Source organism: Flavobacterium sp. WC2409 (genome assembly GCF_041200085.1).
Lineage (GTDB): Bacteria > Bacteroidota > Bacteroidia > Flavobacteriales > Flavobacteriaceae > Flavobacterium.
The window spans coordinates 403,700-461,370 of record NZ_CP165625.1 but is presented as its reverse complement, the minus strand read 5'-3'; the positions used below and the strand labels follow the sequence as shown (position 1 = coordinate 461,370).

At 32.0% G+C, this 57,671-nt stretch carries 58 protein-coding genes, 1 tRNA gene and 1 other RNA gene (2 of these 60 running past the window's edge); 29 read left to right on the top strand and 31 right to left on the bottom strand.

Annotated elements, in window-relative coordinates; genetic code table 11:
* Nucleotides 1-46, bottom strand: the 5' end (the start) of a protein-coding gene (gene rpmH, locus AB3G34_RS02015; protein WP_026706823.1) for a 50S ribosomal protein L34. Its footprint begins 116 nt before the window's first position; only the first 46 of its 162 coding nucleotides appear in the window; its start codon is at nt 44-46; its stop codon lies off the left edge, out of view.
* A gap of 163 nt (nt 47-209) precedes the next feature.
* Here rpmH and AB3G34_RS02010 point away from each other — a divergent pair, with 163 nt between their 5' ends.
* Nucleotides 210-725, top strand: a complete 516-nt coding sequence (locus AB3G34_RS02010) for a DUF2892 domain-containing protein (protein ID WP_369753306.1) — start codon at nt 210-212, stop codon at nt 723-725.
* 55 nt (nt 726-780) lie between these two features.
* On the opposite strand, the gene AB3G34_RS02005 is transcribed toward AB3G34_RS02010, so the two are convergent.
* The 3 genes from AB3G34_RS02005 to AB3G34_RS01995 are packed head-to-tail and all read right to left on the bottom strand — an operon-like array spanning nt 781 to nt 2,771.
* Nucleotides 781-1,146 carry a sulfite exporter TauE/SafE family protein gene (locus AB3G34_RS02005; protein WP_367757664.1) on the bottom strand — a complete coding sequence of 122 codons (366 nt, stop codon included), beginning with the start codon at nt 1,144-1,146 and terminating at the stop codon, nt 781-783.
* 17 nt (nt 1,147-1,163) lie between these two features.
* Complete coding sequence (locus AB3G34_RS02000) at nt 1,164-2,057, bottom strand: lytic transglycosylase domain-containing protein (protein ID WP_367773945.1); 894 nt, start codon at nt 2,055-2,057, stop codon at nt 1,164-1,166.
* A gap of 39 nt (nt 2,058-2,096) precedes the next feature.
* Nucleotides 2,097-2,771, bottom strand: coding sequence for an alpha/beta hydrolase (locus tag AB3G34_RS01995; RefSeq protein WP_367774119.1), 675 nt, complete (start codon nt 2,769-2,771; stop codon nt 2,097-2,099).
* Between the two features lie 655 nt (nt 2,772-3,426).
* On the opposite strand from AB3G34_RS01995, the gene AB3G34_RS01990 reads away from it, so the two are divergent.
* Nucleotides 3,427-3,711, top strand: a complete 285-nt coding sequence (locus tag AB3G34_RS01990) for a GNAT family N-acetyltransferase (protein WP_367774117.1) — start codon at nt 3,427-3,429, stop codon at nt 3,709-3,711.
* A 27-nt stretch (nt 3,712-3,738) separates the two neighbouring features.
* On the opposite strand, the gene AB3G34_RS01985 is transcribed toward AB3G34_RS01990, so the two are convergent.
* From AB3G34_RS01985 to AB3G34_RS01965, 5 genes are all read right to left on the bottom strand, one after another.
* Nucleotides 3,739-5,022: a hypothetical protein gene (locus AB3G34_RS01985; protein ID WP_367773943.1), complete on the bottom strand. Its 1,284-nt coding sequence runs from the start codon at nt 5,020-5,022 to the stop codon at nt 3,739-3,741.
* A 189-nt stretch (nt 5,023-5,211) separates the two neighbouring features.
* Complete coding sequence (locus tag AB3G34_RS01980) at nt 5,212-6,846, bottom strand: ABC-F family ATP-binding cassette domain-containing protein (protein ID WP_367757657.1); 1,635 nt, start codon at nt 6,844-6,846, stop codon at nt 5,212-5,214.
* A gap of 167 nt (nt 6,847-7,013) precedes the next feature.
* Nucleotides 7,014-8,477, bottom strand: coding sequence for an alanine/glycine:cation symporter family protein (locus AB3G34_RS01975; protein WP_367773939.1), 1,464 nt, complete (start codon nt 8,475-8,477; stop codon nt 7,014-7,016).
* A 299-nt stretch (nt 8,478-8,776) separates the two neighbouring features.
* Complete coding sequence (locus AB3G34_RS01970; protein WP_369753305.1) at nt 8,777-9,952, bottom strand: GlmU family protein; 1,176 nt, start codon at nt 9,950-9,952, stop codon at nt 8,777-8,779.
* Nucleotides 9,953-10,100: 148 nt separating this feature from the next.
* On the bottom strand, nt 10,101-10,352 hold the full coding sequence (locus AB3G34_RS01965) for a type B 50S ribosomal protein L31 (protein ID WP_367773935.1): 252 nt from the start codon (nt 10,350-10,352) through the stop codon (nt 10,101-10,103).
* 244 nt (nt 10,353-10,596) lie between these two features.
* Between AB3G34_RS01965 and AB3G34_RS01960 the strand changes: the two genes are divergently transcribed.
* The 5 genes from AB3G34_RS01960 to AB3G34_RS01940 all read left to right on the top strand — a co-directional run bounded on the left by AB3G34_RS01960 (nt 10,597) and on the right by AB3G34_RS01940 (nt 16,628).
* Nucleotides 10,597-11,130 (top strand): DUF4199 domain-containing protein, encoded by a 534-nt coding sequence (locus AB3G34_RS01960; RefSeq protein WP_369753304.1) that lies wholly within the window; start codon nt 10,597-10,599, stop codon nt 11,128-11,130.
* Nucleotides 11,131-11,135: 5 nt separating this feature from the next.
* On the top strand, nt 11,136-12,092 hold the full coding sequence (locus AB3G34_RS01955; RefSeq protein WP_369753303.1) for a glycosyltransferase family 2 protein: 957 nt from the start codon (nt 11,136-11,138) through the stop codon (nt 12,090-12,092).
* A 132-nt stretch (nt 12,093-12,224) separates the two neighbouring features.
* The gene (locus tag AB3G34_RS01950) at nt 12,225-13,952 is read left to right on the top strand and encodes a phospho-sugar mutase (RefSeq protein ID WP_367773927.1); all 1,728 of its coding nucleotides are present in this window, start codon (nt 12,225-12,227) and stop codon (nt 13,950-13,952) included.
* Between the two features lie 77 nt (nt 13,953-14,029).
* The gene (locus tag AB3G34_RS01945; RefSeq protein ID WP_369753301.1) at nt 14,030-15,856 is read left to right on the top strand and encodes an ABC transporter ATP-binding protein; all 1,827 of its coding nucleotides are present in this window, start codon (nt 14,030-14,032) and stop codon (nt 15,854-15,856) included.
* A gap of 70 nt (nt 15,857-15,926) precedes the next feature.
* Entirely contained in the window at nt 15,927-16,628 is a 702-nt protein-coding gene (locus AB3G34_RS01940; protein ID WP_367757641.1) for a hypothetical protein, read from the top strand.
* A 7-nt stretch (nt 16,629-16,635) separates the two neighbouring features.
* Here AB3G34_RS01940 and AB3G34_RS01935 read toward each other — a convergent pair whose 3' ends face one another.
* The 3 genes from AB3G34_RS01935 to AB3G34_RS01925 all read right to left on the bottom strand — a co-directional run bounded on the left by AB3G34_RS01935 (nt 16,636) and on the right by AB3G34_RS01925 (nt 21,654).
* Complete coding sequence (locus AB3G34_RS01935) at nt 16,636-17,358, bottom strand: hypothetical protein (protein ID WP_369753300.1); 723 nt, start codon at nt 17,356-17,358, stop codon at nt 16,636-16,638.
* Between the two features lie 117 nt (nt 17,359-17,475).
* Nucleotides 17,476-19,944 (bottom strand): carboxypeptidase-like regulatory domain-containing protein, encoded by a 2,469-nt coding sequence (locus tag AB3G34_RS01930; protein ID WP_369753299.1) that lies wholly within the window; start codon nt 19,942-19,944, stop codon nt 17,476-17,478.
* A 15-nt stretch (nt 19,945-19,959) separates the two neighbouring features.
* Nucleotides 19,960-21,654, bottom strand: a complete 1,695-nt coding sequence (locus tag AB3G34_RS01925) for a M23 family metallopeptidase (RefSeq protein WP_369753298.1) — start codon at nt 21,652-21,654, stop codon at nt 19,960-19,962.
* A gap of 177 nt (nt 21,655-21,831) precedes the next feature.
* On the opposite strand from AB3G34_RS01925, the gene AB3G34_RS01920 reads away from it, so the two are divergent.
* The 4 genes from AB3G34_RS01920 to rny all read left to right on the top strand — a co-directional run bounded on the left by AB3G34_RS01920 (nt 21,832) and on the right by rny (nt 24,194).
* Nucleotides 21,832-22,122 (top strand): hypothetical protein, encoded by a 291-nt coding sequence (locus AB3G34_RS01920; protein ID WP_367773913.1) that lies wholly within the window; start codon nt 21,832-21,834, stop codon nt 22,120-22,122.
* Nucleotides 22,123-22,130: 8 nt separating this feature from the next.
* Nucleotides 22,131-22,424 carry a cell division protein ZapA gene (locus tag AB3G34_RS01915; protein WP_367757631.1) on the top strand — a complete coding sequence of 98 codons (294 nt, stop codon included), beginning with the start codon at nt 22,131-22,133 and terminating at the stop codon, nt 22,422-22,424.
* A 51-nt stretch (nt 22,425-22,475) separates the two neighbouring features.
* Nucleotides 22,476-22,582, top strand: a non-coding RNA gene (gene ssrS / locus AB3G34_RS01910) — 6S RNA.
* A gap of 49 nt (nt 22,583-22,631) precedes the next feature.
* Nucleotides 22,632-24,194 carry a ribonuclease Y gene (gene rny / locus AB3G34_RS01905; RefSeq protein ID WP_367757629.1) on the top strand — a complete coding sequence of 521 codons (1,563 nt, stop codon included), beginning with the start codon at nt 22,632-22,634 and terminating at the stop codon, nt 24,192-24,194.
* A gap of 107 nt (nt 24,195-24,301) precedes the next feature.
* On the opposite strand, the gene xerA is transcribed toward rny, so the two are convergent.
* Nucleotides 24,302-25,198, bottom strand: a complete 897-nt coding sequence (xerA, locus tag AB3G34_RS01900) for a site-specific tyrosine recombinase/integron integrase (RefSeq protein WP_367773908.1) — start codon at nt 25,196-25,198, stop codon at nt 24,302-24,304.
* A 73-nt stretch (nt 25,199-25,271) separates the two neighbouring features.
* The gene (locus tag AB3G34_RS01895; RefSeq protein ID WP_369753297.1) at nt 25,272-25,826 is read right to left on the bottom strand and encodes a porin family protein; all 555 of its coding nucleotides are present in this window, start codon (nt 25,824-25,826) and stop codon (nt 25,272-25,274) included.
* Between the two features lie 304 nt (nt 25,827-26,130).
* Here AB3G34_RS01895 and AB3G34_RS01890 point away from each other — a divergent pair, with 304 nt between their 5' ends.
* Both AB3G34_RS01890 and aroQ read left to right on the top strand, forming a co-directional pair.
* A complete protein-coding gene (locus AB3G34_RS01890) occupies nt 26,131-26,673 on the top strand; it encodes a porin family protein (RefSeq protein WP_367757623.1) in 543 nt (180 codons plus the stop codon).
* Nucleotides 26,674-26,750: 77 nt separating this feature from the next.
* Nucleotides 26,751-27,164 carry a type II 3-dehydroquinate dehydratase gene (aroQ, locus tag AB3G34_RS01885; protein WP_367757621.1) on the top strand — a complete coding sequence of 138 codons (414 nt, stop codon included), beginning with the start codon at nt 26,751-26,753 and terminating at the stop codon, nt 27,162-27,164.
* A gap of 5 nt (nt 27,165-27,169) precedes the next feature.
* Here aroQ and AB3G34_RS01880 read toward each other — a convergent pair whose 3' ends face one another.
* From AB3G34_RS01880 to AB3G34_RS01865, 4 genes are all read right to left on the bottom strand, one after another.
* Complete coding sequence (locus AB3G34_RS01880; protein WP_369753296.1) at nt 27,170-28,045, bottom strand: cation diffusion facilitator family transporter; 876 nt, start codon at nt 28,043-28,045, stop codon at nt 27,170-27,172.
* Between the two features lie 93 nt (nt 28,046-28,138).
* Nucleotides 28,139-29,452 (bottom strand): UDP-N-acetylglucosamine 1-carboxyvinyltransferase, encoded by a 1,314-nt coding sequence (murA, locus tag AB3G34_RS01875; protein WP_367757617.1) that lies wholly within the window; start codon nt 29,450-29,452, stop codon nt 28,139-28,141.
* A 91-nt stretch (nt 29,453-29,543) separates the two neighbouring features.
* A complete protein-coding gene (locus tag AB3G34_RS01870) occupies nt 29,544-30,269 on the bottom strand; it encodes a DUF4290 domain-containing protein (RefSeq protein WP_367757615.1) in 726 nt (241 codons plus the stop codon).
* An 81-nt stretch (nt 30,270-30,350) separates the two neighbouring features.
* Entirely contained in the window at nt 30,351-30,635 is a 285-nt protein-coding gene (locus AB3G34_RS01865) for a DUF493 family protein (RefSeq protein ID WP_367757613.1), read from the bottom strand.
* Nucleotides 30,636-30,784: 149 nt separating this feature from the next.
* Here AB3G34_RS01865 and AB3G34_RS01860 point away from each other — a divergent pair, with 149 nt between their 5' ends.
* From AB3G34_RS01860 to AB3G34_RS01840, 5 genes are all read left to right on the top strand, one after another.
* Nucleotides 30,785-31,324 carry an AAA family ATPase gene (locus tag AB3G34_RS01860; RefSeq protein WP_367757611.1) on the top strand — a complete coding sequence of 180 codons (540 nt, stop codon included), beginning with the start codon at nt 30,785-30,787 and terminating at the stop codon, nt 31,322-31,324.
* Between the two features lie 59 nt (nt 31,325-31,383).
* The gene (locus AB3G34_RS01855) at nt 31,384-33,279 is read left to right on the top strand and encodes a RecQ family ATP-dependent DNA helicase (protein WP_369753295.1); all 1,896 of its coding nucleotides are present in this window, start codon (nt 31,384-31,386) and stop codon (nt 33,277-33,279) included.
* Entirely contained in the window at nt 33,279-34,226 is a 948-nt protein-coding gene (fmt, locus tag AB3G34_RS01850) for a methionyl-tRNA formyltransferase (RefSeq protein ID WP_369753294.1), read from the top strand. Before AB3G34_RS01855 ends, fmt begins: the two co-directional genes overlap by 1 nt.
* 179 nt (nt 34,227-34,405) lie before the next feature.
* Nucleotides 34,406-34,678 carry an HU family DNA-binding protein gene (locus tag AB3G34_RS01845; RefSeq protein ID WP_073017033.1) on the top strand — a complete coding sequence of 91 codons (273 nt, stop codon included), beginning with the start codon at nt 34,406-34,408 and terminating at the stop codon, nt 34,676-34,678.
* A 126-nt stretch (nt 34,679-34,804) separates the two neighbouring features.
* The gene (locus AB3G34_RS01840; protein ID WP_367757604.1) at nt 34,805-35,365 is read left to right on the top strand and encodes a YqgE/AlgH family protein; all 561 of its coding nucleotides are present in this window, start codon (nt 34,805-34,807) and stop codon (nt 35,363-35,365) included.
* On the opposite strand, the gene AB3G34_RS01835 is transcribed toward AB3G34_RS01840, so the two are convergent.
* Both AB3G34_RS01835 and AB3G34_RS01830 read right to left on the bottom strand, forming a co-directional pair.
* Nucleotides 35,362-36,201: an aminotransferase class IV gene (locus tag AB3G34_RS01835; protein WP_369753293.1), complete on the bottom strand. Its 840-nt coding sequence runs from the start codon at nt 36,199-36,201 to the stop codon at nt 35,362-35,364. The two genes, AB3G34_RS01840 and AB3G34_RS01835, sit on opposite strands and share 4 nt — an antisense overlap.
* A gap of 54 nt (nt 36,202-36,255) precedes the next feature.
* Nucleotides 36,256-36,648, bottom strand: a complete 393-nt coding sequence (locus tag AB3G34_RS01830; protein ID WP_367757600.1) for an START-like domain-containing protein — start codon at nt 36,646-36,648, stop codon at nt 36,256-36,258.
* A 153-nt stretch (nt 36,649-36,801) separates the two neighbouring features.
* On the opposite strand from AB3G34_RS01830, the gene AB3G34_RS01825 reads away from it, so the two are divergent.
* The 3 genes from AB3G34_RS01825 (at nt 36,802) to AB3G34_RS01815 (ending at nt 38,632) form a co-directional block, all read left to right on the top strand.
* Nucleotides 36,802-36,875 (top strand) — tRNA-Met (locus AB3G34_RS01825).
* 109 nt (nt 36,876-36,984) lie between these two features.
* Nucleotides 36,985-38,304 carry a tyrosine-type recombinase/integrase gene (locus AB3G34_RS01820; protein ID WP_369753292.1) on the top strand — a complete coding sequence of 440 codons (1,320 nt, stop codon included), beginning with the start codon at nt 36,985-36,987 and terminating at the stop codon, nt 38,302-38,304.
* Between the two features lie 55 nt (nt 38,305-38,359).
* Nucleotides 38,360-38,632, top strand: coding sequence for a hypothetical protein (locus AB3G34_RS01815; protein WP_369753291.1), 273 nt, complete (start codon nt 38,360-38,362; stop codon nt 38,630-38,632).
* A 41-nt stretch (nt 38,633-38,673) separates the two neighbouring features.
* Here the strand turns inward: AB3G34_RS01815 and AB3G34_RS01810 are convergent, their stop codons facing one another.
* The 11 genes from AB3G34_RS01810 to AB3G34_RS01760 form a co-directional block, all read right to left on the bottom strand.
* Nucleotides 38,674-39,366 carry a M48 family metallopeptidase gene (locus AB3G34_RS01810; RefSeq protein ID WP_369753290.1) on the bottom strand — a complete coding sequence of 231 codons (693 nt, stop codon included), beginning with the start codon at nt 39,364-39,366 and terminating at the stop codon, nt 38,674-38,676.
* On the bottom strand, nt 39,366-42,527 hold the full coding sequence (locus tag AB3G34_RS01805) for a type I restriction endonuclease subunit R (RefSeq protein ID WP_369753289.1): 3,162 nt from the start codon (nt 42,525-42,527) through the stop codon (nt 39,366-39,368). Before AB3G34_RS01805 ends, AB3G34_RS01810 begins: the two co-directional genes overlap by 1 nt.
* Before the next feature lie 153 nt (nt 42,528-42,680).
* Nucleotides 42,681-43,220 (bottom strand): hypothetical protein, encoded by a 540-nt coding sequence (locus tag AB3G34_RS01800; RefSeq protein ID WP_369753288.1) that lies wholly within the window; start codon nt 43,218-43,220, stop codon nt 42,681-42,683.
* Complete coding sequence (locus AB3G34_RS01795) at nt 43,210-43,890, bottom strand: DUF3800 domain-containing protein (RefSeq protein ID WP_369753287.1); 681 nt, start codon at nt 43,888-43,890, stop codon at nt 43,210-43,212. The genes AB3G34_RS01800 and AB3G34_RS01795 overlap by 11 nt, the downstream gene beginning before the upstream one ends.
* Nucleotides 43,891-44,050: 160 nt before the next feature.
* The gene (locus AB3G34_RS01790; RefSeq protein WP_369753286.1) at nt 44,051-44,278 is read right to left on the bottom strand and encodes a hypothetical protein; all 228 of its coding nucleotides are present in this window, start codon (nt 44,276-44,278) and stop codon (nt 44,051-44,053) included.
* Nucleotides 44,279-44,327: 49 nt separating this feature from the next.
* Nucleotides 44,328-45,569 carry a restriction endonuclease subunit S gene (locus AB3G34_RS01785; RefSeq protein ID WP_369753285.1) on the bottom strand — a complete coding sequence of 414 codons (1,242 nt, stop codon included), beginning with the start codon at nt 45,567-45,569 and terminating at the stop codon, nt 44,328-44,330.
* A gap of 7 nt (nt 45,570-45,576) precedes the next feature.
* The gene (locus AB3G34_RS01780; RefSeq protein ID WP_369753284.1) at nt 45,577-46,311 is read right to left on the bottom strand and encodes a hypothetical protein; all 735 of its coding nucleotides are present in this window, start codon (nt 46,309-46,311) and stop codon (nt 45,577-45,579) included.
* Between the two features lie 15 nt (nt 46,312-46,326).
* On the bottom strand, nt 46,327-46,572 hold the full coding sequence (locus AB3G34_RS01775) for a hypothetical protein (protein ID WP_369753283.1): 246 nt from the start codon (nt 46,570-46,572) through the stop codon (nt 46,327-46,329).
* Complete coding sequence (locus tag AB3G34_RS01770; protein WP_369753282.1) at nt 46,569-48,323, bottom strand: RNA-binding domain-containing protein; 1,755 nt, start codon at nt 48,321-48,323, stop codon at nt 46,569-46,571. The genes AB3G34_RS01775 and AB3G34_RS01770 overlap by 4 nt, the downstream gene beginning before the upstream one ends.
* A 148-nt stretch (nt 48,324-48,471) precedes the next feature.
* On the bottom strand, nt 48,472-49,995 hold the full coding sequence (locus tag AB3G34_RS01765) for a type I restriction-modification system subunit M (RefSeq protein ID WP_369753281.1): 1,524 nt from the start codon (nt 49,993-49,995) through the stop codon (nt 48,472-48,474).
* 1 nt (nt 49,996) lies between these two features.
* On the bottom strand, nt 49,997-50,554 hold the full coding sequence (locus AB3G34_RS01760; RefSeq protein WP_369753280.1) for a restriction endonuclease subunit S: 558 nt from the start codon (nt 50,552-50,554) through the stop codon (nt 49,997-49,999).
* A gap of 132 nt (nt 50,555-50,686) precedes the next feature.
* Between AB3G34_RS01760 and AB3G34_RS01755 the strand changes: the two genes are divergently transcribed.
* The 8 genes from AB3G34_RS01755 to AB3G34_RS01720 form a co-directional block, all read left to right on the top strand.
* Nucleotides 50,687-51,760 carry a hypothetical protein gene (locus AB3G34_RS01755; RefSeq protein WP_369753279.1) on the top strand — a complete coding sequence of 358 codons (1,074 nt, stop codon included), beginning with the start codon at nt 50,687-50,689 and terminating at the stop codon, nt 51,758-51,760.
* A 135-nt stretch (nt 51,761-51,895) separates the two neighbouring features.
* Nucleotides 51,896-52,192: a helix-turn-helix domain-containing protein gene (locus AB3G34_RS01750; RefSeq protein WP_369753278.1), complete on the top strand. Its 297-nt coding sequence runs from the start codon at nt 51,896-51,898 to the stop codon at nt 52,190-52,192.
* A 2-nt stretch (nt 52,193-52,194) separates the two neighbouring features.
* The gene (locus AB3G34_RS01745) at nt 52,195-52,689 is read left to right on the top strand and encodes a hypothetical protein (RefSeq protein WP_369753277.1); all 495 of its coding nucleotides are present in this window, start codon (nt 52,195-52,197) and stop codon (nt 52,687-52,689) included.
* A gap of 91 nt (nt 52,690-52,780) precedes the next feature.
* Nucleotides 52,781-53,830: an AAA family ATPase gene (locus tag AB3G34_RS01740; protein ID WP_369753276.1), complete on the top strand. Its 1,050-nt coding sequence runs from the start codon at nt 52,781-52,783 to the stop codon at nt 53,828-53,830.
* Entirely contained in the window at nt 53,830-54,030 is a 201-nt protein-coding gene (locus AB3G34_RS01735) for a hypothetical protein (protein ID WP_369753275.1), read from the top strand. Before AB3G34_RS01740 ends, AB3G34_RS01735 begins: the two co-directional genes overlap by 1 nt.
* Nucleotides 54,031-54,090: 60 nt before the next feature.
* Nucleotides 54,091-55,092 (top strand): DUF6371 domain-containing protein, encoded by a 1,002-nt coding sequence (locus AB3G34_RS01730; RefSeq protein WP_369753274.1) that lies wholly within the window; start codon nt 54,091-54,093, stop codon nt 55,090-55,092.
* A gap of 108 nt (nt 55,093-55,200) precedes the next feature.
* Entirely contained in the window at nt 55,201-56,100 is a 900-nt protein-coding gene (locus AB3G34_RS01725; RefSeq protein ID WP_369753273.1) for a helix-turn-helix transcriptional regulator, read from the top strand.
* Between the two features lie 249 nt (nt 56,101-56,349).
* Nucleotides 56,350-57,671 carry the 5' portion of a DUF262 domain-containing protein gene (locus AB3G34_RS01720; protein WP_369753272.1) on the top strand. The gene runs 532 nt beyond the window's last position, so only the first 1,322 of its 1,854 coding nucleotides appear in the window; it begins with the start codon at nt 56,350-56,352; its stop codon lies beyond the right edge, outside the window.

Sequence of the window (57,671 nt, the reverse complement as noted above, 5' to 3'; positions counted from 1 at the left end):
TATTTCTTCTTTTTCTTTTCGATGGTTGAAACGTTCTTTTGCTCATTGCTTTGTATCTTTAAATCTAATTTATATGTCTTCCTAATTTCGAATAACTGTTATTCTAAAACCGAGTGCAAATATACAAAGACTTTTTTTTCTCACAAGTAGTTTTGTAAAAATATTTTAAATTCATTTTACTATATTTGCGTTCCTAAAACAAACAGACTATGTTTCACAAGAATATCAAACTTATTATCGCTGGGCTTATCGTAATTACTGGCATTTGGCAATTTACTGAAAACAATATTGGAAACGGAATTTTCTTATTTTTATTGACTGCAATTCCTATTTTCCTTTACTTCAAAAACGAATTTATCTTACTTGCCTTCTTAAAACTACGTAAACAAGATTTTGAAGGAGCTAAAAAGTGGTTGAATTACATCAAAAAACCGGAATCGGCTTTAGTACAAAAACAGCAAGGATACTTTAATTACCTTCACGGAATCATGCTTTCTCAAACCAATATCAATCAAGCGGAGAAATATTTCAAGAAAGCGATTGAACTAGGATTATCTATGGACATGGATTTGGCTGTTGCCAAATTAAACCTAGCCGGTGTAGCCATGTCAAGAAGAAGAAAACTGGAAGCAACTAATTTACTGAACGAAGCTAAAAGACTTGACAAACAAGGCATGTTGAAAGAGCAAATCACCATGATGAAAGATCAAATGAAAAAAATATAATTATTTTATTTTCAAAAAAAAACATCCGCAATTGCGGATGTTTTTTTTTGCCTAATTATTTTTCTATGAGCAAATAGCCTGCTATTACTATCAAAGTAACCGCAAAAATATTTTTTAACATTTTTTGATCTACGTGAATGGCTAGTTTACTCCCAAAGAAACCACCAACTATAAAAACCAAAGAAATGATTATAGCATAGCGCCAATCAACAAATCCTGCTTTGTGGTAATTGATGACCGCTAGCAAAGTTACCGGTGGTAATAAAGCGGCTAAACTTGTTCCTTGGGCTTGTTGTTGAGTAAAACCCATCAGCAATAATAACGGAACCATAATTATCCCACCCCCAATTCCAATCAATCCACTCAGTACTCCTGCTACTAAACCAATAGTCATTAATATTATAATTGTTTGAATAGTCATTTTCATACCGTTTTAAATTAATATCCGCTTAAAGGAATTTCTAATGTATATTTTTTATTGGTAGGGTTATCCAATTTCTTATCTCTAAGCCATGGATTGTGAATTTTTAAAATCTTATAATTGATTCCTTGTGCTTTTGCAAAATCGGCCAAATCAGTAATCGAACTATCTATTTCTATTTTTTTTGTTGGAAGTAGTGTATACAGTTCTTCATTTGCCAATGTAAATCCAAATTTATCCGGATTTTTCATGATTTCCTTCAAAGCTAATATTCTAAATACATATCGAGAGGTTTCTTCGGTCAGTAATAAATCGTAATAATTGGTTTCTTTTTGAATATCCATTTGCTTGTTTACACCACCCATTCCACCGTTATAAGAAGCAGCGGCCAAGGTCCAAGTTCCAAATTTTGCTTTGGCACTTAAAAAGTAACTACAAGCAGCCTGAGTCGATTTCTCTAGATCATAGCGTTCATCAACACCATCATTCACTTCCATCCCTCGTTCTTTGGCAGTTTCAGGCATAAATTGCCATACTCCTCTTGCACCTGCACCCGAAACGGCATTTACTAAACCACTTTCTATCACAGCCAAATATTTAAAATCATCTGGAATACCGTTTTTCTTTAAAATGGGTTCGATAATTGGAAATGCACGGTTGGCTCTTTTAATTGCTAAAATAGTTGAAGCATGCAAATTAATATTTACAATCAACTCCCTATCCAAGCGTTCCTTTACATCCGAGATTTTTAATGGCGTTTGTTCCCCTGCAAAATTAGCTGTTGCTGGAAAATAACTTTCCGATTCCGCCTTTACTAGTTTCTTTTTTGATTCATCAGTGGTTGCAAAAATTAACAATCCACTCACAAAAATCAAAGCAGTCATTAAACATATTTTTTCTATTACTCTCATCTCTTTTTTATTTTCACGTTCTTTTTAAACTAACAACAATCAATCCGTTTTTCCAACTGAATCTATAATAATTGCTGGTAAATTAGTATTGAACCATTTGTATTTATTTAAAATCATAATGTGCGTTCCTCCTTTTACTACAATACACTCTCTTATATATTTCATAGGAAAAACATCATCCATATCGCCATGAATATGAATTACTTTTTCATCAGGAATCGTTCTATCCCAAAGAATTACTTTTTCAACAGCCCATTGCAAATACCCAATATCGCGAACCGATAAGAATTTCTCATACAACTTCAATCTATGATTTATTTTTTCTCCAAAAGAAAATTTAGCCAGATTTTCTAAATTTAAAATCAAATTCATCGGAATCAATTTGTACGCTTTAGTCGTTTTAGCTACTTTCATCCTTCTAGGAAATTCCAAATTACTTTTGACACTCGAAATAATTACAACCTTCCTAACATTAATAAAAGCCGCCATTTCTTGCACTAAAATACCTCCAAAAGAAACACCTATTAAAACTGGATTCTCATGAGTTACTTTTTTAGAAATTCGTTGCGCATATTCAGATAATGATTCCTTTTCTAATGGAATTTCCCATTCAAGCAATATCATCTCAAAAACATCCGTAGGAAGCGAAATCCTTTCAAAAATTAGAGAACTTGCCGCCAAACCCGGCATGAAATAAACAGGAATTTTACTCATAATTATTTGTACCAATTTTATTATCTCCATCCATCTCGTGATAATGAATTTTGCATAAATTTAATTTTTTTATTCAAACTAACTGAACTTCGCACATTATATTAGCAATAAATTATGACTACTAAAACCTATAGATTCGACTGATTTTAAAAAGAACCAAGCCACTATTTTTAAATTTAGAGTCGATTACTCAAAAAATAAAAACAAGCAGCATCTAATCCTAAAGATTCAAATTTGTTTTTTTTTCGAATAAATAAAACGAAACTTAAGATACATTTAAAAATCATTTGATATTGACTATCAAATCAATACCTTTGTAAACAACGTCTCCCCTAAAGTCAAAAAATTAAAACTCTTTATGACTTTATCAGAAACTATTTTTTTTATTTAGACTTCATTTAGAGTATCACACCTACAACTTACACTTTGAGGGTAAAAAAAAATAAGGCACTTGTTTATTTATAATTAAAATAAAACTGTAATCGACGATTAAATATAAAAAAGAAACCATCGGAATTATTAATTTCAATGTATTTGAAATTAATAATAAAAAACCTCTGGTCGAAATAAATAAGAATACCCAAAATTGAGACTATGGATAATAACTATCCTATCTATAACTTTTTTAATATATTATATGGATCAAGCTATCATCATGGAAATCAAAGACAATACATTTGCAAGACAATTTGAAACTACGCTAGACCAAGGATTGATTTCCGTAGAATATTCCTTTCAAGAGAAAAAAATATTTTTAACAAAAATAAACACTCCTGATCAATTTGAAAACGAAGAATTTATTGCGCAATTTCTTTCAGAAATTATGGCAATTGCTATTGAACGAAAATTAAAAGTCGTTCCCATTCTTCCTAAAATAGTTGTTTTTTTCAAGAAAAACCCTGAATACAAAGAGTTACTTCCCCCAGGAATTAGACTATAAAACAGTATTTTCACATTCAAATTAATTTTACGGACGGCTTTTTTGTCTGTTAGAACGATTAGACTGCCTTGTTACTCTAGCTGATTGTCGCTCAGATTGTCTTATAGACGATCTTGACTGGGGAATTACTGAGGATTGACCTTGCTGTATTAACCCCCTATTTTCTCTTCTTATAGTTGGACTCGTTTTCCGTCTTGTTGTGGGTTGCGTTTGCCGTCTAGTCGATTCTCCATTTTCCCTTCTTATAGATGGATTCGTTTGTGGTCTCGTTGTGGGTTGCGTCTGCTGTCTAGTCGACTCTCCATTTTCTCTCCTTATAGATGGATTAGCTTGTGCTCTTGTTGTGGGTTGCGTTTGCTGTCTAGTCGCCTCTCCTTTTTCTCTCCTTATAGATGGATTAGCTTGTGCTCTAGTTGAAGGCTGCGCTTGCTGTCTTATTGATTCTCTACTTTCTCTTCTTATATCACTTCTTGTCGCTCTGGGTGGCGCAACGGGCCTTCTATAATTTCTTCCTTCATACGTTCTATCGTACGTTCCTCTTTCTCTATTTCTAGTAACTACAGAAGAGGTTGTTCTTCTTCTTAAATAATAGGAATGATGTGAAGGAAATCTAATATAAGACGCTCTGTGATAAAATTGACTTTCATAATAATGATTATGAAAGCTCCAATAGTTGTAATATAAAATAGGAGACCATGGGGACCAGTACGACGGAAAATACCCCCAATGCCATGGGGAAACATAAATGGAGAATAACGGAGAATACAGATACATAATTATGGGCCAATCTGAAATATAAACAATCCCATTTCCATATACATAATTAGGCGCAACTATGGTTTTATTACCTATATAACCAGGATTTGGAGTTTCGGAAACTACCCTTACGGATGGTTCCAAAACATAATTTTTACCATACAATGCTTCATCACCAATGATTTGAACTACAACATTGCCCTGATTATTTTTACTCACTTCAATCACAGCTACATCTTGATATTCATAACTATTTATAGAAACCCTAAGAACAATAGAATGAAAACCTCCTTGATTAAAGCTAATTACAGATATATAATCTATTATATTATCATTATTCAAATCCAAGTTATTAATATTGGAGTTTTGCGAATTGAGCGTTCTTTCAAATTCCTCCAATGTTTTAGATTGTTGAAAAACATCCAAAACAGCATAAAGATTTAGATTATCTCCAGGCATACCCAAAGCAATCATTTCGTTTCCAGTTTGCGAAAGCAAGGAACAACTCCAAAAGCAAGTTGCTATAACTACCCATTTCAAAACAAATTTTTTCATGACTGTTCTTTTTGCTATGTACAAATACATAGAACAAGTTACAAAAAATAAATTCCAATTAGTTGATTTATATATATTTAACTAATTTTTAGACTAATACAAAAACAGCTATAAAACAAAAAAGCATACGTACTATTCGTATGCTTTTTTGTTTTATAGCTGTTTTAAGAAAGTAGAACTTAATATATTCTACTTCTCAATTTCTCTCATACTTTCCATTTTCTTATTAGCTAAGAATCCTGTAATATCTTCAAAATGCTCCACTACTCTCTTGTTTCCAAATTCGAAAACTTTTGTTGCTAATCCATCTAAGAAATCACGGTCATGCGAAACCAAAATTAATGTTCCATCAAAATCACGAAGCGCATCTTTAATAATATCCTTAGTTTTCATGTCCAAGTGATTAGAAGGCTCATCCAAAATCAATAAATTCACTGGCTCCAACAATAATTTTATCATTGCTAAACGTGTTTTCTCTCCACCTGAAAGTACTTTCACTTTCTTAGTTACATCATCACCATGAAACATAAATGCACCTAAAATATCTTTAATCTTAGTTCTAACATCACCAACAGCTATATCATCTATCGTTTCAAAAATAGTAGCATTTTCATTTAATAAGGATGCTTGGTTTTGTGCAAAATAACCAATTTGCGCATTATGTCCAATTTCAAGATTTCCTCCATCAATACCAATTTCTTTCATGATGGCTTTAATCATGGTTGATTTTCCTTCCCCATTTTTACCTACAAAAGCCACTTTTTGACCTCTTTCAATAACAATATTAGCATCTTTGAAAACAACATGATCTCCATATGCTTTTGATAAGTCTTTTACGATTACAGGATATTGACCTGAACGAACTGCAGCAGGAAACTTTAATTTTAATGCCGAAGTATCTACTTCATCCACCTGCACTATAACTAATTTCTCTAACATCTTTACACGTGATTGAACGGCATCCGTTTTAGAAAAAGTTCCTTTAAAACGATCAATAAAAGTTCTATTGTCAGCAATCATACGTTGTTGTTCATCATATGCCTTTTGTTGGTGCATGCGACGGTCTTTTCTCAATTCTAAATAATGAGAATACTTGGCTTTATAATCATAGATACGTCCCATGGTTACTTCAATAGTACGATTCGTGATATTATCTACGAAGGCTCTATCGTGAGAAATCACCACAACCGCTTTGGCCGAATTAATCAAGAAATCCTCTAACCATTGGATACTTTCAATATCCATGTGATTGGTAGGTTCATCTAGCAAAATTAAATCTGGCTTTTGTAAAAGGATTTTAGCTAGTTCAATACGCATTCTCCATCCTCCTGAAAACTCAGAAGTTTGTCGATTGAAATCTTCTCTTTCAAATCCTAAACCCGTTAATATTTTCTCTACCTCCGCTTCATAATTCACCTCTTCAATCGCATAAAATTTCTCGCTCAAGTCAGAAACTCTTTCGATCAATTTCATGTAGGCATCACTTTCATAATCCGTACGAATAGTCAATTGCTCATTGATTTCATCAATTTCCGCTTTCATACCAAAAATTTCTCCAAATGCCTTTGAAGTTTCTTCCATTACAGTAGCACCATCCGTTGTCAATAAATGCTGCGGTAAATAAGCTACAACAGCATCTTTTGGTGCCGAAATATTTCCTGTAGAAGGTTTGCTTTGTCCTGCAATAATTTTAAGAAGCGTTGATTTTCCTGCTCCATTTTTACCCATAAGGGCAATTTTATCATTTTCATTTATAGCAAATGAAACATCGCTAAAAAGTGTAGTACCACCAAACTGTACTGAAATATCATTAACTGTAATCATTGTAATATAGATTTCTTGATTCGGTTGCTCATCAATTTGAAAACCGAGTTATTTTTTAAAAGTGCAAAGATAGAGTAAATAACTAATCGGTTTATTATAAAATGAAAGCTTCTAGAAACAGAATCAAATTCTTATCTCTAGAAGCTCTCAAAATAAATTATGAATTATTACTCTTCTTTCTTTTTATTAATGGTATGCCAAATATGTGCATTATAAACTCCGATATCTTCAGGATCAAAAACAGGATCTTTACCCTCCTTTTTTTGTTTTTCATAATCTTTCAATGCGGCCAATGCTGGTTTTTGCAAAAGAATAATCGCTATAATATTAAACCAAGCCATTAATCCTACTCCTAAATCTCCAATATCCCAAGCTAGTTTTGCTTGATTTATGGAACCATACATAATAACCAACATCATAACTAATTTTAATAAATGAGTATAAATAGGTGATTTTAAGTTTCTTGTTAAATAAGAAATATTTGTTTCAGCAATATAATAATAAGCCAAAATAGTAGTGAAAGCGAAGAAAAATAACGCTATTGCAACAAAATAAGACCCAAAACCTGGAAAAACACTATCCATAGCACTTTGCGTAAATCCTGGACCTACTGTTACATTTTGCGCCCCATTGTATAAAAACTCTGAAGCACCACTCGTTCCAAAAGCAGGATTTTGAACATTGTATTTTCCTGTTATTAACAACATAAAACCAGTAGCTGAACACACTAATAAAGTATCAATATATACCGAAAAAGATTGAACTAATCCTTGTTTTGTAGGGTGCGAAACATTGGCAGCTGCAGCAATATGTGGCGCCGTACCTTGTCCCGCTTCATTAGAATAAATTCCTCTTTTAACTCCCCATTGTACTGCAAGACCAAAAACAGCTCCAAAACCAGCTTCCATATTAAAAGCACTTTTGAAAACTAATGAAATTACTCCAGGAAGTTGATCATAATCAATTGCAATGATAACTAATACGATTAAAATATAACCAATTGCCATAATAGGCACAACATACTCTGTAAATTTAGCTATTCTTTTTACTCCACCAAATACAATCAGCCCAAATATAATAGCCACTGCAACTCCAGAAATCCAAGTATCTAATTGAAATGCATTTTGAATTCCATCAGCAACAGAGTTTGCTTGAACCCCCGGCAGTAATAAACCTGCAGAGATTACCGAAACCACTGCGAATAAAATACCAAACCATTTTACTCCTAATCCTCTTTCAATATAAAAAGCGGGACCTCCACGAAACTGACCTAAATGCTTTTCTTTATAAATTTGCGCCAAAGTCGCTTCAACAAATGCCGTACTAGCACCTAAGAACGCTACCATCCACATCCAAAACATAGCACCTGGACCACCAAAGGCAATTGCGGTCGCTACACCTGCGATATTTCCAGTACCTACTCTACCAGCCAAAGACATTGATAAAGCTTGAAAAGAAGACACGCCTGACTCTGAGCTTTCGCCATCAAACAACAAGCGAAACATTTCACGTATATGACGAACTTGTAAAAAACGAGTTCTTAAAGAAAAATAGAGTCCCGTTCCTAAACAGAGAACAATTAAAGCATTACTCCATACAATATCATTTAACACGCCAATAATCTCTTCCATATATTTATTTTAGATTAATAATTATTAAAAAATCAATAAAACAATCGTTTTACTCCTATTTTTTGATAAAACTAAAACATATAGATAAAAAAAACTAGCTTAAAGCCATAAAAAACGGCAAAAACTAATTATTTATCTAAAAATCAAGTTGAAATTTAAAACGATAATTTTATATATAATTTAACATTTTAACGCTAACCCATCACATACAAAAATGATTATCATAAAATACCATAATGAAGCCCAAAAAAAAGGCCTTATCTAAATTGATAAGGCCTTTAAAGTAATTAGTAAAAAAGTTATTCTTTTCTCCATTTTTTAGTTTCTTCAAAAACATGTTCTAATATAGCCGCTTCTTTTTCATCAAAATCAATATTTCTGCGACTCATGACTAAACGAGCCGTTTCAAAAGCTTTTTTAGTGATGTAAGTTGTAAAACCAGAAGCTCCTCCCCAAGAAAAACTAGGCACAAAATTACGAGGAAATCCACTTCCAAAAATATTAGCACTTACACCAATAACAGTTCCCGTATTAAACATGGTATTAATACCACATTTACTATGATCACCCATTATCAAACCACAAAATTGAAGTCCCGTTTTAGCAAAGCCTTCCGTTTCATAACTCCACAAACGCACCTCCTCGTAATTATTTTTTAGATTCGAATTATTACTATCAGCACCAATATTACACCATTCCCCTAAAACAGAATTTCCTAAGAAACCATCATGTCCTTTATTAGAATTAGAGAACAATACTGAATTATTAATTTCCCCTCCTACTTTAGAATTTGGTCCTACAGTAGTGGCACCATAAATTTTAGCTGCCATCTTTACAACTGCGCCTTCACATAAAGCAAAAGGACCACGAATTACAGATCCTTCCATAATTAAAGAATCCTTACCTATATATATAGGACCCGTTGAAGCATTAAGCGTTACAAACTCCAACTTAGCCCCTTCTTCGATAAAAATATTTTCTGGAGCGATTACATTGACACTTTTTGGAATGGGTTGTGATTTTCTATCTTCTGTCAAGAATTCAAAATCTTCCCGAATAGAAGCATCATTTTTTGAAAAAATATCCCAAGTATTCATGACAGTCAAGCATTCTTCTTCATATTCAAAAACTTCATAGGAATCAAAATCTACTTCTTCTTGATTTTCATGTGTATAAAAAGCGATTACTTCATCCCCTTTAAAAATCGCTTGATTTGCTTCTAGATTATAAATCATTTCCACTAAAACTGGATTCGGAATAAAAGAAGCATTAATCATCACATTTTCTTCTAATTCTACCATTGGATATTTTTCAGATAAATATTCCTCAGTCAAAGTAGTGGTGGTTGATCCCAAATGCATTTCCCATTTTTGACGTATCGTCATGATTCCAATAAGAATATCAGCAACGGGGCGAGTAAATGTAAAAGGCAATAAAGCATTACGAGCAGGCCCGTCAAAAAGTATATAGTTCATTATATAAAGTTTCAAAGTTACAATGGATCAAAGTTACAAAGTTTTTATTGGTTTCTTTAACAAGTTTACTTCTTATCCATCCCAATTTAAATCAATAAAAAAGCCTCCCGAAATGGAAGGCTTTAGTATAATTGAAAACAAGTTAAAATTATTTAACGTGTTTAGCGTATTTAGTTTTGAACTTGTCAATACGTCCTGCAGTATCGATAAGTTTGTTTTTACCTGTGTAAAAAGGGTGAGACGTTCTAGAGATCTCCATTTTTACAACTGGGTATTCAACACCATCAACTGTAATTGTTTCTCTTGTATCTGCTGTAGATTTAGTAATAAAAACGTCTTCGTTAGACATGTCTTTAAAAGCAACTAATCTGTAATTTTCTGGGTGTACACCTTTTTTCATCTTGTAATTCTTTTTATTTGTTTGGCTATAACTCCTTTTGAAGCTTTCCTTTTAACAGGAAAGGTATAAATTCATTATAACTTTTTATTTTATTCTGTTATTTTGAGTTTGCAAATTTACAATTATTTTTCAATAAACAATTCTTTGCTTCCTTTTTTTTATAAAATAGTAAAAAACTTTTTTTGCTCTTGAATAAATTGGGAATTACTATATTTGTGAATTAATTTATAAAAAATGAAAACTAATGATTAATGAAACCATTAAAAAAAACGGGGTCACTTTTGGAGTAATAACAGGTATTGGTTCAGCATTAATCACAACCTTAATATACACTATTGATTTAGAATTATTTACTTCTTGGTGGGTAGGTTTATTAAGCATGGCTTTTTATCTTGTTATTGCGATAGTTTTACTTTCGAAAACAAAAAAAGACCTAAACGGTATACTTACCTTTAAAGACGCCTTTACAACTTATTTTATTTCAGCTTTAATAGGTATCTTAATTTCATTAACTTTCAATATCATCTTGTTTAACTTTATAGATCCATCGGCTAAAGATGCTATAAAAGAATTGACCATTAAATACATGGTAAAAACTATGGCTAAATTTAATGCTCCAGCATCTACAGTGAATGAGGCAATAAAGAACTTGCAAGAAAACGATCAGTTCTCTATAATAGGATTATTAAAAGGATCACTTACAAATATAGTTTTCATTACCATCTTTGGTTTAATTATGGCCGCCTTTTTTAAATCAAAATCGACATCACAAGAATAACATAAATGAATTTATCCATACTCATACCCCTTCTCAACGAAGAGGAATCGCTTACTGAATTGTACTCTTGGATCATAAAAGTGATGCAGGCAAACAATTATACCTATGAAATTATTTTTCTAGATGATGGAAGTACAGATAATTCATGGTCAATTATAGAGCAATTTGCTACCGAAAACTCCAATGTAAAAGGAATTCGTTTCATGAGAAATTTTGGTAAATCACAGGCTTTACATGCTGGGTTTGCTAAAGCTCAAGGAGATGTTATCATTACGATGGATGCCGATTTACAAGATAGTCCAGAAGAAATTCCAGGTCTATATAATATGATAACTAGCCAGAATTTTGATTTGGTTTCCGGTTGGAAAAAGAAACGCTACGATTCAGTCGTTGCAAAAAATCTTCCATCTAAATTATTCAATTGGGCCGCTAGAAAAACTTCGGGTGTGGAATTGAATGATTTCAATTGTGGATTGAAAGCATACAAAAACATTGTAGTAAAAAACATTGAAGTTTCGGGTGAAATGCACCGCTATATTCCCGTTCTGGCAAAAAATGCTGGTTTTGGAAAAATTGGCGAAAAAGTGGTGCAACACCAAGCTAGAAAATATGGTGAGACTAAATTTGGAATGGAGCGTTTTATTAATGGTTTCCTAGATTTAATTACCATTTGGTTTCTATCTCGATTTGGGAAAAGACCAATGCATTTATTTGGAGCGATGGGTTCATTGATGTTCATCATTGGTTTCATGCTTGCTGGTTATATTGGAATATCAAAACTATACCATATGTACAATAACATGCGTTATAGTTTAGTGACTGATAATCCATGGTTTTTTATTGCTTTAACAACAATGGTTTTGGGAACTCAGCTGTTTTTGGCTGGTTTTCTGGGCGAAATTATTTTGCGTACAAAAAGCAACGAGGGACGTTATAAAATATCTAGTCAAGTTAATTTATAATAGGACCTAGCCCTGATAGCAGTGAAAATCCTTTATATTTTTCCTTTAAAAACATAAAGATTGAAACGAATAGCAGGATACAGCTCCAAAAAAAAGGAGTTCTTTTAAAATCTTAAACTAAAAACTAAAAATATGGATATTAAACAAAACATTCTAGATGCTGTGAATGAATGGTTAACGCCAACATTTGACAACACGACTCAAGAAGCTATTAAAGAAATGATGGCGACATCACCTAAGGAACTAGAAGAGAGTTTTTATAAAAGTCTTGAATTTGGAACCGGCGGAATGCGCGGTGTTATGGGCGTAGGAAATAACCGTATCAATAAATATACACTTGGAAAAAGCACTCAAGGACTGTCGGATTATTTACATACTTCATTTCCTAACCAACCTATAAAAGCGGTTATTGCCTATGACTGTCGTCACAATAGTGATACACTTGCGAAGGTGGTTGCTGATGTTTTCTCGGCAAATGGTATTCATGTTTATTTGTTTTCAAGTTTAAGACCAACACCAGAGTTGTCATTTGCACTTAAACATTTAGGCTGCCAATGCGGAATTGTCCTTACTGCTTCTCACAATCCACCTGAATACAATGGATACAAAGTGTATTGGGAAGATGGTGGCCAAATTGTCCCACCGGAAGATGAGGGAATCATCAATGTTATTGAGAATTTAAATTACAACCAAATCAAATTTACTGCAAATGAAGATTTGATAGAATATATAGATACTGAAGTTGACGCCGCTTTTATTAAATCGACTATCGAAAATGCGAGTTTTGGTACTTCGGCTGTTGCCAAAGAAAATTTAAATATCGTATTTACTTCTTTACACGGTACATCAATCACTCTTGTTCCCGATACTTTCGAGCAAGCTGGTTATCCAAATGTACATATTGTTGAGGAACAAAGAGTTCCAAATGGTGATTTCCCGACGGTAAAATCGCCTAATCCAGAAGAACCAGAAGCTTTAGCAATGGCATTAGCATTAGCAGACAAAACAAATTCTGATATTGTAATAGGTACAGATCCAGATTGCGATAGATTGGGTGTTGCTGTTCGTGATAATGAAGGCAAAATGACTTTGCTGAATGGAAATCAAACAATGATTTTGATGACTGCATTTTTACTAGAACAATGGAAAAAAGCAGGAAAAATCAATGGAAAACAATTTGTAGGTTCTACAATTGTTTCTACTCCTATGATTATGGAATTGGCATCGGCTTATGGTGTACAATTTAAAGTAGGTTTGACTGGTTTTAAATGGATTGCCAAAATGATAAAAGATTTCCCTGAACTACAATTCATTGGTGGTGGAGAGGAAAGTTTTGGATACATGGTTGGTGATGCTGTTCGTGATAAAGATGCTGTTGCAGCTACTTTATTAATATGTGAAGTGGCAGCGCAAGCAAAAGAAAAAGGAAGCACTGTTTATAAAGAATTACTACAACTTTATGTAGAACACGGTTTTTACAAAGAACATTTGATTTCTATCACTAAAAAAGGGATGGAAGGTTTAGCCGAAATCAATCAAATGATGGTTTCTATGCGCGAGAATCCAGTTAAAGAAATTAATGGACAAAGAGTAATCATGTTAGAAGATTACAAATCATCTGTTGCCAAAAACTTACTTACAGGCGAGGAAGATATCATGGATATGCCAAAAGCAGATGTATTAATTTATTACACTGAAGATGGATCTAAAATTTGTGCTAGACCAAGTGGAACCGAACCTAAAATAAAATTCTACATCAGTGTAAATACAGAACTAGATGCTGTTGAAAACTTCGATAAAGTAGAAGCTTCATTAAACGAAAAAATAAAAAATATTATTACTGCTATGCAATTGAACTAATTGTATACAACTCCATTTTTCTCACAGACCCGACAGGCTTTAAAATTTGTCGGGTCTTAATGGTAAAAAAAACTTAAATGAATAATTTTAAAAAAATATTTTCTTTTGTAATTCCTTATAAAAAGTACGCCTATCTCAACATTTTTTTTAATGTTTTATATGCACTTTTCAGCACGCTTTCTTTTATGTCATTGATCCCCATGATGCAGGTCTTATTTGACCAAACAAAAAGAAATACTGTCGAACCCACTTATACTGGAATTGGTGAATTCAAACAATTTGCTGAGGATTATTTAAGTTATTATATTACCAATACAACAGATACTCTTGGTGTAGGTCACACCCTATCCATTATGGTTGCCGTGATTATCTCGATCTTTTTACTAAAAAACTTGAGTGATTATCTAGCCTTGTTTTTTATTACCTTTTTAAGAAATGGAATCTTGAAAGACATGCGTAATGCGATGTACAAAAAAACGATCGATTTGCCTTTGGCTTTTTTCTCTGAGAAAAGAAAAGGAGATGTTATTTCAAGAATATCAGCTGATGTCAATGAGGTACAAACTTCTTTCTTATCTATTTTAGAACTTGCAGTAAAAGAGCCACTGACCATTGTATTTACGATAATTGCAATGCTTACCATAAGTACTAAATTGACCTTGTTTGTATTTATTTTTATTCCCGTATCTGGTTATGTCATTTCCCTTATTGGAAAACAGTTAAAAAAACAATCTACTAAAGCACAAGAAGAACAAGGAGTATTTTTATCGACTATCGAAGAAACACTGGGCGGATTGAAAGTAGTAAAAGGATACAATTCTGAAAAGTACTTTAATCAAATATTCACAGCATCTACACAACGCTTTTTTAAATTATCAAACAGCATTGGCAACCGACAAAACCTAGCTTCACCAATGAGTGAATTTATGGGAATTATGGTTATTGCTATTTTATTATGGTATGGAGGAAATATGGTTTTGATCGAAAAAACCTTAAACGGCGCTTCTTTTATTGCTTATATGGGATTAGCATATAACATTTTAACTCCAGCAAAATCAATCTCAAAAGCATCTTATAGCATCAAAAAAGGGAATGCCGCAGCCGATAGAATTTTGGAAATCTTAGAACAAGAAAATGCTATTAAAAGTAAAAAAGACGCAGTAGAAAAAAATACTTTTAAATCAAATATTTCTATCAAAAACATCAATTTCAAATACGAAGATGAAATTGTATTGAAAGACTTTTCACTTCAGGTCAAAAAAGGTCAAACTGTTGCACTTGTTGGGCAATCTGGAAGTGGGAAAAGTACCATTGCCAATTTGCTGACTCGTTTTTACGATGTAAACGACGGTACAATAGACATTGACGGTATTAATATTAAAGACATGAATTTGCAATCCTTGCGTGGCTTAATGGGATTAGTAACTCAAGATAGTATTTTATTTAATGACACTATAAAAGCAAACATTTCACTAGGAAAATTAGACGCTACAGATGATGAAATCATTGAAGCGCTGAAAATTGCCAATGCGTATGAATTTGTACAAGATTTACCAAAAGGAATACATACGAATATAGGAGACAGCGGAAACAAACTTTCTGGTGGCCAAAAACAACGTTTGTCCATTGCTAGAGCGGTATTGAAAAACCCTCCAATCATGATTTTGGATGAAGCTACATCAGCATTGGATACTGAAAGCGAAAAATTCGTACAAGTCGCGCTAGAAAACATGATGCAAAACCGAACTTCGATAGTCATTGCACACCGTCTTTCAACCATTCAAAAAGCAGATCTAATTGTGGTAATGCAAAAGGGAAAAATTGTTGAACAAGGTAAACATGAAGAACTTATTGCTTTAAATGGTATGTATAACAAATTGGTAACTATGCAATCTTTTGAATGATGCACTTAAATCACTAAATTTGATTTAAGGATTTACAGTATATTAAAATTAAAAATCTTTAAATTAAAAAATGTACCACAGTAACCCAAATATCAATCTTACCGAAGACCTTGACACTATTGTCTGGAAATATTTAGATTTATCCAAGTTTTTAGACTTATTGATGTCTAAAAAGCTATTCATGTCACGGTCAGATAAATTTGAAGATCAGTATGAAGGTACTTTCAGTGAACCTACATACGAAGAAATAAAAAGATTATCGATAGACAACCCTGATTTTCTAAAATATTACAAAACGCATCGTGAAAAAGTAGCTATTAGTAGTTGGCATATTAACGAATATGAATCATTTGCTATGTGGCAAATTTTCACACAAAACAGTGAAGGACTAGCCATTCAATCTACTATAGGGAGACTACAAAATGCACTTGGGCCCGAAAATAATTACAAACAGTATATTGGTGAAGTAAATTATATTGACTACAAAAAAGAATATATTCCTTTTGACGATATGTTTTTCCCATTTTTATTTAAAAGAAAAAGCTTTCAGTACGAACGTGAGGTGCGCATCATAACTGATGTTGCCGACAGTAAAATCATCTTAAATGATGGGCTAAAAATAAGCGTTGACATCAATCAATTGATTGAAAAAATCTATATACATCCAAAATCGGAAAATTGGTATAAAAATCTAGTGATTCAACTGGTAAAGCAACTTGATTTTAACTTTACAATCGAAAAATCAGATCTTGAAAGTGATATTTTAATTTAGCTTTTAATTATATTGGCTGATAACTTGACACTTTCCATTCGTTGTTTGACAAATCTACATAATTGTAATGTACTACATCATTTTTATCGAATTGTCCATTCTTATTAGTATCCTCTACTGTTCTAAAGTACAAACGGTTTTTTGATTCGATTAAACTCCAGTCTATTAATTCCTGAAAATCAGGAGATATTTTAGTAAAACGAGCGCCGCTAATCTCACTAAGGTATAAGGATTTGATATCGCTAGTATCTAATTTTCCATCTCTATTGGTATCTATGTCATACATGGTATACACCATAATTTGCTTTTTAGCTCTATCAGAAACTGCTTTTAGGTAAGTAGCAGTTAAAATCAAAGCAGGCTTATCAGTTAAAGCATGAATCGAATCAGAATCTGTTTTTTGAAATTTTAAGTTTTGCAAATAACCCGTAATTTCATTCTCTCCATAATTAGAAATGGTAAAACTTAAATCGATCACACTCGAAGAGCCATAACGTGCTTTCGTTCCTCTTTCATACACTCGCAAGTCTCCCACAGGATGAATTAAATAATCCGTTCCTTCCATTTGAATAGGTAAATCAGAAAGCGCGACTTGAGTAGAATCTACTTTAGTCATTTCTTTCCCTTTATTAGCAGAATCATAAATTACCTTCGGCTTCTCTACCTCATCTTTACAACTTGTTAAAAGTAAAACCGAAATGCCTATTAATGCTATATGTAATCTTTTCATAATCATGTACTATTAAAATAAAACCAAATGTAATCAATTTTAAAAATGCTTTTTATAATTAAATCCAATTTATGTCATAAATTGATCGAATAACTATAAGGCATCAACCGTTCGTTATTATAATTTAGCACTTAACTTTACATTAAACACCCTAGTGGTCATATAATTTGGAATCGCATATTCATTTTTCGAATACACATCTCGAACCCAAGTATTCGTTATCGCATTTTGATTATTAAACAAATTAAATATTTCTAATCCTATTGCGAGTTCCTTGAAATTCCCAAACCAATTTTTATACTGATTTCCAGCATTGTTATCAATAAAAACTTTAGAAAAACCTATGTCTACTCTGCGATAATCATTCAATCTATTTTGATACAAATAAGGATCAGCATACGAAGGAGAACCTCCTGGTAATCCCGTATTGTAAACTAAATTCAAATACAATTTCACACTAGGAATATTGGGCATATAATCCTGAAATAGCATTCCAAATTTTAGCCTTTGATCAGTTGGTCTCGCAATATACCCTTTATTTTCACTATTCTCTTCGGTTTTTAAATAACCAAAACTCAACCACGATTCAGTACCAGGAACAAATTCTCCATTCAATCGAAGATCTAGTCCTTGCGCATATCCTTTAGCCACATTAGAAGCAGCATAACGTATTCTTACATTGTCTATTGTATAGGTATTTACATCTGTCAGTGATTTATAATACATTTCGGAAACTAATTTAAAAGGACGTTCCCACATTTTAAAACTAAAATCATTTCCTACTACAAAATGAATCGATTGTTGCGCCTTAACTTTAGGATGCACTATTCCGTCAGCATCCCTAAGTTCTCTATAAAAAGGAGGTTGCTGATATACACCTCCAGAAACCCTAAAAACCATATCTTTTTTCCAGTACGGTTTAATGGCAATTTGCGCTCTTGGGCTAACAGTAAACTGGTTATTTCCTTTTTCCAATGCACCTTGAACGTCCCAACTATGCATACGAACACCTGCATTTAACCAAACTTCACTCTTCCCAAAATTCTCTTTTCGACTCCATTGCCCATAGCCCGAAAAACGATTTATTGTATTAAAATTAGTTGCTCTTACATTTTGATAAGGAACTAGTGGTCCAGTATATGAAGAATAGGGCTGGTCATTCTTAGGCAGGTCAATAATTGGCGGATTAATCGAAAAACCAGCAGAGTCAATGACTTCCCATTCTACCACTCGGTCCCTAATTGATTCACGAGTGTATTTTGCTCCCCATTCCAATTGATTTTTTTTCCAATCGTAAAATCCTTTCACTTCTGCATTAACAATCAAAGCGTCCAAATCATTTCTAGCATGATTGAGTTGGGAACCGATTCCTTCCGTATAAGAGACATCTCCATACGAATCTGAACCAATAGTCGAGTCTACAGCTCCTAATCGATATTGCGCAAAAATGTCAAAATATTCTTGTTCCAAAGTGTGAAAAATAGACCCAATAAATTTCAGGGTTAATTTATCTGTAGCTTTAAATGTTGATTTAAAAGCACCAAAATAAGTATCATATCGATCTTTTTCTTGCCCTTCATAATAGACAGTCAGTGCCATAGGCTTGTCTATTGTTCCAAATTTAGTTTGGCGCGTTAATGGCTGGTATCTGTATTTATTTTGAGACAAGTTCCCTAGAAAACTCCACTGCCATTTGGCCGAAGCCTGATAATTAATATTCGTTTGAATATCAGCAAATGTTGGAGTATAATTGGTTTGTGTATCTTGGCTTTTAACCAAAAGACTATTGTTTCGATAACGAACCCCTGTAATTGCCGACCACTTTTTATTCTTAGAAACTGCGTCAACAGATAAGCTTCCTCCAAGAAAACTAGCTTCAAGCGTAGCACCAAACGTTGTAGGTTTACGATAGGTAATATCTAAAACGGATGATAATTTATCTCCAAATTTTGCTTGAAAACCACCAGCTGAAAATTCTACATTTTGAACTAAATCCGTATTAGTAAAACTCAATCCTTCTTGTTGACCTGAACGAATAAGAAATGGACGATAAATTTCAATTTCATTGACATAAACTAAATTCTCATCATAATTTCCACCACGAACGGCATACTGAGTACTCAATTCATTATTCGAATTTACGCCTGGCAGTGTTTTTAATATTGATTCAATTCCAGCATTAGCTCCTGGTATGTTCTTAATTATTTCCGGTTCAATTACAGTTATTCCTTGAACCTGCTTCTTATTGTTATTAGTCACAATAATCTCCCCCATTTGTTCTTGCTGGTCACTCATAACCAAGTTGAACACTTGTTCTTCATTTTCTTTTAAAATTAGTAAAAGTGTTGCTTTTTTTAATGAAACATGGCTAAATACTAATGTTACTTTTTGATTGGCAGGAATAGTAATTAGATAAAAACCTTGAGCATTAGACTGAGTACTGCGGCCTGAATAGAACACATTTACATTATCTACGGGCTTATTATTCTTATCGAGAATAACCCCTTTTACTCGCGAAGTTTGAGCAAAAGAAGACAATCCTGTCCAAAATAAAATCCAAACAAAAAATATTTTTTTGATATTCAAGCTGTCGATATATTATTATTTTTGACTTCTAAAAAAATGAGTCTCAAAGGTAGTTGAATTTCCTACATTATCTACCACCACCACTTTTAAATCATTAGCACCTTCAGCTACGACACCATCACTAAAATTATGAGTGATTTTTTTTGTTTTGTTGTCGTATTCAAATAAAATCCAATTTCCGTTTAAGTATCCATTATACGATTTTATACCTGAACCATAATCATTTATCGAAAGCTGAATCGTATTTTGAGCACTTATCCATTTCCCTTCAATAGGATTCGCAATAGAAATTGTTGGTGGTACGGTATCCATTTTCAAAGCGTATTTGCCTAATGATCTCACTTTGGCAGTGAATACATTATCTTTTCTTTGAGTTGCATTATAACCTACTCTCCCATTATCAATATGGGCAATAAAAACTTTTCCTTTTTGCTCCTCAGAAAAAGAACTGTCTTCAATAGTAATAGTAAAACTAGAAAAAACAGGAACAGAGTCGTCGTGAAGATACAGAGTATCCCCCTTTACATCAAAGTTCATATTAAAATCCTCAAAAAAAGTTCCAGCTGGAAAGAAAACCGACATATTATTTTTTGAAAAAATATTGTCTTTATTCACTTTTACAAAATAATTAGAAACGACTGGTTCCCTATCTACTATAGTTGCCGATACATCATAACTAATAGGTATGTTGACTACATTTTTATTTCCAAAAAAATCAGAAACTTCAATGCGATAAATAGAGGCCAAGTTTGGCGCAACATTTATGACCCCATTATTCTCATCTGTCTTTATAATACTTAATTTATAAGGATTGACCATAAATAATTTCTGAACCCTTTGCGATGTTTTTTTGTACCTCGAATAATCAATCAAAGCATTTACATAACGCATTTCATCAAAAGAATAGGTGTCAAATTGATAACCAAACGTAGGCTTCCCATTAAGATAGGTTTGCACTTTATAAATTCCATTTTTATTAAATGAAACATTATCATAATCATCCGCGGTGACACCAAAACCAATTTTACCATTTGCAACCACTTTATTTGCTAAATAGGTACCGTCTTTTTGTAGAGATAAATTAAGAAGCAAAGATCGCTTCGATTGATTCACAACCGTTCTATTATCCACTGGATAAACGTAAACAGCTGATAATAGTGGTTTTTTAGTATCCTTTAAGTATTTATCAAAACCAAACAGTAAAGGGTTTATAATTTTTTCGGTTTTGCTGTCGCGAAATTCAAAATGCAAATGGGGCCCTTCCGAAGAACCTGTATTACCAGAAAGAGCAATTGTTTGCCCTTTTTTCACCGTTAGTTCATTTGGCTTTAAGAATAATTCAATCTCAAAAGCTTGTTCCTTGTAATGTCCTTTTTTTATATAACTTTCAATTTCATCTGTTGCTTTTTGCAAGTGACAATATACCGAAGTAAAACCATTCGGATGAGTAATATAAATTGCTTTTCCATTCCCAAAAGTGGAAATTTTTATTCTAGAAACATACCCATCTGCAACAGCATGAACCTCTAAACCTTCTCGTTGCAAGGTTTTAAAATCAAAACCAGCATGAAAATGATTGGGTCTCAGCTCCCCAAAATTACCAGATAACTGTACTGGAATATCAATAGGCAGACTAAAATAATCTTTTGGATACTCATTTTGTCCAAAAACAGAACCCGAAAATAATAGAACAAAAATAAAAAATCTCATGGCTTACATTTTTGCTAAGGTAAAAAAACTAATTGCTTTCGCTTTATAAAAAAACACAAATCGTAACCAATTACATTACAACAATTTGATTATTTTCTAATAAAAAAACAAATAAAATATTGTAATAATAAAAAGTAATACTAAATTTGTAATATTAAGTAATGAATAGGATATATAATGAGTGTAATTGCAGAAATAATTGATACTCTTGAAAATAAAGTTGTAAAACTAGTTCTAAAAATACAAAATTTAGAAAAAAAAACTCAAGAATTACAGGTCGATTTAACAAAATCTGCACAAATCATACAAACTCAGTCAACTGAGATTGAAGCGTTAAAAGCGCAATATGAGACACTTAAAATTGCCAACTCATTACTGGGCAGTGACGATAATAAAAGAGATACAAAGCTTAAAATAAATTCATTAATTCGTGAAATTGATTACTGTATAGCACAACTATCAGATTAGTAAAAAATATGGACGAAAAGCTTAAAATTAAAATATCAATTGCAGACAGAGTATACCCCTTAACTGTGGAACTATCTCAGGAGGAAGGACTTAGGAGTGCTTCTAAAAAAATTGATGTAATGATGAAGCAGTTTGAAGAAAATTATGCCGTTCGAGACAAGCAAGATGTATTAGCCATGTGCGCTTTACAATTTGCTTCTCAAGTAGAACAAAAACAAATTGACAACGCTATTAATGGCGAAGAAACCATTGAAAGAATTAAAAAAATCAATGCGCTTTTAGATCAATATCTCGATAATTAAACGTTCTTTACAGAAACTAAGATACTGCCTACATTAGTTCACATTTGGTAAACTCAACACTAACAATTTAGAATGAGCAAATCATCGTTACTATAGCAAGCCAATTCAGTTTGGAAGCTTGAACAACGAGTTAGCTCAAAACTTGTCTTTTCGAGTTTATTCAATCAGCCTAATGTAGGCTTTTTTATATATAAATTTTAAACAAACATGGACATATTAACGATCGTTATTTCAGGAATAATAGGTATTGCGGGAGGTTTTGGGATAGCCAAAATCATAGAAAAGAGCAATATTTCAAATTTAATTAAAAATGCTAAAAAAGAAGCATCATCAATTTTAAAAGACGCTAATCTAGAAGCTGAAAACATAAAAAAAGATAAAATTCTGCAAGCCAAAGAGAAATTTATCGAATTAAAATCAGAACACGAACAAGTCATTTTATCTCGTGATAAAAAAGTAGCCGAAGTAGAAAAAAGAATTCGTGACAAAGAATCTCAAATTTCTAATGAGTTATCAAAAGCAAAAAAAGTAAATGATGATTTCGAATCAAAATCAGCTGAATTTTCATCTAAAATTGAAGTTTTAGATAAAAAGCAAGCCGAAGTTGAGAAAATGCACAAAAGCCAACTGCAACAACTGGAAGTAATTTCTGGTTTATCTGCAGAGGAAGCGAAAAGTCAATTAGTTGAAGGTCTAAAAGCAGAAGCAAAAAGCCAAGCAATGGGACACATTCAAGATACTATTGAAGAGGCAAAATTAACTGCACAACAAGAAGCCAAAAAAATAATCATCAACACCATTCAAAGAGTTGGTACTGAAGAAGCAGTTGAAAACTGTGTTTCTGTATTTAACATTGAGTCAGATGACGTTAAAGGTAGAATCATTGGTCGTGAAGGTAGAAATATTAGAGCACTTGAGGCTGCAACTGGAGTTGAAATCATTGTAGATGACACACCAGAAGCGATCATCCTTTCTTGTTTTGACCCAGTACGTAGAGAAATTGCCCGTTTGGCTTTGCATAAATTAGTAACAGACGGTCGTATCCACCCAGCACGAATTGAAGAAGTTGTTGCTAAAACTGCTAAACAAATTGATGATGAAATTATTGAAGTTGGTAAACGTACAGTTATTGACCTAGGAATTCACGGTTTACACCCTGAATTAATTAAGGTAGTAGGACGTATGAAATACCGTTCTTCTTACGGACAAAACTTACTACAACACTCCCGTGAAGTTTCTAAGCTTTGTGGAATCATGGCAGCTGAATTAGGACTTAACGTAAAGTTAGCTAAGAGAGCAGGTTTATTGCATGATATTGGAAAAGTACCAGATGCAGAAAGTGACTTACCTCACGCCTTATTAGGAATGCAATGGGCTGAGAAATATGGTGAAAAAGAAGAAGTTTGTAATGCAATTGGTGCGCACCACGATGAAATAGAAATGAAATCTCTTTTATCTCCAATTATTCAAGTTTGTGATGCTATATCTGGAGCAAGACCTGGAGCAAGAAGACAAGTTTTAGACTCTTACATTCAACGTTTAAAAGATCTAGAAGAAGTAGCTTACGGATTTACTGGAGTAAAAAATGCTTATGCCATTCAAGCGGGTAGAGAATTACGTGTGATAGTAGAGAGTGAAAAAGTTTCTGATGACAATGCAGCTACTTTATCTTTTGAAATTTCACAAAAAATACAAACAGAGATGACTTATCCTGGTCAAGTAAAAGTTACTGTAATTAGAGAAACAAGAGCGGTAAATATCGCTAAATAATATATAAAATACGCTTTATTACAATTGCGGTATGATTCACTTATATGGATCATACCGCATTTTTTTTTTAGATTGTCTATACACAGCAAATAGTGAAATTCAGACTCCTATTTTCTGGGATGGAAATTATTAATGACTTCCGACAAAAATTTACGATCTAAATGCAAATATATTTCCGTTGTAGTAATCGATTCATGACCTAACATCAATTGAATAGAACGCAAATCAGCACCATTTTCTAATAGATGAGTTGCAAAAGAATGCCGAAAGGTATGTGGACTTATCTTTTTATTTAATTCTACCTTTAAAGCCAAATCTTTAATAATTGTAAAAATCATCGCCCGTGTGAGCTGACTTCCTCGCCTATTCAAAAATAAAGTGTCTCCAAAACCTTTTTTTATATTGATATGAATTCGAATTGTGTTTTTATAAAGTTCAATGTATTTTTTTGATAAATCACCAATTGGAACAAAACGCTGTTTATTGCCTTTACCCGTTATTTTGATAAATCCTTCTTCGAAAAATAAATCAGAAATTTTCAACGCAACCAATTCAGACACCCGAAGACCACAACCATAAAGCAATTCTAGCATCGCTCTATTACGCTCTCCTTCATTTGAAACTAAATCTATAGCTCCAATTAGAGAGTCAATTTCGACTACAGACAACGTATCAGGTAATTTCCTTCCTGTTTTAGGTGTTTCTATAAGTTCCAAAGGATTGTCAAGACGATAATCTTCAAATATTAAATAACCAAAAAAACTTTTAAGACCCGAAATTATTCGCGCTTGTGAACGTGCATTGACTTCGCTAGAAATAGTATAAATAAAGTGCTGAATTGTTTCTTCGCTAATTTTTATAGGAGAAACTTCAATTCCGTTTGTTTCAAGATACAAACACAGTCTTTCAATATCGAAAGAATAATTCTGTATCGTATTACTTGACAGTCCTCGTTCAATTTTCAAATACGATTGAAAGTTTTTTATATAATTATTCCAACTCATAAATACAAAGTAAGCCTTTTATTTAATACAAAAACCTTCCAAAATTGGAAGGTTTTCAATAATATTTAAAATTTTAAAATTTATACCCTACAGCTATTTGAATCACTGAGTTTTTCGACTCTTTTTCCCCTGGGCCTATACTTTCTTGCAACCTTAATAAGCCTAAATCATAACGAACACCAAATATGAAATTTTTAGTAATATCATAATTAGCACCAAAATCCACACTAATATCCGTTGTTTTAAAGAATTCTTTAACATCCACTCCCTCCGATTTTGCAGAAATTAAAAAACCGACTTGTGGCCCCAATTCAATGCTAAAAGAATCGGCAACATAGTATTTTGCCAAAATTGGAATGTTTATATAATCCAGTTTTAACTCCATACCTTCCGATTTTACTCCTTGACCAGAATATAAAACTTCTGGCTGAATAGCAAACTTATCGCCAATCATAAATTCACCAAAAACACCTCCTTCAAATCCAACTAACGCTTTTGAATTATCAACGTGGGTAACTGTTGCAATATTCAGACCTGCCTTAATACCAAAAGACATTTCTTTTTTATCCTGTGCATTATTGCTAGTTATTATAAATAACACTGCAATTGTAAAAATAATTTTCTTCATGATTTTAATATTTAAAATTAGAATATCAAAGTTAAATAACTAATAACCAAAAAGTTAACAACAGTAATTAAACTCGTTGACAATCAAAAAGTTACGACTAAAAACGACAAAATAAGACTTTTAATACTTTTATACTTACATTATTTTCATACTAGATCGAAAGCCCATATAGAAAAAACAGCCACACATTTAAAAAATAAGCTTATAATTTTGACATAAAAACAAATAATATTACAATAACTATTACATAAAAGAGTTCTAAATTGCTCGATATAAACAGACATTAATATTAAAACAATAACTTATGAAAAAATCAATTTTGATTGGGCTATTTTTCTTCGCCTTATCTAATAACGTAGAGGCACAATTAGTAAAATTCGGAATTAAAGCAGGGGTTAATTATGCAAATTTCGAAGGGTCAGACATACAAACTGACGCGATAACTAGTTACCACGCTGGTCTTGTAGCAGAAATTAAACTTGTGGATAGTTTCTCAATACAACCCGAATTACTTTATTCTACTCAAGGAGCAACATATAAAAATGCTGGAACTGAGTTCAAAAATGAATTAGGTTACTTATCCATTCCCGTTTTGGCTAAAATTCATTTAAATAAATTTGTCAGTCTTGATCTTGGACCACAAGCTTCTTTTTTATTAAGTGAAAGGAATAATTTTGATGTAAGTAATGCTGAAACATTTGAATTTGCAGCAGTAGGTGGTTTAGGAGTTAATCTAACAAAAAGCATCTTCTTACAAGGACGTTATGTTTTAGGTCTTACAGAAGTCTCAAAAGAAGCTCAAACAAAAAACTCAGTAGTTCAAGTATCAGTTGGTTTTCTTTTCTAGAAAGTGAATCAAAACTAATTTTATCAAAACCGTTTCATAATTGGAACGGTTTATTTATTTTTACAAAAACATAAATTATGAAAATTAGTATTGTCAACGGTCCGAATCTTAATTTATTAGGAAAACGTGAACCAGAAGTGTATGGAAGTCTAACTTTTGAAGAATACTTTACTAGTCTACAAATTAAATTTCCAACAATAGAGTTCAGTTATTTCCAAAGCAATATAGAAGGAGAACTGATTGATAAAATCCAAGAATTTGGCTTTACTTACGACGGAATAATACTTAATGCAGGTGCTTATACTCACACCTCTATAGGAATTGGAGATGCTATTAAAGCAATAACAACACCCGTGGTAGAGGTACATATTTCAAATACTTTTTCACGCGAGAGTTTTAGACACCAATCTTATATTTCAGGAAATGCAAAAGGAGTTATATTAGGTTTTGGCTTAAAAAGTTACGAACTAGCTATCCAATCTTTTCTATAATTAGTCTAAACCTGATAATGGGGCTCTACATGAATTAAAACATGCCCCAATTCAGGAATTTCTGTTCGTAAAGTATCTTTTAATTTATGAGCCAAATCATGTCCTTCTCTAACTGAGATAGTTCCATCAACTATAGCATGAAGATCGACGTGGTATTTCATTCCTGCCTTACGAATAAAACACTTTTCTGTATCAATAATACCTTCTACCTGTGAAGAAACTTTTCTTATTTCTTCAATTAAGTCATCATTCAAATGCTCGTCCATTATTTCACCAAGGGCAGGTCTAAATATAAGATAGCTATTATATAAAATAAAACCTGAGGCAAAAAGTGCGGCCCAATCATCTGCAGATTCATATCCTTTTCCTAAAATTAAAGCAATAGATATACCTATAAAAGCAGCTATAGAGGTTATTGCATCGGACCGATGATGCCAAGCATCTGCTTTCAATGAAGAGCTATTTGTTTCAATACTTCTTTTCATTACCAACCGAAAAGAATATTCTTTCCAAATAATTATTGCACCTAGTACAAATAACGTCCATGATTTAGGCAAATCATGTGCTATTTGAATATTTATGATACTTTCATAGGCAATAATAGTGGCCGAGGTTATCAAAAAACCAACTACTAAAAAAGTAACAAGAGGCTCAGCACGGCCATGACCATAAGGATGATTTTTATCTGCTGGTTTATTTGAATATTTAATTCCAAACAACACTAAAAAAGATGCAAATATATCCGTTGTAGACTCTATTGCATCAGCAATCAAGGCATAGGAATTACCAAAAAACCCTGCCAATCCTTTAATAATAGCTAAACATGTATTACCAACTATACTGAAATAAGTAGCTTTTATAGCTTTCTCTTCGTGTGACATTTTAATTTTTTAATTAAAAAATCGTTTAAATAAAATCTCTTTAATGAATGCAAAAAGATTTATTTAAACGATTTAAAATAGGACTTGTTATAATTATTCTACACGAACTATATTAGCTCCAATAGCTCTTAAACGCTCGTCGATTCTTTCATATCCACGATCGATTTGCTCAATATTTTGAATAGTACTAGTTCCTTTACCAGAAAGAGCTGCAATTAATAAAGAAATTCCAGCACGAATATCTGGTGAAGACATTGTTGTAGCTTTCAATTGAGATTTAAAATCATGCCCCATAACAACTGCTCTGTGCGGATCACATAACATGATTTTTGCTCCCATGTCAATTAGTTTATCCACGAAGAACAAACGGCTTTCAAACATTTTTTGATGAATTAACACATCTCCTTTGGCTTGAGTAGCCACTACTAAAACGATACTCAATAAATCAGGAGTAAATCCCGGCCAAGGCGCATCTGCAATGGTAAGAATAGAACCATCAATATCTGTTTTAATTTCGTATCCATCTTCATGAGCAGGAATATAAATATCATCCCCTTTACGCTCCAATGTAATTCCTAGTTTTCTAAAAGTATTTGGAATAACACCTAGATTGTCCCAACTCACATTTTTAATTGTAATTTCACTTCTAGTCATAGCAGCTAGTCCAATCCAGCTTCCTATCTCAATCATATCAGGCAAAATTCTATGCTCACAACCACCAAGTGCTTCCACACCTTCAATAGACAATAAATTAGATCCAACTCCAGTTATTTTTGCTCCCATGGAGTTTAACATCTTACAAAGTTGTTGCAAATAAGGTTCACAAGCAGCATTATATACCGTTGTTTTTCCTTTGGCTAAAACTGCTGCCATTACAATATTTGCAGTTCCAGTTACTGAAGCTTCATCAAGTAACATATCTGTACCAATTAAACCATTTTTAGCTTCAACACCATAAAAATGATCTTCACGATTGTAACGAAATTTTGCTCCTAAATTAATAAAACCTTCAAAATGAGTATCTAATCTTCTACGTCCTATTTTATCTCCACCTGGTTTAGGGATATATCCTTTTCCAAAACGAGCCAAAAGTGGACCTACAATCATGATAGAACCACGTAATGAACCGCCCTCTTTCTTAAATGCTTCGGTTTCCAGATAACCAATATTCACATCATCTGCTTGAAAAGTATAAGAACCTGCCCCGTTTTTTTGAATTTTAACTCCTAGATTACCTAATAGCGTAATAAGTTTATTAATATCAATAATATCTGGAATGTTGTTTATAGTTACTTCTTCAGGCGTCAAAAGTACAGCACACAAAATTTGTAATGCTTCATTTTTTGCTCCTTGTGGAGTAATTTCTCCTTTTAAACGTATGCCTCCTTCTATTTTGAAAATTCCCATATGATATTATTATTAGTTTTATAAATAATTTAAGATACTACTGCCATCTAGCTGATGAATATTATCAAACCAAATTTAGCTACTTGATATCTTATTTCTGATTGTTATTATTATTTTTTATGTACGGTTTTGATTTACCTGTTTTCGCATTTTTATTGCTTTGAATTTTTGGTTGACCAGCAGGAGTAATTTTATTAGATATTCGCTTATTAGTCCTTAATAAATCAGTCGTATTTAAAAGTTCCTCCGTACTTTGAAGCATATTCAATTTACCGTCGGATAACTCATACAAATGTTCAAAAATAACATCGTCTTTCACGGTATCTTTGTTCCAACTTAAATATGATTTTTTCATGTGATTGGCAATGACTTTTACCAATGCATTTTTCATATCCCCATCTTCCCATTTATTGGCAACATCAATCATATATTTAATATTGTTACCGTAATACCTGTATTTTGGAAAATTTTGAGGGTATTTTAAAACATCCGGTTTTAATTGCAAAACTTCACGCGAAGGTATTGGGTAAGGAGATTCAACATCTAATCTAAAATCAGACATAATAAAAAGTTGATCCCATAATTTGTGCTGAAAATCCAATACATCACGCAAATGAGGATTTAAACTACCCATTACTTGAATAATATACTTTGCTGCTTTATTGCGCTCTTCCACATCAACAATTGCTGTAGCTTGATCAATTAGTTTCTGTAAATGACGTCCATATTCAGGAATAATCAAATGCGATCTTTCGGCATTATATTCTAAATGATGCACAACATCATTAGCATTTTCTTTTTGATACTTTGAATTCATATGTGAATTATTTTGAGGCTTTTCAATACAACAATAGATGTGCAAACAAAACTGTTTACAATACACATTGTTATTTGATATTTATAATGAAACGATACCTTTAATAGTAGAGACTTCTAGGTATTTATCAATAATTTCTTGAGAATCTTTAACCTGAACATCAACTGATATACTGGTAAATTTACCTGTTTTTGATTTTGTCGTTTTAATAACCGCTCCCATGCAATCAAAAGCAAATTCTACACGTTCAACATTGTCATTTTCAGTTGGAACAATAAATTTAAATAAGTACAAAGCGGGCCAAGTATTACTCATGTCCAACTCTACTTTTAATCTATCATAAAATTCTTCGGTCTTCTTATCCATTTTTTAATTAAAATTAAAGCAAATATACGGTTTCAAATGTAATTTATGAATTATGGATTATTAATTTTTCTTAAAAACTATAATTTTAATGATAATGATTTTTTCAAATTCCAATAAGTTTAAGTAAGTTTGCGCCTTATTTCTAAAAAGTGCAAAAAGAAATCATAGTAATTATAGGTGGTCCAGGAACTGGGAAAAGTACGCTAATTGAAGGATTGAAAGCAAAAGGCTTTTGTTGCTATCCGGAAATTTCAAGGGAGGTTACTTTGGAGGCCAAAAAGCAAGGAATTGAACAATTATTTCTTGAAAAACCACTATTATTTAGTGAACTCCTTCTTGAAGGAAGAAAAAAGCAGTTCACAAACGCACAAAACGAACCACATGACATTGTTTTCATTGACCGTGGTATTCCTGATGTATTGGCTTATATGCACTATATTGGAGACAGTTACCCCGCATCTTTTGATGCAATCTGTAGAGAACATGTCTATTCAAAAATTTTCATTCTTCCGCCTTGGGAGGAGATTTACATAAGTGACGAAGCACGTTATGAAAACTACGAACAAGCAAAATTAATTCAGGATCATCTTATTGAAACATACCAAGGGTATGGTTACAATCTTATTGAAGTACCAAAGGAAACGGTAGATAAAAGAATTCTTTTTATATTAGACAAAATTTCTAATTAATTCGTAATTTAATTTCTGAATTATGGATTGTTAACATAATATTCAAAATTCAAAAATTGATGTCTGAAGCATTACAAATTCTTCAAAAATATTGGAAGCATGATCGCTTTAGACCACTACAACAAGAAATAATAGATTCTGTTTTAAGTGGACAAGACACCTTTGCATTAATGCCCACTGGAGGAGGTAAATCAATTTGTTTTCAAATTCCCGCAATGGTCAATAAAGGAATTTGCCTTGTTATTTCTCCATTAATTGCATTAATGAAAGATCAAGTTGCCAACTTGCAAAAAAGAGATATTAAAGCAATAGCTCTCACTGGCGGCATAAAATCTAATGAAATGATTGACTTATTGGACAATTGCCAATTTGGAAATTATAAATTCCTCTACTTGTCACCTGAACGTTTACAGTCTGATTGGATCTTAGACAGAATAAAAAATCTTCCCATAAATTTAATAGCTATTGACGAAGCACATTGTGTTTCACAATGGGGACATGACTTTCGACCTGCATATTTAAAAATATCCGGATTAAAAGACCATTTCCCAAATGTTCCTTTTCTAGCCCTAACCGCTACGGCCACTCCCAAAGCAAAAGAGGAAATCATAACTGAATTAGGACTGCATAATCCTAAATTATTTCAAAAATCTTTTGCTCGAAAAAATATCGCATATATGGTTTTTGAAACCGATGATAAGCTCTTTCGGATTGAACAAATATTAAAAAAAAATCCACAGTCCTCTATCATTTATGTTCGAAATAGAAAATCTTGTTTAGAAATTTCAACACAATTGCGTTATCTAGGATTTAAAGCCACATTCTACCATGGTGGACTTTCATCCAAAGAAAAAGATAAAAACATGCTGCTGTGGATGCAGGATGAAGTTCAGGTCATTGTAGCAACAAATGCCTTCGGGATGGGTATTGACAAATCCAATGTAAAAACAGTAATTCACATTCAACTACCCGAAAATTTAGAAAATTATTATCAGGAAGCTGGTCGCTCAGGAAGAAATGGCGATAAAGCGTTTGCCGTACTACTCACAAATCCATCTGATATAGCTCAAACCGAAAACCAATTTATAAACATATTACCCGACAAAGCTTTTTTAAATTCCATTTACATCAAACTTTGCAACTACTTTCAAATCGCTTATGGAGAAGGAATAAACGAGCAGTTCTCTTTTAATTTAAATGCTTTTTGTCTAAAATATAAGTTCCCTGTCCTAAAAACATATAATGCAATGCAGTTTTTAGACAGACAAGGTGTTATCACTTTATCACAAGAATTCTCAGAAAAAATCACATTACAGTTCATTATTCCTTCAAAAGAAGTAATTCGCTATACCAGTTTAAATCCACATGACGAAGAAATTCTTTTAGCAATATTAAGAACCTATCCTGGTATTTATGAGATGCAAACGGCATTTAACTTGCCATTAATTGCAAAAAAATCGAATCATCCTGAAACACAAATTTATGCTGTTTTACAAAAATTAAAAGAAAAAGGAATTATTGATTACCATTCCAGAAACAATGATTCCACTTTAATTTTTAATGAAATTCGGGAAGACGAAAGAACTATAAATAGAGTTGCTAAATATTTAGAAAATCAAAATACCTTAAAAAAAGAGCAATTTAAATCGGTTTTAAAATACATAAAAGAAGACAAAGTTTGCAAGAGCAAATTGATTTTAAATTATTTTGGAGAAAAAACCACAGAGGATTGCGGTATCTGTTCCTACTGTATTACCAAAAAAAATAAAAAAACGAATACAATACCTCTTTCTAAAGAGATTCTTTTGATAATAACTAATGAGGAATTAAATTCTAGAGAAATCCAAAATAGGATCAATAATAAATCAGACGATGTTATCTTTGCAATTCAGCAACTATTGGAAAACGAAAAAATAATATTAAAACCTAATAACAAATATATCTTAAAACTATAATGGAAAAATTACGAATTGTATTTATGGGAACTCCGGAATTTGCCGTTGGAATACTTGACACCATAATCAAAAATAGCTATACTGTTGTAGGAGTAATAACCGCAGCGGACAAACCTGCAGGTCGCGGACAAAAAATAAAATATTCAGCTGTAAAAGAATATGCTTTAGAACATAACCTTCCTTTATTACAACCTACAAATCTAAAAGATGAAGGATTTTTACAAGAGTTAAAAAATCTAAATGCAAATTTACAAATCGTCGTTGCCTTTAGAATGCTACCCAAAGTTGTTTGGGAAATGCCTAAACTAGGCACTTTTAACTTACACGCTTCACTCCTGCCAAATTATCGTGGTGCGGCTCCAATTAATTGGGCTATTATAAACGGAGAGGTGAAAACGGGTGTTACTACTTTTTTCATCGATGACAAAATAGACACTGGAGCAATGATTATGAGTTCTGAGACAGCTATTGATCCAGAGGAGAATGCTGGACAACTGCACGATCGATTAATGCATTTAGGAAGTGATACGGTCATTAAAACTTTAGATTTAATTGAAACCGGGAATGTAACCACTACTATTCAAGAAGAATCATCTGATATAAAAACTGCTTACAAACTAAACAAAGAAAACTGCAAAATTGATTGGACAAAATCAGCATCAGAAATCAATAATTTAATAAGAGGTTTAAGTCCTTATCCAGCTGCGTGGAGTTTCTTTTCGGATAAAAACGAAGAATGGAATATTAAAATCTATGAAGCTAAAATAATTGATGAAGACCACTCTTATGAAATTGGAAGCCTAATATGTACCAAGAAAGAAATGAAAATTGCAGTTCAAAAAGGGTTTATTCAAGTTTTGAATCTACAGTTTCCAGGTAAAAAGAGAATGAAAACATCTGAATTACTAAATGGAATTACATTTTCAGAACAAGCAAAAGCCTATTAAGGCTACTAAAATCGGGGCTTTACTACAAATCATTACTAAAAAGCACTGTTTTATGAACAAAAAAAATAAGTTATTAACAAATCGTGCTAAAATCAACGAAAACGCTTGCGAGGTACGTATTTCCTGCTAAATTTGTGTATTAACAATTTTTTTAACCAACAATTAATAAAACTATTATTATGAACAAATCAGAATTAATCGATGCTATCGCTGCAGATGCAGGAATTACAAAAGCAGCTGCAAAATTAGCTTTAGAGTCATTTTTAGGAAACGTAGGTGGTACTTTGAAAAAAGGTGGTAGAGTATCTCTAGTAGGTTTTGGATCATGGTCAGTTTCAGCAAGAGCTGCAAGAGACGGTAGAAATCCTCAAACAGGAAAAACTATTCAAATCGCTGCTAAGAATGTTGTAAAATTCAAAGCAGGTGCTGAATTAGAAGGTGCAGTAAACTAATTTAAAGTTTTCACCCTAATATAATCAAAAACCCTCCTGATGGAGGGTTTTTTTTTGTATTTAAACGATTAAATTTGGTTTTTTTTAGTTTTTTTTCTTAAATTTAATAAAAAAATTACAGAAATTATGATTTCAGAAAAATTAATAAAAGGGCAACTTCTTATTGCTGAGCCTTCTATAATTGGAGATTTATCATTTAATAGATCTGTGATTTTATTGGCTGACCATAATAAGGAAGGTTCAGTAGGATTTATCATCAATAAACCGCTGAAATACACAATCAACGACTTAATTCCAGAAATTAGTGCCAAATTCAAAATTTACAATGGAGGTCCAGTTGAACAAGACAATCTTTACTTCATTCACAACATTCCTGACTTAATTCCAAATAGCATTGAAATATCTAACGGAATATATTGGGGAGGTGATTTTGAATCAACAAAAGACCTTATTAATAGTGGCAGAATAAATAAAGGAAATATTCGATTCTTTTTAGGATATACAGGTTGGGATGAAAATCAATTAGAATCCGAAATGAATTCAAACTCTTGGATTATTGCACCTAATAGCTATAAAAATAAAATTATTGGTAAATCACCAACTCATTTTTGGAAAGAACAAATAATGGAATTAGGAGGCGAATACCTTATTTGGTCAAATGCGCCAGAAAATCCATACCTAAACTAAGTACTACTTACAATCTCATTTAACTTTTGCAGTAATACCTTTGAATGGTTTACAGCAAAGTCTTTCTTTCGGTATTTAGTTATTGGTTGTATTCCCTTGATAACATTAGTAATAAACAATTCATCGGCTTTTTGCAGTTCAAATGGAGAAATAACTTCTTCAACAACTACTAAACCTGTAATTTTTTTAGCTAATTCTAAGATTTGCTTTCTCATAACACCATTCAAACAACCTTCTGACACTGGAGGTGTGATTAGTTTGTCCCCTACAACCATAAAAAGATTACCCTGAATTGCTTCAACAACATTCTTCGTATCATTTAATAACAAGCAATTGTCCAACCCGTTTTCGTGAGCATAAATACTTGCAGTTGTATTTAGCATGCGATTTGTGGTTTTTATAGAAGATAACAATTGCTTAGTCACATAAAAATCTTTGTATAAATCAACTTCATAATTCGTCTTTTCGAATGAATACAAAGCGCTTTCAATGGAAGTAGTATGAATCAAAAATGAAATTTCATTGGTTTGTGGCAGATAAAAACCACCATCATTTCTATAAACGGTAATTCTTGCACGTGATGAATTTAATACTGAATTAGTACTTGCTAAAGAAAGTATTTGTTCTTCAAAATACTCCATAGTGAAATTCATAGGAATCTCCATTCTTACCACCCGCATAGAAGCCATAAGCCTAAAATAATGATCTTCTAGAAATAGAATTTTAGAATTTACTATTTTAACCGTTTCAAAAACGGCATCGCCAAATAAAAAAGCACGATTCTGTGTCAACACATTTGTGTCTTGGGACACAATAATTCCATTAAAATTAATCATAAAAAAACCCTGATTTTTGTTCAGGGCAAATGTAAGTTATAAAATACAATTTTACTATACCGATCCAATTAGATGTTTAAGATCTGAAATTTGATTTTCCCATAATAATGACGCTTCATCAACCTCGTCTTTATCAGCAAAATCAACTACCATTAAAGAAACATCTTTAGTTAACTCATCTACAAGGATGTGCAGTTCAAAAAAATACTCGGTATCTTTATTATTACCATCAACCCATTTAAATTTTACTTTTTCTCCGGATTTTTTAGAGGCAAGCCTCGCTTTCTCTTCTGAATCATTCCAAATGAAAGTAAAAAATTCACCACGAGAATTTACATTATCTGCAAACCATTCTGACAATCCAGATGGAGTTGAGATATATTGATATAACAATTGCGGCGAAGAATTGATTGGGAACTCTATTTCGTAACGTACTTTTTGATCCATGAGCTACTTTTAATTTTTTTCGAATATATAGAATATAAGCCCGAAAAAAAAACGTTTTTAAAAATATTTTTTTTTCTTTAAAATATGCTTGCACGCATTAATATTATTTCTATATTTGCACCCGCGTTCAGGAATTGTTATTCTTGAAACTTTGGCGAGGTAGCTCAGTCGGTTAGAGCGCAGGATTCATAACCCTGAGGTCACGAGTTCAAATCTCGTCCTCGCTACAAACTTAAAGTTTTGAAAATCACGGATTAGTGCCAACTAATCCGTTTTTTTATGCCTAAACTTTTAGTACTTTTACAGAACGTGCACGATTACGTACACGATTTGCCTATGAAACCGAACTACTCAGGACCTTATATTTACACTGGAAATGTAGACATACAACTATGGTCTACCCTATCCAAATTAACAAAAGAAGAAGCATTATCGAAAGAATGGTATGTTTATTTTTCATTTAGAAATCCGCAAACAGGAAAACTAGTTCGTCAAACCAATATTAAAACTGGTGTTAATAGCCTCAAAACAAAAAAAGAACGCTATGCAAAATTGGAAACAATAAAAGACAACCTGCTATTCTTATTAAAAAAAGGTTTTAACCCTTATGTAGATAATTCTATATTAGAAGAAAAAACACTTCAAAAATTAGATACTGAAATAAATGGTACAACAGCTAATCCTGTTATTACTGCAGAAAAGAAGCCTGAAAAGATTCCTGTAGCAAAAGTACCGAAAATTAAAGTTGTTATTGATAACGAAAAATCCATCAAAGAAGCTTTTCAGTTTGGATTAAAAATCAAGCAAAATGTATTGGGCGCTACTTCGTATAGTGGTTTTCAAGGAAGAATTAATCGTTTCTTGACTTGGCTTGATGAAAACGGAAGTAGTTCCGACAAAATTTCAACTTTAGAGAAAAAGACTTTTATCACTTATTTGAACTCTGTTTTAGAAAATACTAGTGCAAGCAATAGAAATAACACGAGAACCGATTTAAGTGCTCTTGTACAAACAATAGTAGACAACGAACTAATGCATGACAATTATGTAAAAAGCATCAACGTCCTTAAATCAGCACCAGAAAGAAACAAAACGTATTCAGTAACACAAGAAAAGGACATTCTAGAATACATAGAACAGAATGACGCTATCCTATTATTGTACATTCAATTTATCACTTATAATTTCCTGAGACCTGTTGAAGTAAACCGACTTAAAATAGGTGATTTGGACTTAGAAGGAAAAAAACTTTTTGTTCGAGCCAAAAACAAGGCAGTCAAAGTAAAAATCATCCCTCAAAAAATAATTGACTTACTTCCTGATTTATCTAGTATGGATCCAAATCATTATTTATTTACTCCGACAGCTATTGGAGCAGAATGGGAAGCAGAAGAAAACAACAGAAGAGATAATTTTTCTAAAAAATTTAAATTAGTTAAAGACCATTTTAAATTAAATAAGGATTATGGTTTGTATAGTTTTAGACATACTGCCATTACGAACCTGTACAGAGAAATTAGAAAAATAAAAACACCTCACGAAGCCAAGAGTATATTAATGGGAATCACAGGACATCAAACTATTGAAGCCTTAGAAAAATACCTTCGTTATATTGATGCTGAATTACCAGATGATTATTCGCATTTGTTGAAGTAATTAAAGTCTAAATAAATTTAAATATTTATATTAGCTACAAAGTAAATCAATCCTTATGATAAAAATTAATATCGGTGCAGACGAAATAATTCTTTGGTTGCGCAAAAACAACAAAGCAGTTGGGAAAACCACTCAAGATTTAGGTGCAAAAATTCTTGTTCTTGTTGAAAGTCTAGGTGGAGAAAAATTATCTGAATTGCAATGTCGATGGGAATGTACTATTGGCGCAGAAGGTATAGATAAATTAGATTTACCTAAAACGGCAACACAATACAGTATTAAAACAACTGAAATTGGTAAATTATACGAACAATTATCAAAGTGGTAAATTGAACGGCTGTAGTAAAAGTTTCATACAATGGAAGACAACTATCCAAATTGCTCCAATTTAGTTTTCCAACGTTCCCATAAAGGACATTCTTTGGCTTGAAGATCAAAAAACTTCTGATTGTGACTAAGATGTACTAAATGACATAATTCATGGATTATAACATACTCTATACATCCTTTCGGGGTTTTAATTAATTCGGGGTTTAAGATAATTTTTCCTTGTGGAGTACAGCTCCCCCAACGGGTTTTCATATCTTGCATATAAAGACCTGTTGGTTCTACATTATATTTTTTAAACTTTTCAATTAATGGCGCTGCTATAGCTTCAAACTTTTCTTTTGACTTAACTCGATACCAATCGTTAAGTAGCTTTTTTACGTTTGATTTATTCTTTGTTTTAACTTGAATATACCTTCCTTTGTAGCTAACTTCATTTTTCTTATCCTCCAATACTTCAATCCTGTATTGCTTACCTAAGTAGTAATGAGACTCACCCGAAACATATTTCTTATCATTGAGTTTAGGATGAAAAGTCAAAAAGTAATTTTGCTGTTTAATAATCCAAGGCGCTCTTTTTCTAACTTTAGTTTCAACTAATTCCATAGCCGAATTTTCAGGCGCTTTCACTACAATTTCCATATCTGGATTTACTGTAATACCAAGTGTCTTACGTTTTGTATACAAAAGTGTATACTTTATTTTTTTGGAACCAAAATCTATTGAGCACTCCATTATTTATAGATCATTTTTGCAATTTCAATACATTTTTCAGCCATTTCATCTGCCTCATCTATAGAGATTTGCAGTTCATCAATCAAATATTCCCCCACATAAAAAGTCATTTTCCTGATAATATCTGGCTTTGTATACCAATCCACAATAATATATTGCTTCAATATCGAATCTACTTCAATTGCAAAGGGAATTGCTGCGTCTGAACTAATGTTATTATTAGAAATAGCTAACCTATAAAACGGAACTGATTTTTCGTTTTTCAGAATAGCTTCAGGAATATCATCTGATTTTTTGGTAATTGCCTGTTCTCTTAATTCTTTTAATCGATTTAAAGCAACTACATCCGAAATTCGCATAGCCCGTAAATCTGAAATGGTCTGTTGAATTAACTCTGAAAGTTTTTTATAGAAAATAGGATCTTCATCCATTCTTTCAGAAATGTGTTTAGCGGTTCTACTGGCTATCGTTTCTGCTTTTGCTTTTGTCCCAATGACTTTTTCTAGCTCCACTTCAAATGCTTTCGTATCTAAAATAGAAACCTGTTCGGTTAATCGAATAATCTCTTCAGTTGTTACGTGCTGGTCTAGCAACTTTTGTAATTGCTTTTCATATTTTTTGAAATCAATTGAATCAGAATACGTATTGACCACTGAATTTCTCAATTCAGTATAAAACTTCAAATGCCTTTTATATAGTTCTTTGGTTTCTTCTAGTGTGTTGTTTTCAAAATCAATAGAAGATAAAGCCACTTTCAAGCATTTGGCAAACGCAGTGAATTTTTGATAAAACTCTACTCTGATTGCCTCATCAGTCAAAATAGCCGAATAACTAACGATGTCCAGCTTATTCCTTACTGTTTTAAAGATCGCATTCAATTCGGTATGCAATTGTGGAAGTTTAGCAATTTCTTTTTTGATATCGGTCAAGGTCCCAACCAAATCCTCTTCATCAAATTCGTTAAAATCAGAATAGGTATTCATCGCCTCATCTAATTCTCCTATGATACCTTCATAATCTATAATAAAGCCATATTCTTTTCCTCTTGCAACCCTATTCACTCTAGCAATTGCTTGCAAAAGTGTATGATCCCTTAGCTTGCGACATACATACATTACCACCACGCTAGGAACATCAAACCCTGTTAAGAGTTTATCTATCACAATTAGCAACTCTGGGTAATCTGATTTTTTAAATTGGCTAATTAACTTTTCATCAAAACCTTTACCATATTTAGTTTCCATTTGCCTCCAGAATGCAACAACTTCATTCGTAGGTTCGCCATGAATATCATCATTTCCTTCTCTAGTATCTGGCGAAGACATAATAACTTCTGTAGACACTTTACCTATTAAATCAAAGGCTTTTTTATATTTAACCGCAGTTGCTTTATCAGGTGTAACTACCATTCCTTTGAAGCCACTTCGTTCTCCAGTTCTATCAACTCCCCAATTGTGCGTGTAATGATCCGAAATGTCTCTTGCAATCTCATCAATGCGTTGTTCTGTTTTTGAGATAAGATTGGCTTTGCTAAATTTCTTTTTTAAATCTACTTTTTCATAGTCAGACAAGGGTTCTGAAACACTATCAAAACCTCTATCCAGCGCTTTTTGGTTTACATTTTGAATCGCATGCCTTCCCTCATAAATAATAGGTACAATAGCACCATCTTCAACAGCTTGAATAATAGTGTATACATCAATAATTCCTCCAAATTTTTGAGCAGTACTTTTCTCCTTTTTCATCAAAGGCGTTCCTGTGAAAGCCAAAAAACAAGCATTAGGTAATACCTTTTGCATTTTCACATTAAACGTTCCGTATTGAGTACGGTGACCTTCATCAATTAGCACAAAAATATTTTCACTCTCTAAAGGGGAAGCCCCTAATTGATTGACAGCTGCTTCAAACTTATTAATAATCGTTGTAACGACTGCATCACTTTTACTTTGTAATAAATCAACCAATTGATTTCCTGTTCTGGCATTGTGAACGGGTACTTCAACATTTCTAAAGGTCTCTGTGATTTGATGATCTAAATCAGTTCGATCTGTAACCAGAATGATTTTAGGATTTTTTACTGTCAAATAAATTTTCTTCGCAAGCATCGCCATTGTTAGCGATTTACCACTTCCTTGTGTATGCCAAACAACTCCACCATTTCGCTTTCCATCAGTAGTGACTTCAATACGTTTGATGATTTTGTTGATGGCAAAAAACTGTTGATATCGAGCTACTTTCTTAAAAGCACCTCCTTCAAACAAAACAAAATCTTTGATGATCGTCAATAATCGCTCTGGACGACACAACCAGTAGAGATAGCGATCTTGTTCACTTACACCGATAATTTCTTTTTCTTTTGCTTCAATGATTTGTTGTTCCCAGTCTTTTCTATTTAAGAACAGTTTTGTTTTTTGCTCTTTTGACAAAGGCTGATTCACTAAATCATTGATAATTCCTTCTGTATCCGCTGTATTTTCTTTCCATGAAGCCCAAAACTCTTCTTTAGTATCAGTAGTAGCATATTTGGCTTGAAATGTAGCCAAACTCAACAGCAATTGACTGTAAATATACAAATGCCTGATTCCGTCTTCTTGTTGGTTTCGGGTATGTTGCGAGATGGCTTCGGTAATTGGCTCTTTGATATCTGGACGTTTGCACTCTATAATACATAACGGAATTCCATTGACAAATAAAACCACATCAGGTCTATAATGCTCTTTGCTTCCTGTACGCATGACGCTAAACTCCTCCGTAACATGAAGAACATTATTATCGAAGTTTTTCCAATCTATATATTGCAGCGTAAAACTCTTTTTATCTCCATCAATACTTTGCTCTAGTGCTTTACCCAAGGTAATAAGTTCATAGGCTTTTTTACTAGCCGCAATATAACCTTCGTTCATAGGTATGTCTTTGAGCGCCTGAATCCCGTTTTCGATATTTGCATCACTAAACAAAGCCAACTTAGACGAACTCAACTGAATACTATTGATTTCATGCAGTTGTTTTCTTAAAATAGGCTCTAGAATAACCTGACCTGTTTTATTGCTCCTCAATTCCTCCGCTTCTTGCGGTGAAAGATAGGTATAGCTCAACTTTTGCAACATTTGTAAAGCAGGAATTTGAGATATTTGGTCTTCTTTGAAAGATGGTATATTCATAAAATGGTTATTTATTGGTACTAATTAGTCAAAATTGGTAAAAATTAGTAAAAAGTGTAAATTTTTTATATCTTTGCAATGTTCATTCTACCATACTAGGAGAATTGAATTACGAAGTCCGATACACCCAGAAGTGTAGCGGACTTTGCGGTTTTAAAGAACATCTGCTAATCTATTTTTATATTTTTGCTTAATCATATTTAGGCCACCAAGACGTTTTTCTAAATAATATGCTGTTATAAAATAGTAATCCAAACCTCCTTTTTGTGGTTGCAGAATAATAATATATTCTTTTGTTTTATTATAAATATAGGTTCTAACAACATCTCTACCATTAATCCTATTATTACTACTAAACACTTCTATATTTTGAAATATAATTTCATTAATATGAGGCAAAATCCAATGAAGTCTTTTTGATCGTTCAAAATCAAAGACATCTCTCTTTTTTATTACTTTCCCTTTTTTATCTAATTCTTCATCTGTTCTGTATGTTAAATGCTTAAATAAAGATTCAACATCAAAAAGATCTTCTTTTTTTAAAGGTCTAATGATTTTTGTTCTAAAATTAAATTTTTCATTATCTGAAATATCTCTATCAAAAATAGATCTCAAAGACACTATTCGCTGATGTTCCGTTAGGTGATTTAATTCTAAAAAAGCATCATATTTTTTTGTATAATTAATTGCCATTCTTCAAGTCTATAAAAAAAAGGTTAAACTTGTTTTCTGTTAAACCTGTCTTCTTTGTTAACGGTTTTCCACATAACTTTTCAATTTTTTCAATTATATTGTTTTTAGCCGTTACTTTATTCAAACCTCTGAGTTTATAATTTACAGCACCCATAATCACATCTGTAAGTTGCATTAATTCACTTTCATAGGACCTAATTATTTGTAGATTTCGAATATTGTTGTAATCTCTTGCTAAATAATTCTTTAAATTCCTTGCTTTCAAATAAGAATAGGTATCCTTTATATCAACATAAATGTTATAATTATTCTCGGGTTCAATTTTTTTATTTAACAGCTGATAATACATTTTGTCATAAAAATCACTGTGAGTTTGATTATAAGCACCGTGATTCAATTGCGATTTATCAATTACAACAGCTCTAAAGCTCAATTCACTATTAAAAAAATAATCAATTAATTCATTGTAAAATGGATATTGAGATTTGGATATAGCACTCCACTTTATTTCTCCCTTAAAGAAATGTCTAATTTTCATTTCTCTAATATTTTGATTATGCATTTTTAGCAAATGATAAGGTGTGCTTACATATGACAAAACCATATAGGGTTGACCATCGTTTTCAATGTGCGTACTTTCATCGCAATAAAAATTAAATGTCTTACTCATAATTAATCTTTTAAATACTTCAACCTCTTTTTACCTGTTAACAAAAACTACATCAAAACTTTTTTCTGTACTTTGAGTTACTCTGTTTTCATTTTTAATAATTGCACTTTATCATCGGTATATTGCAGTAATCGCAATACATTAATAGTGATACTTGGACTTATTTTAATATTTTTTTAATTTCATTTTCACTTGCAATTGGATTTGAATTTTTCCAATTTTCGATTTCATTTTCAATGGCGGACAACTCTTCTTCATCAGAACTTTGTAAACTATTTTTTAAATATTGTAATTTTTCGAATGATGCTGTAGCTTCATTAAAATCAGCTGATTTTTTACATTTCACAGTATGAATTGCAGACGCTCTTTTGAATAATTTATATTTCATGTTTTTTATTTTAATTATAATTCTATTTCTCAAATAAGTAAAGAGTAAATTAATACTTCAGCCTCTTTTTACCCGTCAACAAAACCTGCATCAAGCCTTTTTTCTGCTCTTTGAGTTGATTTAGTTTCTTTTTTAATAATTGGATTTCATCATCGACACATTGTAATACATTGGCAATGGCGGTTTGTTCTTCTTTTGAAGGGTATGGAACTTTCAAATTCCTTAATCCACTTAACGAAATAAACTTTTGAATACCCCCATCTTGTTGTCCTAATAAATAATTCTGAAATAGTGTAGAATGAAAATACTGAATTAAAAATGTTGCTTCTATTTTTTTTGATTTAATCAATCCGACATTTTTAATGCAAAAATCTGGTTCATAGTTAATCAAAACACTATTCCCAATCGTTCCAATCATTGAAATTAATATATCTCCTTTATGAACTTTAGAGCGTCTATCAAAATTATCTGCATCTTCTTTAGAAATATATGAAATGCTTGAAAAATCTAATTCCCCATCTTTTATGTTTTTTGATGTAATAAACTTCACTCCATTTTCAATATATTTTGGAGACTCGTGAGTTCCATCTCTGACATCCGAAACTTCATTCAATCCTAATATTTTCCATTCCCCACTAAACCCTTTCAATCTTTTTTTACCCGAAAGCAATTGCTGCATCAAGGCTTTTTTAGAAAGTTCTTTTTGAGCAATCAAAGCAGTTTGTTTTTCTATAGCTTTATCCCAGGTAGAAAGACAATCGGCAATGGCTTTTTGTTCTGGAAGGGGTGGGATTGGAACTGGTATTGAATTTATAATATTTAAATTCAACCCACCTCTTCCACCATCTCCAGTTGAAAGCTGTCGCAGTTCAAAATACCTAAAATCTAAATTATGATATAAATACTCTTCATAAAATTCATTTGACGGAAAAATTGCAGCTACAGATTGGTTTGTACAAAGTTCAACCATATTCATTGCTACTGTACCTCTTGTTTTCCCTTGACCTGCCAAACCTATTAGAATACATTTTACAGGTATTAACTTAGTACTAGAATTTTTTAGACCTATTTCTGTAATCCTACCTCCAACATCAAAAACTCTTTTTAAATTCAAATCACCAGAACTCATCCATTTTATTTTTCCGTTCCAATATTCGGATCTATTTGTTGAAGGTGTACCACCAGCTGTTGTCTTTGTTATTTTACCAATTTTCTTCACTTCCCAATCCTCAGGAATCAAACCTAAAGGAGAGTTTTTATATTTGGTGGTATGTAGTATTGTTGTGTTCATTTTTGTATTAGTTTTTCAGCAAGTCAATAAATTGGTTTGCTAATTGTTGTGTAGTCGCAATGGTTTCTTTGTCTTTTGGCGCATCTAGCATATTCCAATATTTAGCTTCGTTAAATTCCATTGTGCGCTTGTCGTCATTCCCTTTTTGGGTTATAAAACCCCAAAACCAAAAGTCGTCCCAGACTTCAAAATTAGAGTTGGGCATTTTGTTTTTCAAATAGGTATTAATCCCTGAAAATGAATTAGCACAAGGATTACCCATTTCTTGAAATAGGTATAATATAACCGCATCTACGGGCAAAAAAAGCTCATCATCCTCTGCAAGTATTTTAGGAGCATCATCCCAAAAATGCAATTCCTTGGCATAACCAATATGGGTGTGATAAATGGCTTTTACAAATAAAGCTGCCGTTTTATCACCCCAACTCGGTTGCTTGGTCAATAACTGAAACATTGATTTATAAGTAATAGGCATATCACTAGAAGCACCTAAAGTCTTCAAAAAACCAGCAAAAGAATTAAGACTGTTATCAGAATTAGCAATAGTTTGAAAAAAAACTGCCGACTTATCCATTTTTAACTGCGACTGCGAATTGAGAATACTGTACAACAAAGCATATACTTTGTCATAAGTAGTATTATATGGCATCATTGCCATTTTGTAAGCACCAATTTGAACAGGCAAATTGTAAGCTCTGTTTTCGTTTAAAAAGGAATAGATGTCGTTTAGTTTTTGGTTCATTTATTGTTTAATAATTTACTTTATTAAAGTTTGTTGTTTTGCAAAGAAAGCTGCAAAGAAAAAATAATTAAAACGCTGTAAAACAATACTTTTTTGTTTGCAAAAAAGCTGTAATTGTTTTGCAAAACTATATTTAACGTAAATTAAAACGCTATTTACAATTCTTTTCCTAGGGATCAAAGTTGCGATTCTTGCAAAGAAACCTGCAAAGAAAAAACACGTTAAACCCTTGTTTTTAGGGATATTTCTCTTTGCAATCATTCTTTAATTTTATAAGTTCGTTGGTTGTGTTTTATTTCCCTTGCAATTTCTAAATGACCTTTTTCTATCATCTCAGCAAAAAGCCTTGATATATACGATACATCGGAATCAGGTAGGTTTAGTAATTTTCTGGCAGCTTCATTGTCAATCTCATCAGCTGTATCAAGGTATCTAATTATAGCTTCAATCTGCCTTGCTTTTTCTTGCTTTTTTAATTTAGAATAGCTGATTTTGTCTTCTGTAGATGCTAATTTATTTTTATGAATAATATATTTCACTCCAGAAGTTTTACCAGTTGTTTCAATAAATTCTATATCTTGAAGCTCTGTTAAAATTTTACGTAACTGGTATGGATTTACAAATGGGTTAGCTTCTAACTGCTGAAATGTTTGCTTTTTTTCGGTATAAATAGCATTGAGCACCAACAATTTTTCAAGATCCATATCTAATCCTGTAATTTGTTTATATTCATAACTCAATTCTGCTAATTTTTCAGAATAAACATCGGCATCAATTCTAAAAATTATAGAGTGTTCATTCTGGATTGATTTCGGCAATTTTTTTCCTTTAGAAAGTAATGCAGTAAATATTTTATCAAACCCTGTTCCTGCTTTTTCCGCATAACTAACTTCTCGCATTATGTCTATAATGTTAGGATTACGTGGATTTGTTTTTCTCAGAAGGTTAGTTTCATCAATTCCTTGCGGAAAATGTCCTGGACTTTCAAATTCAATATAATTTGGATACTTTCTAATTTCAATGACTTGTTGTCTACTGTAGTCCCGATGAACAATGGCATTGATTAGCATTTCACGTAATACAATTTCTGGATAATCGTCAATATAGTCTCTAAACAAACCAAAATGAAACTCTTTTACTTTCATCTCTGATTTCAATTGGTTGAAACAGGCATCAGCAATTTCAATTAAATTACCCGTATACTCAAAAGGCTTATAACTTCCATCTTCATAATATCGGATGTACTTAATTTGACTAAAAGGTATTTCCCTTAATGCTTTATTATTACCAATAAATAAAATACCTGTAGTAGTAGGCAATTGAATCCCATTTTCTTCTTTAACAAGACCTAAAGTTTCCGTAAACTCATTAGAAGTGTTTTTTAAATAGGGGCTTTTAGGTTTCTCCCTTTTAATCTTATTATATAATAAACGAGTTCTTTTAATATCCTGCCAACCAGGTATTGGATTTCCTTGTTTATCTTGTTCTATCGAATTCAAAGGTAAGTCCCAAGTTTTTTGATCGTATACAATCAAACCTTTCTCGGATTGTATAGTGGCAATTTCGTAGGGTTCAATAGCTCTATTCCCATCATTACTCCTAATTAGATACTCACCTTTTGAAGTTCTGTGCATCTGAGGTGAGAAAGGAATTTCAAGCACCAAAACATCACTACCACTTATTTTTAATTTGTGTGAATGTAATGTAATTGAAGGAGAAGTCCTGTCTTGAATCTGTCTGATTAATTCGAATATTTTAGAATCTGTAGCAACAAAATCGGGATTTAATTCTTTAGTGTCATCAACGATACCTACAAACAAAAAACCTCCTTTTTTATTAGCAAAAGCAACAACATCCTTAGCAAGCTCTTCGTATTTTGGAGCAAAATTCTTTATTGATTTACCAAAAACAACTTTATCATCGAGTTGTTCTTTAAAATCAAGAATATCACATTCTCCCTGGGCAAGAAGGTTATAAAACCATTGAATGCTGTGTTTGGTGTATTTCTGCATAATTTATAAAAGTATCGTTTATTATTTCAACCGCATAAAGGCATTATTTTCTATATCCGTTTTTTTAATATGTATACAAAAAGGTGCTTTTATATACACGTTTTTTTGATATGTACATAAAATGCCGTTTTTATGTACATGTTTTGCTCTAATCTATTAACTCTTGCAAGTATTTGTTCATTTGTTGTTGCACCTCTAACAACTCTGTTTCTAATCTTTTGATTTCTACTTGTACTGCCTTGATATCTATAGCAGCAGCTTCTTCAAAAGTATCTACATAACGAGGAATGTTCAAGTTGTAATCATTCTCAATGATTTGGGCTAAACTAGCCACATAGCTGTATTTGTCTTCGGCAACTCCGTTTTTTAATTTCCCTGCATTAAAATCTTCGTAGGTAGCTACTATTTTATTAATGTCTAAATCACGTAATTTATTTTGGTTTTTACCACTTTCAAAATGCTTGCTGGCATCAATAAACAACACATCGGTATTTTTGGCTTTCCCTTTATTAAAAACTAAAATAGCAGCAGGAATTCCAGTTCCAAAAAACAAGTTGGATGGCAATCCTATAACCGCTTCTAATATATTTTCATCAATAGTTTGTTGGCGAATTTTACCCTCGCTACTTCCTCTAAACAAAACACCATGCGGCACTACAACACCTGCTTTTCCAGTTTCATTCAAGGTTTCTATCATGTGACTGATAAAGGCCCAGTCTCCTTTGCTTTTGGATGGAACCCCTCTCCAAAAACGATTGTAAGGATCTCCAACAGCTATATCAGCTCCCCATTTGTCTAATGAAAAAGGTGGATTAGCAACAACGGTATCAAACTTCATCAATTGATCGCCTTCTTTCAATTTAGGATTTCTAATCGTATCTCCCCAACGAATAGTAGCATTATCAAACCCATGCAAAAACATATTCATTACTGCTAATGCCCAAGTACTTCCGTTAGCTTCTTGACCATAAAGAGAGAAATTATTATTACCCACTTCACGACCTGCTTTTATCAATAAAGATCCCGACCCACAAGTAGGATCACATATCCGCGCTCCCGACTTTGACTTGGTTAGTTTTGCTAATAGTGTTGACACTTCACTTGGTGTAAAAAATTCACCTGCTTTTTTCCCTGCATCACCTGCAAAGTTGGCAATCAGGTATTCATAAGCATTACCAATAACATCTTCACGTTCTAAATGCGAAGGTGATAAATCCAGTGCAACAAAATCTGCCAACAGGTTTTTTAACCTCGTGTTTTTATCCTTTACATCCCCTAGGTTACTACTATTGAAATCGATATTTCTAAAAATCCCACTACCATCTTCACTACTTAATTTTTCACGATTAGCCTCTTCTAAATCAGCCAAGGCAATATTGATTCGCTCACCAATATTTGCTTCATTTCTATTCTCATACAAGTCATCAAAACTACAATGCTCTGGCACTTGAAAACGCTCCATTTTCAAAGCTCTATCGGTGCGAGCTTGATCTCCATTGTATTTTTCTAAATACTCTTCTCTTTTTTCCTTATTAACATCACTGATGTATTTTAAGAACAACATGGTCAAAATATAATCTTTGTATTGAGAAGGATCTATAATACCCCTAAAGGTATCACAGGCTTTCCATACAGTTTGATTGATTTCTTTTTGATTTATCTTATGGCTCATCTTATTGTATTGCTTTAAATATTAGTTCGTTATAATAATTTTGTCTCAATTGTGAAATTTCATTCTGTAAGAACTTTTCTTTTTTTTGTAAGTTAAAGAGTTCTAAGATAGTAAATTGCTTAGCAAAATTTGGAATGAAAATTTCAATCTTTTCTAAGATAGAAATAGTAACAGATTTGATTGCAGTTCCTTTTGCAACCCCTTGAAGCAAAGCCTGTGTTTTGCCATGATTTAAAAACCAAGCGACATACTCCGGCTTAACATTGGTATTCTTCAATTGCAGGACCAAAAAAGTAGTAGAGGCTACCGCTGGTTGGTAACTTCCATCATAAACAACTGCAAAAAAATCTTTCCCTTTAGCCGCAAAAAGTATGTCGTCTTTTTGCAAAAAATGTTTTATCAGTTTTGGAGATTTACTCAGCACTGGACTCGAAGTACCAGCCCACTCCTTATCTTCATTAAAATCCGTAGCCTGAACATAGTACACATCAGGATTAACATCTCCTTTTGCAAATACGCCAGACTTGATATACACTATTTCTTTTAGTATCTCTCTCATAAAATAATTTAGTACATGATATACTTTTATTAAAATTTCAAACAAAGTTAAGTAAATTTCATTAATTTTGATTAAAAATAATCAAGTATATTTTGTACTAAACAAAAATACTAATAACAAAAAATAAAGCATATGGAATATTTTTTTGGCATCCTAGATCGTAGCGAAATAGAACAAGAACTTTTAGCAATAGAGAACGATCAACCAAAAGATTACTTGGAATCTATTAAAGAAGATTTTTCAGAGCATGAAATAATTATGGGAACCGAATATGATATTGAATACTTATTAGAAGAAAAAGGCATTTTTAAAAAAATTATCAGTGATGAAAAAATACGAGAGCGTATAAAAGAACAAAATATTCCAGATACTGAGATTGACTACGAAGTTTTTGATACTCACTTAGAGATACCGCCTATACTTTTAGACGAAATATATGACCACATTTGCAATTTATACCTTTCTAAATTAGAGTATATAAAATTAGATTTTTTTGATAATTTCCAAGATAAGATTTATGGAAGGGATTTTAAAGAAATAAAAGAAATTGCACTAATAGAATTTAAAAAAATATATCAGTCAGTTGATCTGTCAAACCCTGTTAAATCCTTTATTGGTAGAACAGCAAAAAATGAAAAATTTATTTATACACCAACGTATCTTCATGAATTATCCCGAGAGAAACAATATATAATCCACAACATAAACACATATAGCATATTACCATACTTGTATGGTGACATAGATTTACAAAATGAGTATCCTTATTATAATGAAGAATTAATTAACGAAATTATATCCTTTCAAATAAAAATTGATATTTTACTAGAACTTAATAACAGATTTAAGTTCGAAATAGACATCTATTTTAATAACATGTTTTATTATGGTCTTGAAGCACTAAATCACCTAGATATTTTTCTAAATACAAATGCTTATGTATTTACAATGGTTACGATCAAAAATTTTGATGAAATCAATAGGTCAAATATAGAAAGCCTTTTTTCTTTTTTAAAAAATAATAATTTATACATTGGAAAAACCAACAGTAAATTCTTAGACCTTGTAAACACAACATTTTATGAACAAGTAAAAGATTTAAAAAGTCATGAAGAAGATGAACAACATACAGCACATGCAACAAGAGTAAAACAACTAGAAAAAGAATGGGGAATCTTCAATGAAAAATACTTTCCAGAAGGCTAATTTTTACAAAATCCATTTCTAGACATTCAAAACCCATTTTCAGACATACATTTTCAATTTTCAGACATATATTTAATTTGCTGATTTTTAAAACATTGAGGTTATTGCAATCAAATAATCTTAATTAATTTTAATATGAATCAGCAACAATTTTTATCCGCATTTAAGAATCTACAATCAGAGGTTCAAGAAATCAAAACACTCCAACAAAGAGTTCTTCTTTATCTAGAAAACAACAATGGCAGGTTAACTGAAGATTCTACTATTATGGAGGAACGAATTACAGTTAAGGAATCGTGCCAAATTTTAAAATGTTCTGAAGTCACCCTCTGGAAACTTCGAAAGGGCGGAATCCTCCCCTACACCCAACACAAAAGAACTATTCGATTCAAGAAAAGTGACATTCTAAATTATCTAAACCAAAAGGGATAATTATGAAATCAGTTATTCTTAATGTGCGTATTTCTCAAAAATTGAGAGATAGGTTAATCGATGATTCCCATGAAAAAGGCATTACACTATCTGATAATTCAAGGGAGATACTTACCGCTTATTGCAAAGCAAAAAATAGTGATAAAATTGACAATCAAACTCTACGTGATATCAATTTTTATAATAGTAACGAATTCATTTACTTAATCTTTTGGATGTTCGAAAAAATTAGATCCCCAAAACATTTTGGGCCTAAAAATGAATTGGAAGATCTGAAAAAAATTGTATTACAAGTAGTAACCAATAAGTTTTCCCCTCCAGACTTAAAACAGGAATTTGAAAAAGTACTTATTGACATTCAAAGATACCTTAATGAATTTGACCTCCCTAATAACAAATTCAACTTTTGTGCGCTCTGTACTGATGAAGTTTTTGACTACATCATCTTAGCAGAATTCATTAGAAATAAGGCATTTGAAAACAGAATCTATTTGTAATACACTTTGTATTACACTTTGTATTACAGTTTGTGTTACAATTTGTATGACAAACTGTAACACAAACTGTAACACACCAAAAACAGAAAACATGACTCCAAAAATCATCCCCTTATCCGAGCATACGGAGGCGTTTAAAAAAGAACTTGAAGCCGATTTAAACAATTCTGAAATAAAAATGACAAATCCTTCCAATTGTTTCAACATAAAACCTATCAATGAATGGATAGAGGATGCAAAAAACCGTCCAATCCCAAATATGCTATTTAGTGAGCTATGGTATGAAAATGAAACCTGCATATTATTTGCTGACACTAATCTTGGTAAATCCATTTTGGCGTTACAAATGTCTAATGCATTAAGCAAAGGCATCAGCATTTTAGGCTTCAAAATGGAGATACTAGCTCAAAAGGTATTGTATTTTGATTTTGAACTATCAGATAAACAAGTAGAAAATAGATACTCCAATCAATATTCTGAACACTATGTTTTCAGTCCAAATTTACTTCGGGTAGAAATAAATCCTGAACAAGATATTCCTGCAGAATTTAAAGATTTTGATGATTACTTATGTCATTCGTTAGAACTCGCAACTATTGAACATGATGCCAAAATTATCGTCATAGACAATTTAACTTATTTAAAAACGGATACCGAAAAAGCAAAAGATGCTTTACCACTGATGAAATTTTTGAACAGTATTAAGAAGAAGTACAACCTTTCAATCTTAGTATTAGCTCATACCCCGAAACGAGATGCTTCCAAACCTTTGACTAAAAATGACCTCTCTGGGAGCAAAATGTTAATGAATTTTTGTGACAGTTGTTTTGCTATTGGCGAAAGCGCACAGCAAACAGGATTGAGGTACATCAAACAAATTAAGCAACGAAATACAGAATTGATATATGACACCCAAAATATAATTGTGTGCAACATTGAGAAGGATACGAACTTCTTAGCCTTTGTTTTTATGGGTTATGAGAATGAATTGGATCATTTGAAACCAAGAAACAACAAAGAACAGTTTAATGAAATTATAGCTTTGAAAAAACAAGGTTTACCCAACACTCAAATTGCTGAAAAATTAGGAATAAGCGAAGGTACTGTTCGAAACAAAATAAAAAAATCTGAAAATTTATAATGTCTGCAAAACTAATATATCCTCTAATAATGGCGCTACCTGAACAGGAGCGTGAATTACTATTGGAGATGTTAGGAGTAAAAACTAATAAGCTTGATTTAAACAAATTCTTATCTGCTGATCATCAAAAACTAATCGAAAAAAGAGAAATGATTGCCTATTTAATCGAAACTCAATTTAGCAAATTCAAGAAGTCGTAACACTCGTAATATTCGTAGGGGTTACGAATATTACGAGTGTTACGAATAATCAATTAAACCATGTATAAATATTCACTCGACAAATCCAGCAAAAAATTTATTTGCCCTAGATGCCTGAAAAAATCATTTGTTAGGTATGTTGACAATGAAACAACATGCTATTTGGATACTCAATTTGGCAGATGTGACAAAGAAAGTAGTTGTAAATATCATACCTCTCCAAAAAACAATAATATCCTATACATTCATTCTAAACCACTACTTAAAAGAGAAAAGTCTACTATTCAGAAAATAGAAGTAACAAAGCATGGACAGAATTTTAAAAACAATTATTTCATTCAATATCTTAAAAATCACTTCCATGAGGACGAAATAAAAGCAACTATTCTAAACTATTTAATTGGAACTTCGAATCATTGGAGAGGTGCAACTGTTTTTTGGCAAATCGACCATAAAGAAGCGGTTGTAACAGGTAAAATAATGCTGTTTGACATCAATACAGGCAAAAGAGTCAAAAAGCCCTATAATCACATTAGTTGGATGCACAAAGCGCTAAAAATCCCGAATTATGAATTGAAACAATGTCTTTTTGGTTTACATCTTATTAATGAATATCCCGAAAAAACTATTGCCTTAGTTGAATCAGAAAAAACAGTAATCATAATGAGCTTATTTTTGCCTAATTATATTTGGATTGCTACAGGAAGTAAAGGAAATTTTAAAAAAGAATTATTAGAGCCTATTAAGAATTTTAAAATCATAGCCTACCCCGACAAATCGGAATATAATGATTGGAATAAAAAAACCATACAATTAAATCAAGAAGGTTATCACATAAGATGTAGTGATTTTGTTGAAAAAAAAGACGTGCTAGAAGGAACAGATCTTGCCGATATTTATATTGAATCAAAGATTAAAACCTTTCCAAAACCTGAAGTAAAACACACTACTACAGAAATCGAAGTAAACCGATTAGCTAAAATAAATCCTGAAATTATTAATCTTATCAGGACTTTTGAGTTGCTGGATAATGAGCATAATGAGATTGAGTTTGTTGTCTAGGTTCTAACGTTATAAAAGAACACATTTAAATTTATATTGGATTCCAATTACTCTGTCGCAAAACGGCAGACAAATCTTTTATCTTTGATTAATAAATAAAAATCAATTATGTCAAAATTAATCTATTTTAAAAGGTATTTGTACGTTATAGACCGCTTGCGAAGCAGACCTTGTAGTTTTAATGAATTGCAGGAACACGTGATGCGAAAACTTGAAAAGGACGATATCGACACCACTTTTGAATATGCCATACGCACTTTTGAACGCGACAAGAAAGACATTACCACTCTTTTTGGCATCGAAATACACTACAACCGAAAAGAAAAAACGTACGCTATTGATGAAGAAGAAATAGAAGATCAATCAGTAACTCGAATGATCGACGCCTTTTCAATTCATCATGCACTTCAAGAAGGAAATAAATTGTCTCCTTCTGTGTTTCTCGAAAAACGAAAATCATTAGGAACTGAACATATCTACGGCATCATTCACGCCATTCAAAATCTTAATATTTTACTATTTACGCATCAAAAACATTGGGACGATTTTAGCACCTTACGAGAAGTGAAACCTATTGCAATTAAAGAATCACAACAAAGATGGTATTTAGTTGCTCTGGATAAAAAGGACGACACAGTGAAAACCTTTGGTTTAGATCGTATTTCCAAACTAAAAATCACTGATACCAAGTTCAAGCCAATTAAATATAATGTGGAGAAAGAATTCAAACATGCATTTGGAATAGAGACCTATTCTGCTGCCGAAAAAATAATTTTAGAGTTTTCTAACAAACAAGGAAATTACATCAAAACATTTCCTTTGCATGAATCTCAAATTGTAGTTGAGGAAACAGAGGACACTGTCATAGTGGAAATTTATATACATACAACAAATGATATTATAATGGAGCTTTTGAAATACGGATCAAACGTAAAAGTAATCTCCCCAATTACCCTCCAAAATGAAATCAAAAAAAGGATTTCGGACATGTCAAGTCTATACCAATAATGTCAAACCTTAGAGGTAGAAACTTTAAAACTGCAAAATACCATAGCAACCAAATTGCTGATTAAAAACTACAATAAAATTTTATCTTATAAGATTTATATGACACAATATATTACCTTGTACAAAGAACAAAACAAATCACTAAACTATTAATGTCAGCATAGCGATGCTAGCGCTTTTGTGATGATGTTTTTTTTTGTTTATTAGGTTAATTAGTTTAAATCAGAAAATAATTAAAACAACAATATCATGACAGAAAATTACATAGGATTAAAACCTATTAAGGAAATCTTAGGTATGAATTTCTTTATTCCTAATTATCAACGTGGATATAGGTGGACAAAACAGCAAGTAAAGGACTTACTCGATGATATTAATGAATTTATCGAAAAAAAAGACAAAGGTATTTATTGCATTCAACCTTTAGTAATTAAAGAACAAAAACAGGAAACTTTTGATTTAATAAAGAATGAAGCAAAAAATATTGAAGAAATTGAAAAATTATTGAAAGGTAGTTGGGAGGTCATTGATGGTCAACAACGATTAACCACAATTTTCATACTGTTAACATATTTAGACTGTGAGAATAAATACAACCTCAAATATGCAACTCGTGAAGACAGCGAGTCTTTTTTACTATCTATTGATCATGGCAAAAAAGAGGACAATATAGATTATTATCATATCATTGAGGCAAAGGAGCAAATAACCAAATGGTTTACTGAAAATGGTAATGATCTGGAAATATTCAAAAATACGCTTTTAAATAAAGTGAATTTCATTTGGTATGAATCTGTAGATGAAAATCCAATAGCTGTTTTTACCCGCTTGAATATTGGAAAAATCCCCCTTACCAACGCAGAACTTATAAAAGCATTATTTCTTAACAAGTCAAATTTTGAAAGTAACGATTTTAAAAAAATAAGACTTCAACAACAAGAAATAGCAAGTGAATGGGATCACATAGAATATAATTTACAAAGTGATGAGTTCTGGATGTTTTTGCATGAGCAAAACTATGACAAACCAACTCGAATCGATTTTATTTTTGATTTAATCTGTAACCACAATTCCTTAAAGCTTAAAGAGGAAGAAATGAAAGACATTGGTAAAGATGAGTATAAAACTTTCAGATACTTTTATGCTTGGTTTAAAAGGAAAACTGATATAACCGAATGCTGGAAAGAAGTAAAATCCTACCACCAAATTTTTCAAGAATGGTTTAATGATTTAGAATTGTACCATTATATCGGTTTTATGATTGAAAACAAGATCGATATTTCTACAATTATTAAAGAATGGAAAAAAGAGGGACGAACCAAAAATGACTTTACTAAGCAATATATTATTCCGTCTTTAAAGTTTAAAATTGCGAAATGTTCTGATCTGAACAAACAATATGAGATTGAGAATTCTCCTAAAAAAACCCAATCTCGCCCACTTCTTTTATTATATAATATACAAACCCTAATTAATCAGAATGAAAGTATTAAAGATAACGCTAAATACAAGCTACCTGTCTTTTATAAGTTCCCATTTCATTTATACAAAAAAGAGGCTTGGGATGTAGA

Coding starts and splice junctions, on each gene's coding strand:
- AB3G34_RS02010 (WP_369753306.1), top strand. CDS start 210: ATGTTTCACAAGAATATCAAACTTATTATCGCTGGGCTTATCGTAATT.
- AB3G34_RS02005 (WP_367757664.1), bottom strand. CDS start 1,146: ATGACTATTCAAACAATTATAATATTAATGACTATTGGTTTAGTAGCA.
- AB3G34_RS02000 (WP_367773945.1), bottom strand. CDS start 2,057: ATGAGAGTAATAGAAAAAATATGTTTAATGACTGCTTTGATTTTTGTG.
- AB3G34_RS01995 (WP_367774119.1), bottom strand. CDS start 2,771: ATGAGTAAAATTCCTGTTTATTTCATGCCGGGTTTGGCGGCAAGTTCT.
- AB3G34_RS01990 (WP_367774117.1), top strand. CDS start 3,427: ATGGAAATCAAAGACAATACATTTGCAAGACAATTTGAAACTACGCTA.
- AB3G34_RS01985 (WP_367773943.1), bottom strand. CDS start 5,022: ATGAAAAAATTTGTTTTGAAATGGGTAGTTATAGCAACTTGCTTTTGG.
- AB3G34_RS01980 (WP_367757657.1), bottom strand. CDS start 6,846: ATGATTACAGTTAATGATATTTCAGTACAGTTTGGTGGTACTACACTT.
- AB3G34_RS01975 (WP_367773939.1), bottom strand. CDS start 8,477: ATGGAAGAGATTATTGGCGTGTTAAATGATATTGTATGGAGTAATGCT.
- AB3G34_RS01970 (WP_369753305.1), bottom strand. CDS start 9,952: ATGAACTATATACTTTTTGACGGGCCTGCTCGTAATGCTTTATTGCCT.
- AB3G34_RS01965 (WP_367773935.1), bottom strand. CDS start 10,352: ATGAAAAAAGGTGTACACCCAGAAAATTACAGATTAGTTGCTTTTAAA.
- AB3G34_RS01960 (WP_369753304.1), top strand. CDS start 10,597: ATGATTAATGAAACCATTAAAAAAAACGGGGTCACTTTTGGAGTAATA.
- AB3G34_RS01955 (WP_369753303.1), top strand. CDS start 11,136: ATGAATTTATCCATACTCATACCCCTTCTCAACGAAGAGGAATCGCTT.
- AB3G34_RS01950 (WP_367773927.1), top strand. CDS start 12,225: ATGGATATTAAACAAAACATTCTAGATGCTGTGAATGAATGGTTAACG.
- AB3G34_RS01945 (WP_369753301.1), top strand. CDS start 14,030: ATGAATAATTTTAAAAAAATATTTTCTTTTGTAATTCCTTATAAAAAG.
- AB3G34_RS01940 (WP_367757641.1), top strand. CDS start 15,927: ATGTACCACAGTAACCCAAATATCAATCTTACCGAAGACCTTGACACT.
- AB3G34_RS01935 (WP_369753300.1), bottom strand. CDS start 17,358: ATGAAAAGATTACATATAGCATTAATAGGCATTTCGGTTTTACTTTTA.
- AB3G34_RS01925 (WP_369753298.1), bottom strand. CDS start 21,654: ATGAGATTTTTTATTTTTGTTCTATTATTTTCGGGTTCTGTTTTTGGA.
- AB3G34_RS01920 (WP_367773913.1), top strand. CDS start 21,832: ATGAGTGTAATTGCAGAAATAATTGATACTCTTGAAAATAAAGTTGTA.
- AB3G34_RS01915 (WP_367757631.1), top strand. CDS start 22,131: ATGGACGAAAAGCTTAAAATTAAAATATCAATTGCAGACAGAGTATAC.
- rny (WP_367757629.1), top strand. CDS start 22,632: ATGGACATATTAACGATCGTTATTTCAGGAATAATAGGTATTGCGGGA.
- xerA (WP_367773908.1), bottom strand. CDS start 25,198: ATGAGTTGGAATAATTATATAAAAAACTTTCAATCGTATTTGAAAATT.
- AB3G34_RS01895 (WP_369753297.1), bottom strand. CDS start 25,826: ATGAAGAAAATTATTTTTACAATTGCAGTGTTATTTATAATAACTAGC.
- AB3G34_RS01890 (WP_367757623.1), top strand. CDS start 26,131: ATGAAAAAATCAATTTTGATTGGGCTATTTTTCTTCGCCTTATCTAAT.
- aroQ (WP_367757621.1), top strand. CDS start 26,751: ATGAAAATTAGTATTGTCAACGGTCCGAATCTTAATTTATTAGGAAAA.
- AB3G34_RS01880 (WP_369753296.1), bottom strand. CDS start 28,045: ATGTCACACGAAGAGAAAGCTATAAAAGCTACTTATTTCAGTATAGTT.
- murA (WP_367757617.1), bottom strand. CDS start 29,452: ATGGGAATTTTCAAAATAGAAGGAGGCATACGTTTAAAAGGAGAAATT.
- AB3G34_RS01870 (WP_367757615.1), bottom strand. CDS start 30,269: ATGAATTCAAAGTATCAAAAAGAAAATGCTAATGATGTTGTGCATCAT.
- AB3G34_RS01865 (WP_367757613.1), bottom strand. CDS start 30,635: ATGGATAAGAAGACCGAAGAATTTTATGATAGATTAAAAGTAGAGTTG.
- AB3G34_RS01855 (WP_369753295.1), top strand. CDS start 31,384: ATGTCTGAAGCATTACAAATTCTTCAAAAATATTGGAAGCATGATCGC.
- fmt (WP_369753294.1), top strand. CDS start 33,279: ATGGAAAAATTACGAATTGTATTTATGGGAACTCCGGAATTTGCCGTT.
- AB3G34_RS01845 (WP_073017033.1), top strand. CDS start 34,406: ATGAACAAATCAGAATTAATCGATGCTATCGCTGCAGATGCAGGAATT.
- AB3G34_RS01840 (WP_367757604.1), top strand. CDS start 34,805: ATGATTTCAGAAAAATTAATAAAAGGGCAACTTCTTATTGCTGAGCCT.
- AB3G34_RS01835 (WP_369753293.1), bottom strand. CDS start 36,201: ATGATTAATTTTAATGGAATTATTGTGTCCCAAGACACAAATGTGTTG.
- AB3G34_RS01830 (WP_367757600.1), bottom strand. CDS start 36,648: ATGGATCAAAAAGTACGTTACGAAATAGAGTTCCCAATCAATTCTTCG.
- AB3G34_RS01820 (WP_369753292.1), top strand. CDS start 36,985: ATGAAACCGAACTACTCAGGACCTTATATTTACACTGGAAATGTAGAC.
- AB3G34_RS01815 (WP_369753291.1), top strand. CDS start 38,360: ATGATAAAAATTAATATCGGTGCAGACGAAATAATTCTTTGGTTGCGC.
- AB3G34_RS01810 (WP_369753290.1), bottom strand. CDS start 39,366: ATGGAGTGCTCAATAGATTTTGGTTCCAAAAAAATAAAGTATACACTT.
- AB3G34_RS01805 (WP_369753289.1), bottom strand. CDS start 42,527: ATGAATATACCATCTTTCAAAGAAGACCAAATATCTCAAATTCCTGCT.
- AB3G34_RS01800 (WP_369753288.1), bottom strand. CDS start 43,220: ATGGCAATTAATTATACAAAAAAATATGATGCTTTTTTAGAATTAAAT.
- AB3G34_RS01795 (WP_369753287.1), bottom strand. CDS start 43,890: ATGAGTAAGACATTTAATTTTTATTGCGATGAAAGTACGCACATTGAA.
- AB3G34_RS01790 (WP_369753286.1), bottom strand. CDS start 44,278: ATGAAATATAAATTATTCAAAAGAGCGTCTGCAATTCATACTGTGAAA.
- AB3G34_RS01785 (WP_369753285.1), bottom strand. CDS start 45,569: ATGAACACAACAATACTACATACCACCAAATATAAAAACTCTCCTTTA.
- AB3G34_RS01780 (WP_369753284.1), bottom strand. CDS start 46,311: ATGAACCAAAAACTAAACGACATCTATTCCTTTTTAAACGAAAACAGA.
- AB3G34_RS01775 (WP_369753283.1), bottom strand. CDS start 46,572: ATGATTGCAAAGAGAAATATCCCTAAAAACAAGGGTTTAACGTGTTTT.
- AB3G34_RS01770 (WP_369753282.1), bottom strand. CDS start 48,323: ATGCAGAAATACACCAAACACAGCATTCAATGGTTTTATAACCTTCTT.
- AB3G34_RS01765 (WP_369753281.1), bottom strand. CDS start 49,995: ATGAGCCATAAGATAAATCAAAAAGAAATCAATCAAACTGTATGGAAA.
- AB3G34_RS01760 (WP_369753280.1), bottom strand. CDS start 50,554: ATGAGAGAGATACTAAAAGAAATAGTGTATATCAAGTCTGGCGTATTT.
- AB3G34_RS01755 (WP_369753279.1), top strand. CDS start 50,687: ATGGAATATTTTTTTGGCATCCTAGATCGTAGCGAAATAGAACAAGAA.
- AB3G34_RS01750 (WP_369753278.1), top strand. CDS start 51,896: ATGAATCAGCAACAATTTTTATCCGCATTTAAGAATCTACAATCAGAG.
- AB3G34_RS01745 (WP_369753277.1), top strand. CDS start 52,195: ATGAAATCAGTTATTCTTAATGTGCGTATTTCTCAAAAATTGAGAGAT.
- AB3G34_RS01740 (WP_369753276.1), top strand. CDS start 52,781: ATGACTCCAAAAATCATCCCCTTATCCGAGCATACGGAGGCGTTTAAA.
- AB3G34_RS01735 (WP_369753275.1), top strand. CDS start 53,830: ATGTCTGCAAAACTAATATATCCTCTAATAATGGCGCTACCTGAACAG.
- AB3G34_RS01730 (WP_369753274.1), top strand. CDS start 54,091: ATGTATAAATATTCACTCGACAAATCCAGCAAAAAATTTATTTGCCCT.
- AB3G34_RS01725 (WP_369753273.1), top strand. CDS start 55,201: ATGTCAAAATTAATCTATTTTAAAAGGTATTTGTACGTTATAGACCGC.